Here is a 56,748-nt window from a genome sequence, read left to right as displayed (position 1 = left end):
TGTGATCCACAGTGACCGCGGATCGGAATACACCTCCGGTCAACTCCGCACAAAAATCAGCAAGTTGGGGCACCGGCAAAGTATGGGCCGGACCGGGAGCTGCTTCGATAACGCCGCCGCGGAGAGCTTCTGGGCCGTCCTGAAAGAAGAGATCGGCACCCGCTTCTGGCCCGACCGGGCCACCGCCCGCGCCGACATCTTCGACTTCATCGAGACCTTCTACAACAGACGCCGCCTACGCAAGCACATCCACTGGGGCTACCTCACACCCCACGAAACCCGCCTGCGATACCGGCAAGACCAGGCCCTCGCAGCGTAACAACACCGTGTCCAAGATCACGGGGAAACTTCAACGCCAACACCGTTGCTTTAGCGCCGTGAGCGGCTGTTGAGGCCGTGCTCGAAGAACGTGATAGTGGTCTGGATGCTGTAGTTCTGGCTGGTCACGGGCTGTTGTCCGGCGTTCGGGCCGTACTTGCTGGTGGGGTTCTTGCGGGTGCGGGCTTTGATGCGTTGCCTGTGTTGGGACGGCAGCGGGGCTTCGAGGACGGCCTGACCGATCACGCCGACTCGGTCGACAGGGCCGAGTGGGGGCAGGATTCCGGTCGCGCTGATGACGGTGTCACCGGCGGTGCGGATCAGGACGGTGAAGCTGATCCGGCTCATGGTGAGGTCGGGGCGGGTCTCGATGCCGTCGGCGGCGGCGCGGAGGAGGGCCTGGTAGGTCGTGAGCAGGGCGTAGACCTCCTGGTCGAGGCCGGGCTGGGTGCGCGAGCGCAGGACGCGGCCCTCCAGGATGGTCGCCTTGATCGAGAAGTAGGTGGTTTCCACCTGCCACCTGCGGTGATAGAGCTCGGCCACTTCATCGGCGGGGTAGCGGACGGGGTCGAGGAGGCTGGTGAGCAGGCGCCACTGCTCGTGGCGGACAGTGCCGTCGTCCAGGCGGACTGTGAGGTGGGCCTCGATGACGCGGACGGTGATCAGGACGGGAATGACGCCGTAGCCGATCCGGGCCAGGTAGGAGCCGTCGGCCAGGTGCTCGGCGGGGGTGGGGATGCGTCGGGCGGAAGAGCGGATCAGGAATCGTGCCCCGCTGCCCTGGATGTCACGGAGGAATTCCACCGCATCGAAGCCGGCGTCGGCCAGCAGGAGCATCGTGTCGTCAAGAGCGCCCAACAGGCGGTTCGCGTAGGTGAGTTCACCGTCACTCTCGGGTCCGAAGGTGGCGGCGAGCAGGGCGCGGGTGCCACACTCGACCAGGACGACGAGCCGCAGCAGCGGGTAGCCGAACTCCAGCGTGTCACCGGCCCGTTTCGGGTACTTCCAGGTGAGCGTCTTCTCGTCCGGGACATGGAGGAGAGTGCCGTCGACGGCCACGCACCGCAGGCCCCGCCAGAACGTGCCCGACTGCCCGCGGACAGCGAGGGGCCCGGCCAGGATCTCGAACAGCCGCCGTAGCGGGGCGGCCCCTATCCGCCGCCTCGCCCGCGACAGCGAGGAAGCCGCCGGGACGGCCAGGGCCAGACTCGTCAGCGAGGCGGTCAGTTTGCCCCACACCGCCCGGTAGGAGCAGTTCTCGAACAGTGCGAGCGCGAGGACGAAGTACACCACCACCCGCGAGGGCAGCAGCCGCAGTCGCCGCTCGACCGTGCCGGTCTCCTCAAGCACCGCGTCCACCAGTTCGAAGTCCACCGTCTGCGTCAGCTCACCCAGCTGCCCCGGCGCGAACACACCCCCAGCGACCTCGATCGTGCGCGTGATGACAGACTTCTCCCGCAACGGGACTCCTGGACTCGACGATCACCTTGCTTCAGCACAAGTTGATCTACCAGGAGTCCCGTTCCTGCTACTCATGCGGGGGTTGCCAACGACTCAAGATCCCTAACGCAACGGTGTTGACTTCAACGCGGCCCTTCCCCGTCGGCCGGTAGGCGGCCAAGACGTCGATGTCGAAGTCGTAGTGCCCGGCGAACGCCACGGCCTCCGGATGCAACGGGACCGCCTCGCCCGGGGCGACGTGACGGCGCACGACAGTCTTGGTCCGGTCGTAGACGATCACCCCGGGCGCCCCGCCGAAGTGCGCGAACGCCCGCCGGTGGCACTCGAAGAACGATGCCAGATTCTGGCTGGTGGTGAAGCAGCAGAACGGATCTCGGGAGTAGGACAAGGTCATGTGGAAGGAGTAGACCTTCGGGATGCCGACATGGGCCAGGATGTTGCCCTCGTCGCCCCAGTCGACCTGGGCCTGGGCGCCGGGCACCACCTCGAAGCGGCGGTGCAACTTCGCCAGCTCGCGCGGGGTATATCCCAACTCCTCGGCGATGCGGGGTCGGGCCTGCTGCACGTACATCTTGACGCGCTGGTAGTGGTGCGGGAAGGCATACTGCTCGACCAGACGCTCATGGATGACCGCGGCCTTCAGCAGCACCTCAGCCCGTAGCCACGCATCAATCACATGCGCCCACGGCTTGATCACCTGGTTGCCGAGATCCGAGCGCGGCGCCGGAGCCGGCGGAACCGGAGGACCGTCGCTCTCCAGATACTTCTTGACCGTACGCCAGTTCAGACCGGTCTCCCGAGCGATCTCCGAGATGCTCGCGCCCGCCTCATGCAGAGCCCGGAAACGCCGCAGCTCCAGCCACCGCCCCGGTTCCAGCAACATCCGACAGGCCCTCCTCGACGCTTCACAAGATCAGCGTCAGGCTCCTCTCATCGAGCCGGGCCCCACCCCGACACGCCGAGTCACCTCTGTAGATCAACCCGTACGCACCTCTGCATCAGAGCCCGTACGCCGACAGCTGGCATGCGAAGGGCGGCCCCGCCCTCCCGCCACGTGGCTGAACCCGGCCAAGTCGGAGAGGCGGCCGGGGTCCTCTCGCTCTGGTCGCCCTGCAGGCCCCTGGCCTCGTCCTGTCGTCGGCGGCTGCGCGCCCCGACCTCGCGCTGCGATCCAGGGCGCGTCTTGAACTGCCGGAGACCGTCGGCAGCCCGCATTCACGGGCGGGCTGCTGCTGAGTCTCACGGTGGCCGAATCATGGTTCTGGATCGCTGCCGTCGGCTTCGCGCTCATGGCCGCCGTCTACACCGTGACGGGTGTTCGCCGGCTCCGCACACGCCGCAGCCCCGCTTCCTGATCCGTACGAGCAGGCCGTAAAGCCGCCGCCGCGGCGGCGCGTGCCGCGGCTGCCTTCTCGATCAGAGGTTGAGCTCGGCCGTCAGACGCTCGACGGCACCGGGCCACGCCGAGGCCCTTGCGCGTGAGCGCGCGGGTGATCCTGGGGGCCCCATACGTGCCGCCCGACCGGTGTGGACCTTCTCGATCAGGAGCTGCTCGTCGCGGAGTCGGCGGGCCGACTCCGGCCTGCTCTTGCGGGCGAAGTACGTCGACGGCGACAGTTCGAGAACCCGGCATACGGGGTCGACCCGGAGAACTTCTCCACAACAGGTGGTCGATCACCTGCTCGGCCTCGTCCGGGGACGGTCGATCTCCGGGGCGAAAACACCGAGGCGGCTTTGAGGATCCCGTTCGACCGCTTCAACTCGGCGTTCTGCTTGCGTTCGCCGTGTTCGGCCGAGAGTGAGCCGATCGTCACGCCCGCCGCGGCCTTGTGGTGGATGCCCAAGTCCTTCGCGACGTGCGCAATAGGGCGGCCGGTGGTGCGGACCTCGCGGATCGTGCGCTCGCGAAGTTCGTCAGGGTATTTCCAAGACCACGGAGTTATGGCTTGTCCGGCGCTGTCAACAGGGGCGGGGACAGGGGCTTGTGGAGGTTGGGGTGGTCCACTCGGGGTCGAGGGTGTAGAGGCCCCGGCCGGTGCGGCGGAGGATTCCTTCGCGGACCCAGCGTCCCAGTTCTGCGCGTAGTCCTTGGGGATCCTCCAGTCCGATACCGCGGGCGATTTCACATGCGCGCCAGGTGCGGTGGGGATCGGTTCGCAGGAGTTGCAGTGTGCGGTCGCGGCGTCCGTCGGGGCCTGGGCCAGCGGAGGGGTTCACGGTGACACTGATGCTGGTGATCCTGGATGCGCCCAGGACTTGTGCCTGGTGGGGCGGGGCGGCGTAGCGGGAGATCGGGCATTTGACGCGGCGTGGGTTGACGCGGGCCCGGCGGGGTGGGAGCAGATCGTGCAGCAGGGCCGGTGTGATTCGTCCCGGTCCGGTGTCGGGCAGTACGTCGGCTGCGGCGATGAGCTGGTCTTTTGCGGTCTCCAGGGCGACGGTGAAGGAGGCGCGGTCCGGGTCGGTGCCGGGGAGGGTCTCGACGGCCTCGGCCATCGCGCGGCGCAGTGCCTGGTAGACGGTCAGGTGAGCCCAGAGTTCTTGTTGGATCCCGGTCGCGTCCTGGGATCGCAGCACCAGGCCGTGCTGCAGGGTGTGCCGAAGCGAGTAGAACGCGGACTCGATCTCCCATCGCTCGTGGTAGAGCTCCACCAGCTCTGCGGCGGGGTAGCGACGGTGATCGGTCAGCGTGGTGGCCAGTCGGTAGTGGCCTTCCAGCCTCAGCCCTTTGGCGGTCGTCACCGCGATGTGCGCATCGATGATCCTCAGCCGGGTCCCGTTGATCCTGGTCAGGAATGACCCGTCCGGCAGTAGTGCCCAGCGTGCGGGTGTCCGGGTTCCCTTGAGGCGTACCAGCAGCTGGGCGCCGGTGGCCGCGGCCTTCGCGAGGAAGTCGTCGGAGTCGAAGCCCCGGTCGTTGAGCAGCAGCATCCTGTTGTCCAGCAGTGGTAGCAGCTGCTCGGCGTAGCCGGTCTCCTTCTCGGGCGTCGGTCCGAAGACCGCACCGAGCAGGGCCCGGGTTCCGGTCTCGCACAGCACCATGATCTTCAGCATCGGATATCCGTCCGTGCCGTAACGATGCTTGTGTTTGCCCAGCCAGGCGCAGACTCGCGGCCGGTCAGGGGCCTTGGTGGAGCTGCAGCCGTCGAAGGCGACTGTGCGCCAGCACCTGTATCGCACCCCTGGTGTGATCGGCTGTGCCACGGGACCGGCCAGTGTCTCGAAGAGCAGCCGCAGCGGCGCGGCGCCCAGCCGCCGGCGCACCTCTCGCAGCGCCTTCTCCGACGGACGCGGTGGAAGGAGCCCGCGCAGGCCGCAGGTGAGTTTGTCCCACACCCGCATGTAGGCCCAGCTGCGGGAAGAGAACCAGTGCCAGCACGAAGTAGACACCCACCCTCGACGGCAGCAGCCTCAGCCTCCGCTGGGTTCCGCCAGTACGTTCCAGCACGTCATCGACCAGTTCAAAGGGCAGGTGCCGGGTCAGCTCGCCCAGATGCCCCGGAGCGAAGACCCCGTCGGCGACGGTGATGGACGACGTGAGCGTGACGGTGGAACACTGAACGGGCAACGGGGCTCCTTCCAGGCGGGAAGACCTTGGTCGGCTTCCTCGCTCTACCAGGAGTCCCGTTGCCCTGACCGGCACTTCTCCCAAATACCTCGCCCCTGTTGACAGCGGCCGACAAGCCATAACTCCGTGGTCTTGGGATACTTCCTCGGCGCAGGCATCGTCTGGGCTCCTCTCATGAGACCCATCTGACCCTCTGTCACCCATCCCCGCATCTCGGGGGAAGCTCAAGCCGGCGTTGACCAAACAGATCACTGGAAACCCTGCTCGGGCTGACGCTGTTCACCCGGTCCCGCGCAGGCATGGCACTCACCGGCCCGGGCCGCACCCTGGCGGCGCGGATCCCTGTGCTCCTGTCCGACTGGGATCAGGTCCTGCGCGACACGAAGACCGCGGCCAGCCGGGCGGCCCGCGTGCTGCGGATCGGCTACCTCGCCAGCGCAGCCAACGAGACCACCCCGGGCATCATCACGGCGTTCGGCCGCTGTCGGCCGGGGTGGCGGGCCGAGATGCGGCAGGCGTCGTGGTCGGATCCGACCGCCGGACTCGCCGACGCGGATGTCGACGTCGCCCTCCTGCGGCTGCCCTTCCCCTGCCAGGACGCCCTGCGCGTGGAGGTGCTGTTCACCGAGCCCGCTGGGTCGCCCTGCCCGCCTCCCACCCGCTCGCCGCGTGCGAGCGGATGGGCGATCGCCTCCTGCCAGTGCTGCCGCTCCCCCACCAGGCCCACGCTTCGCTGCCCGCGGTACCGCTTCCGCTGAGGGCCAAGAGCGGAGGCAGCTGGGTCACGCCCCATGCCACTGCTGAGGTCCGTGCTGATGGCTCAGTGGCCCCGTGTGCAGTCCGGCGGCGGCGCAGCCCGTCTGCCGCCAGGGCTGCATCTGCGGGCGTGACGGGAAGAATTACACAGCTCGGTGTCCCGCCCAGGCGGCCGCCTTCCGCAGTACCGGGACGCGACCGCGGTCCGGCACCGTCCACAGGGTCTGCCCGTGCAGGCCCCAGCGTTCGAGCAGGGCGTTCGCGGCCTGGAAGCCGGTCGTGGCTGCCCGTTCCATCAGCGCGACGGGGAGGTCGGTACGCACGACGTCGCCGGCGACGACGAGCCCGGGGTCGGTGGTTCGGACGGTGGGGCGGTCGGTGTAGCCGCCCACGGGGAACAGCGGGCAGTCCTCACGCCATTCGTGGCGGGCGTCGACAACCTTGGCGGCGCGGGTTTCCGGGTACACGCGGCGGAGCTGCTGGAGGAGTTGCTGCTCTTGGAGGGTCTGCGGAACGCGCCGGTCGACGGCGTAGGCGTGGAGTTCCACGACGGATCCTCCAGTGCGTGCCGCCCAGTGGGCGGCCTCGTCTTCCCAGCGGTTCAGCACGCTGATGTTGTCGAGGCCGCCGAAGCCGCTGGTTCCCAGGAAGCCGGGTCGGTCGGGGGCGACGGGTCGATCGAGCCAGAGTCGGGTGACGAGGAAGGGCGGAGCCGAGCGCAGGTGCGCCACGCGCTCCCGCCAGGCTCGGTCGCCCAGCCGGTCCGAACGGGCGACCAGGGACCGCAGGCCCGTGGCGTCCAGGGCGAGGACCACGGCGTCGTACGGTCGCGTTGCGCCGTCCGCGGTCGCCTCGAACGTGCCGTCGGGGACGGCTTCGATGTGCTCGACGGGGCTTCCGGTGTGTACCTCGGCGCCGTGCCGCCCAAGATATTCGGCCAGGGGGGCCCACAGCGCGGCCGGGTAGGGCGAGCGGGGCACGTCGAACAGCAGGCCTTCGGCGGAGCCCAGGAAGTAGATGTGGAACATGAGCGCCATCTCGGCTGCGGACAGCTGCCGCGGGTCGGCGAAGAAGCTCCGGGAGAAGACTTCGAAGGCCAGGTGTCGGGCCTGTTGCGGAAAGCCGATGGCCTCCAGGAAGTCGTAGGCACTGGTGTCGTCGAGCTGGTGGTACACCTCAGGCACGCGGACGTCGAGCAGCGGCAGGGCCGGGGCCGGATTCATGGCGCACAGGTCCCGCAGGCGGAAGGTGGGGCTGAGGGCGACGAAGCTCAGTGCGCTCCACGGCGGAGTGCGCGGCACGTGCCGGAAGCTGTCGCAGAGGCCGTCCGCGTGCAGCAGCGGGTAATCGGGGAGTCCGGTGAGGTTGGCCAGGGCGGGGTCGGTTCGGCGCAGCAGGCCCCGCAGGTTGTAGTACTGCCGGAAGAAGGCGTGGAAGCCGCGGCTCATCGTCACGGTGCTGCCGTCGCGCAGGCGGGTCGGCCATCCGCCCGCCCGGCCGCCGAGGTAGGGTTCGCGCTCGTACAGCGTCACCTTCACGCCCCGTTCGGCGAGCGCGGTGGCGGCGGCGAGGCCTGCGATCCCGCCGCCGATCACGGCTGCCGTGTGGCGGCCCTGTGCGTGGCGGGCTCCTGGACGGGCGGGCAGGATGCGTGCCCGTCGGTCTCTGCCTCGGCGCGCCGCGGTCCGCTGGTGCGTGGGTGCTGTCATCGGGGGCCTTCCGGGCGGGCGGCGACGAAGGTGTGGGTGATGCCTGTCTGCCAGCCCGGCAAGGGCAGGGCGCGGACCTTGTGGAAGCCGGCTTCGCGGATGCGGGTGGCGAACCGGTCGGTTGGGTCGAAGTGGACGACGCTGCGCCACAGGTGGCGGTAGAGGGGTCCGTCCCCCAGCAGGGTGGCGGCGGGCTGGACGATGCCGCGGCACACCAGCGTCCACACGGCACGGTCGGTGCGCCGGCCGCTGAGGCTGTATTCGTGCGCGGCGAGCCGGCCGCCCGGTCGCAGCACGCTGCGCACGGTGTTGAGGACGGCGTCGGGATCGGTGAGGTTGCGGAAGAGGTAGGCGGCGAATACGGCGTCGAACGGTCCGTGGACGCCCGCGTCCTTCAGGTGCTCGGCCGGTGCATGGATGAAGCGCACGCCGTCCGCCCACGGTTTGGCGGCGGCTTTCGCCAGCATGCCGGCGGATGCGTCGACGGCCGTGATGTGTGCGGCCGGGAGGACGGACCGGATCGCTGCCGTCGAGGCGCCGGTGCCGCAGCCGAGGTCCAGGACCCGCATCCCCTCTCCCTGTGCGGGAAGGCCGAGGCGGCGCACCGAGCGCCGCAGATGCGCGTGGTAGCCGGGGTTCGCGGCGACCAGGGCGTCGTAGGTGCGGGAGGCGTGGTCGAACGCGGCGGCGAGGTCCTCGTCGCGCAGCAGGGTCATGCGGTCTCCAGAGGCTGGTGGTGGCCCGGTCAAGGGTCAGAGGAAGGGACGGCGCGGCAGGCGGGGCAGCTCGACGACGGTGCGCAGCATGGGGCCGACCGGGGCGTGACGGCCGACGGACAGGTCCTCGAGCAGGTTCGTGCGCCCATCGAGGAAGCGCAGGAGCCGGGCTGGCGGGACACGGGCGAAGAGTCGGCAGAACAGGTCCGGGCCGTCGACCCGGCCGCTGTCCAGGGCCCGCAGCAGGACCGCGTCCATGGTGCGGGCCCGCACGGAGTGGGCGGCCGGGGGCACCGGATCGCGGCCTTGTCGCAGCGCGGCGGCGACCGCCCGGGTCTGGCGCTGAAGTCCGGCGAAGGTGTATCCGGTGGACGGGCGGGTCGCGCCGCCGGCGGCACCGATCCGGAACACCGATGCACCGATGCGTTGCGGGATGGGGGCGTCTGTCATGGGGATCAGGCCGGTCTCGGTGGCGAGGATCTCCAGTTCGCCGAGGGCCAGGACGTCTGCGGCATAGTGCCGTAGCGCCGCCTCGTAGCCGCTGTCCGTCAGTACGTGGGGGGAGAACTCGGTGTACTCGACGAGTGCTTCGTGCGGGCCGGTGGGCAGGACGTAGCCGAAGGAGAGACCGTCAGCGGGCTGTGGTGTGCGGAAGTCCATCAGTTCCGCGGTCCCGGGGTCGAAGGTGGGCCGGGTGGTCCGGACGAACCAGCCGCGGAAGTGCTGCAGCAAGGTGGTGCGGGCGGCCGGGAGGCTTCCCAGAGGACGTGAGTCGAACACCCAGCGGGCCCTGAGGGCGTCGCGGCTGCCGTCGGGCCGGGTCATCAGCACCCGGGTGCCGGACGGGGTCTCCTCCACGGCGTCCACGGTCGCTTCCAGGCGCCGGACGTTGGGGCTGTGCGCCAGGTCCTGCGCGACCAGCGACTCGAAGTCGTGGGAGCGGATCATCTTGTACCGCAGCGGTGCGATGTTCACGTCGATCGGGGCGCCGGCGGGTGGCCGTACCCGCAGGTGGCGCCATTGTGATCGCACCGCGGCGTCGAAGCGGCCGCGGCCGGACTCCCAGAAGCACCAGGTGCGCGGGGCTGGACGCAGCGGACCGGGCGGGGCGTCGACGAGGATGACGGACGGGGCCGGGGCACCGTGTTCGTTCAGCCGGTGGGCCAGGGACAAGCCTGCGGCGCCTGCTCCGATGAGCGCCACGTCCGCCTTCGGCACAGCTGCTACCTCCATTCCCGGGTCGGCGTTCACGCGCTGGGGTTTCCCGCCGCGGCGTGGAATCGGATGTGGTCTCGTGCCGAGGTCACCTGGTCAGGTGCATCCGCACGATGGCATTCCCGCGCATTCGGGTATCCGCTCCGAACCGCATCCGTATCACGGGAAGGGACCAAAGAAGCATGCGTCGAGCGATCGACACCACGACCGGTCGAAGACCACGATGAGAGGAACCGGGATGCGCCGCACCCAGGCGAAGGACAAGTCCGCGGCCGCACCGCCGCCCGTCCCCCGCCTGGTGGCCCTCTCGGGGTCCGCTCAGCGGCGCCGTCGGGCCGGCCGGGCGGCCGTCGACGCCGTGGACGGCGCGCATGCCCGGGACGGCGCCACGTTGGCGGTAGACTCCGCGGCCGTGGATGCGGACGTGCGATCCGCGATCGGGGACGCGCTGGAGCAGGTGCTCGCCGACCGGCTCACCCGGGCCGGTGTGCTGGACGCTGAGTTCGCCGGGGAACTGGCCGAGCGCGTCGCGCGCTTCACCCGGGAGGGTGGCAAGCGCACCCGCTCGCAGTTCGTCTGGTGGTCGATGCGCGCCTGCGGCGGGGGTGATGAGCCGACGGCCTCGGCCGCCTTGCGCATCGGCGCGGCGCTCGAACTGCTCCAGACCTGTGCCTTGGTCCACGACGACGTGATGGACGGTTCGGCTCTTCGGCGCGGCCGTCCGGCGCTCCACACCGAGGTGCGGGACAGCTACAGCAGTGCGGCATCGCCGGCCCGCGCCGCCCGTTTCGGCGAGGCGGTCGCGGTCCTGGCCGGGGACCTGGCCCTCGTATGGGCGGACGACATTGTGGCGGAGACAGCCCTCGACCCATGGACGGCGACCGCCGTGCGTGAGGTCTGGAGCGATATGCGTACCGAGATGGTGGCAGGTCAGTTCCTCGACCTCCAGGGCCAGCTGACCGGGTCGCGCTCCACGGCGCAGGCGCTGCGCGCCGCCCGCCTCAAGAGCGCCTTGTACTCGGTCGAGCGGCCTTTGGCGCTGGGTGCTGCGGTGGCGGGCGCGGACTGCCGGACCATGCGGGCGCTGTGCTCGGCGGGGCGCTGCGTGGGCATGGCCTTCCAGTTGCGCGACGACCTCGAGGACGTCTTCGGCGATCCGCGGCACACCGGCAAGGGCTGCGGAGGGGACATCCGCGAAGGAAAGCCGACCTATCTGGCCGCGCTGGCGGTCGCGCGCGCCGAGGCCGCCGCCGACCGGCCGGCCCTGGAGGTGCTGGAAAGAGCCCTCGGGAACGAGGACCTTTCACGCGAAGGCCTCGACGAGGTGCGGGAGGTGCTGGTTCGGACGGGCGCCCGGGCGGCGGTCGGGGCGAAGATCGAGCGCCTGGCGGCCCGGGGAATGCGTCACTTCGACGGCGCCCTGCTTGACGCGGACGCCGCGGGCCGACTGCGTGGGCTACTGATCGCGCAGGTGACTTCTCGAGCCGCGGACGACCCGCCCGCCCGCTCACGTTCCGCGTCCGCTGCCACCACGGCCGGTTCTGGCGCACCAGGGGCCGGGCGATGACCCGTACCGTGAGCGGCCGCACGGACCACGTGGTGATCGTGGGGGCGGGTCTGGCCGGCCTGTCGGCGGCTCTGCACCTGCTGGGCGCAGGGCGCCGGGTCACCGTGGTCGAACGGGACGCGCTGGCCGGCGGGCGGGCAGGGCGCCTCCTGCGGGGCGGATACCGGATCGACACCGGCCCGACCGTGTTGACCATGCCCGACCTCGCCGATGAAGCCTTCGCGGCGGTCGGCGACAGCCTGGACCGGCGGGTGGAGCTGATCCCGCTGCACCCGGCCTACCGGGCGTCGTTCGCCGACGGCAGCACCCTGGACGTGCACACCGAAGGCGAGGCGATGGCTGCAGCGGTCGAGCGGTTCGCCGGGGCCGGTGAGGCGGCGGGCTACCGGCGGCTGCGCGCCTGGCTGGAGCAGCTCTACCGGGTACAGATGCGCCGCTTCATCGACGCGAACTTCGACTCGCCGCTGGACCTGCTGACCGGTGACCTCGCCCGGCTGGCGGCGCTCGGCGGCTTCGGGCGCCTGGACCGGCGCATCGCCGGATTCCTGAAGGACGAGCGGCTGCAACGGGTCTTCTCCTTCCAAGCCCTGTACGCGGGTGTGCCGCCGGCCCGGGCACTCGCCGCCTACGCGGTCATCGCCTACATGGACACGGTGGCCGGGGTGTACTTCCCGCGCGGCGGCATGCACGCTCTGCCGCAGGCCATGGCGGACGCAGCCGCCGACGCGGGCGCCGAGCTGCGGTTCGGTGAGCCGGTGACCGGCCTGGAGCGCTCCGGCGGACGGATCACCGCCGTTGTCACCGCGAAGGACCGCATCCCCTGCGACGCGGTCGTCCTCACCCCGGACCTGCCCGGCAGCTACCGGCTCCTCGGCCACCGGCCGCGCAGGCCGGTGAAGCTGCGGCACTCCCCCTCCGCCGTCGTGCTGCACGCGGGCACGGACCGCACCTGGCCGCAACTGGCCCACCACACGATCTCGTTCGGTGCCGCCTGGCGGAGCACGTTCGACGAGCTCACCCGGCAGGGAAGGCTGATGAGTGATCCGTCCCTCCTCATCACACGGCCGACGGCCACCGACCCCACTCTCGCCCCACCGGGTCGGCATCTGCACTACATCCTCGCCCCCTGCCCCAACACCGAGATCGGCCCCGCAGGGGCTGCCTGGGGCGAGCTCGGCCCCCGCTACCGGGACAACCTGCTGCGCGAGCTGGAACGGCGCGGCCTCGGCGGCATCGAGGCCGCCATCGAGAACGAATGCCTCGTCACCCCAGCCGACTGGGCCGGCCAGGGGCATGCGGCGGGCACCCCCTTCTCCGCCGCCCACACCTTCCTGCAGACAGGGCCGTTCCGGCCGCGCAACCTGATCCGCGGTACGGCGAACGCCGTCCTGGCCGGCTGCGGCACCACCCCCGGCGTGGGCGTTCCCACCGCGCTGGTGTCGGGGAAGCTGGCGGCGGCCCGGATCACGGGCGGCACCCGGCGCGCCTCCTCGCGCTCCACAGGGGCAACCCGATGACGCGACGCGAACTCGACGCGGCCGGCATCACCGACCCGGCGCTGCGGGCGGCGTACCGCCGCTGCCGCGACCTGAATGCGGCGCACGGGAAGACGTACTTCCTGGCCACCCGGCTCCTCCCCGTTGAACGCAGGCCCGCCGTGCACGCGCTGTACGGGTTCGCCAGGTGGGCCGACGACATCGTCGACTCGAACGTTCCCGGCACGGACGACGGTCTGCGTCGTGCCCGGCTGGCGGCACTGCAGCGGCGGCTGGACAAGGGGCTGCACCAGGGGGAGGGCGGCGAACCGGTGGTGGCGGCCCTGGCCGATACCGCTCGCCGGTACGCCATTGATCACCGCCTTTTCCAGGACTTCATGACCGCGATGCGGTCCGACCTGGTGGTGACGGCGTACCCCACCTATGCCGACCTGTGCGGCTACATGCACGGCTCGGCGGCCGTGATCGGCCTGCAGATGCTGCCGGTGCTGGGCACGGTGGTGCCGCAGGAGGAGGCCGAGCCGCACGCGGCAGCCCTCGGGGTCGCTTTCCAGCTCACCAACTTCCTGCGGGACGTCGGCGAGGACCTCGACCGTGGGCGCGTGTATCTGCCGGAAGACCTGCTGGCCGGGCACGGCGTCGAGCGGGAGCTGCTGCACTGGTGCCGGTGCACGGGCCGCCAGGACCGCCGCGTGCTGGCCGCCCTGCGGGAGTTCGAGGCGCTCACCCGCGGCGTCTACCGACAGGCGCAACTTGGTCTCGCGATGCTCGATCCGGTGTCCCGGCCCTGCATCCGCACCGCGTACGCCTTGTACGGGAGCATCTTGGACGCCATCGCGCGCGACGGCTATGCCGTGCTGCACCAGCGGGCCGTGGTGTCGCGCCGCAGACGTGCCACGGTCGCGGCCGGTGCACTGGTTCAGGTGGCGGCGATCAGGCTGCGCCACTGCTTGCGCCCGGCGCCCACCACGTCACCCCCAGCGCCGCCCGCCGACCCGACCCGGCCGGTCCCCGAGGAGGTCGTATGAATCCCGAATGGTCGCCACGGCGTGGCCGTCTGCCCCTTTCACTGCGCCGCCGGCCCGTCCCGTGGGGTCGGCAGCAGCCCACCTGGCGCGACGCCAGGCCCAGCCTGATCACCGAAGCGCTGAAACGGGCGCAGGCCCGGCCGTCAGGGAACTGGTACGTCGTGGGGTCGTCCTCCGCGCTGGGCGACGACCGCCCCGTGGCCCGCACCGTAGCTGGCCATGAGGTCGTGCTCTGGCGCGACACCGACGGCCGGCTCCACGCCGGACCCGGTGTCTGCCCCCACCTCGGAGCGCCCTTGGCAGAGAGCCCGGTCCGGTGCGGAACGCTGGTGTGCCATTGGCACGGACTCGCCCTCGACGGCACCTCGTTCGCGGGCTGGGAGCCGTTGCCGGCCTTCGACGACGGGATCCTGTTGTGGGTGCGGCTCGACGAGGCTGGAGGGGAGGAGCCCCTGGATGCCCCCGTCGTACCGGTCCGGCCGGCTCTCACTCGCGGAGTGACCGCGGTGTACGAGGGCACAGGGCTTTGCGAACCCGAGGACGTCGTGGCCAATCGCCTGGATCCATGGCACGGGGCCTGGTTCCACCCGTACTCCTTCGTAGACCTCACGGTCGTCGGCCAGCCCGGCGGACACGACACCGGGGACCGCTTTACCGTCGATGTCTCCTTCAAAGTCGCCGGGCGACTGGTCGTACCGGTGCAGGCGGTCTTCAGTGCTCCTGAGCCACGCACCGTCGTCATGCACATCACCGAGGGGGAAGGTGTGGGCTCGGTGGTGGAGACACACGCGACCCCGCTCGGCCCAGACGGACGAGGTCGTCCGCGCACGGTGGTGACCGAGGCCGTGGTGGCCGCTTCTGACAGGCCGGGCTTCGCGTTCGCCCGCTGGGCCGCCCCGCTCCTCCGCCCGATGATGCGCACTGCGGCGGCCCGGCTGTGGCGGGACGACCTGGCCTATGCCGAGCGCCGCTGGCACCTGCGCTCCACAGGCCGGTTCCCGGGGTGAATCCGACGGGTGCAGCTGCTCACCCCAGGTCCGCTCGCAGTCGACGAGCCCGCGCGGTCCCACAGGAACACCTTCATTCCCGCCGAGGAGTCTTCCGGATGGGAAGGACCGGCTCACCCCCGAGCAGGCGAGGGACTGGGTCGCGAAGCTTCCCGACCTCGAAGGGCGTCACCGCTGCTGCAGGAAATCCGGCTGATCATCGAACCGGGCTCGCAGGAGATCCCGCCCACACCACGGTTCGACCCGCCGCCACGGTCACGCCGTACCTGTCGACGCTCGGCCGGCCGAACTCCTCCCACCGGCTGAATGCGGTGGTGATCTCGTCCCACAGCCGCCGGGGCCCTGCCTGGGCGACGGCGAAGTCGGCCGCGGTGCGGCCGTCGTAGTCAACGGTCGCCCAGGATCCGGTGGCGGGATCCCGGACCTGAAGGCGGGTGTGGGCGTGGTTGCCGCTTGCGTCCCAGGCGAACGAGGCACCGGGGACGGCCAGGCCGATGTGGAACTCGGCGTCGAGGCCGCCGCCCGCGACCGCCCATGGCGACAACCCCGTCGACGAGTGCGCGACTGCGCTCCCGTCGTCCTCGGACGCTGTCGTCGGCGGGTCGGGCTCGGCGTCGGGGCGTGCCATCTGCATGAAGGAGGCGAAGGGGTGGAAGCGTCCGTGCGCTTGGCCAGCTTCGGCGGCGGACTGGAGAATGCCCAGGTCAGCGGCTAAGTGCGAGTCATTTTCGACGCCGGACCCCTCATGGCGAGGTCAGGCTCCCTCGGGAGTGATCAGGCAGAAGGGGTGGCCGACGGGGTCCTCGTAGACGCGGTAACCGATCGGCTTGTCCGAACCATCCAGCAGCGTCGCACCGAGGGCGAGTACCTGGGCCTCAGCCGTATCGAGGTCCGTGACCATCACGTCGATGTGCATCTGCTGAGGACGCGCGGAATCCGTCCATCGAGGCGCGCGAAAGTCGTCTACCCGCTGGAAGAGGACCACCGGTGCGCCCGCCGCGTTCTGGAGCACGACGAAGTCGCCGGTGTCCGCCTGCCGTGAGAGCGACAGCAGCTTTTCGTAGAAACCGGCGAGTTCATCCGGGTCGGGGCAGTCGATGACAACGGTGTACAGGTGTCCGATCATCCGGCGCACTTTGCCACTGGCCCGCGAGCGGGCCAAACGGCAGGTGCCCAGCCCAAGGTTGCAGAACAAGCTAAGTACCTGTTCTGAACCCTGATCGGCCACCGGAACGGTGCTCATCGTTTCGGCCTGGACCTGGCTCTGTCCGAACGATCAGGGACCGAGACCGGAGGAGCATCAACCTCAACGCGGCGATGTCCCATGGTGTGGTTATCCCCACCGCCAGGGGGTGGCTTACCGGATGGGCAATGACATCAGTGCGCGGCGATCGTGTGTCCCAGAGACGACATGATGGCCACGCATGGCGAAGGGACACCTCATCGATGCGCGTCCTCCTGATCGGGCCGCCCGGAGCTGGCAAGGGCACGCAGGCGGTGCGCCTTGCCGCGCATCTGTCGATCCAGCACATCTCCACCGGTGACCTCTTCCGCGAGCACATCGACCAGGGCACCGAGCTCGGGCAGAGCGCCCGGACGCACATGCGCGCTGGCCTTCTGGCGCCGGACGAGGTCACAATCGGGGTGTTCAAAGAGCGCCTTGCCCGTCCGGACACCGAGCGCGGATTCCTGCTGGACGGCTTCCCCCGCAATCTTGCCCAGGCGGAGGCGCTGGACGGCATCCTGGCCGGCTCGAAGTCGAGGCTGGATGCCGTGCTGGACCTGGAGATTCCCGAGGCCCAGGTGGTCAGGCGGATTGCTGGACGACGGTTGTGCCGTCAGGACCGCGAACACGTCTTCCACGTCGACTACAGCCCGCCTGAGGTGGCGGGAGCCTGCGACGTCTGCGGCGGTGAGCTGTACCAGCGCGATGACGACCGCGAGACAACCGTTCGTAAGCGACTGGAGGTTTATCGCAGCGAGACGGCGCCGGTCGTCGACCACTACCAGGCTCAGGGCCTGGTGACCACGATCTCGGCCCTCGGCCAGGTCCAGGAGGTCCTGGACCGCGCGCTGGTCGCGATCGGCCAGGCCAGGTCGATGCCTCCGGCGCGTCGAGCTATTGACCCCTCCACTGGGAAGGTGCGGGGCTGCTGCCGATGATGGGCGCGGCCTCCTTGGCCTTGGCCACCAGCTCGCGCACCTTGGGGTCCTTGAAGAGGGCCTTGGCCGGGGGCTTGCGGGTCTTCTTGACAAGCACGTACGGCTTGGCTCCGGCCGGGTGCCAGGAGAAGGTGACGCCTTCCAGGGCGAGCTTTTGGGCGATGAGGTCTGCGGCGACGTCGCGGGCGAAGCCCAGGCGGGTGGGGAGGTCGATGCGTATCTCCGCGCCGTCGTCGGAGAAGTTCTTCGGGATGTGGAGGTAGCGGCGCGGGTCGGTCTGCCCCGCGATCCCCAGCGGCTGGGCGAGCGCCTCGTGCAGGGGGACGGCCCACTCGCGCATCAGCTCCCGGCGCTCGCGGGTCAGCAGCCTGTACGCGATGCCGCCGACCGTCAGGGCGGAGGCCGCGCCCGGCCCCGCGTACGCGACGCCGTGGCCGACCACCCCGCCCGCCGGATGTGACGCGTCGGTGCCGCGCAGGCCGGCCGGCCATGCCAGCGTCAGGCGCAGGCCTCCCGACCGGAACCGGTCGATCAAGCTTGATCTTCGCGTCCCACGCGCCGGGGGCTGCCCAGTGCGTCACGGGGGTCCGAACGGCGCACAGCCGCTGGAAGGGGGGCCGGGCCTACTGTGGAGGAGTGGGAGCGAGCGGCAGCCCTGCGAAGGACCGCGAGGTCACCGTCTGCCTCGCCGGCGACGTGATGCTCGGCCGGGGCATCGACCAGGTGCTGCCACACCCAGGCGACCCGCAGCTCGCCGAGCCGTGGGTGACGGACGCACGTGCGTACGTCGAGATGGCCGAGGCCGCGAACGGACCGGTACCACGGCCCACCGGCTACGACCGGCCGTGGGGCGACCTGCTGGAGGAACTTCGGGCTACCGGGCCGGACGCCTGGGTGCTGAACCTGGAGACCAGCGTGACCCAGGCGGACAGCTTCGCCCCCGGGAAGAGCGTCCACTACCGCATGAACCCGGCGAACCTGCCGTGCCTGACCGCCGCCCGGCCCGACGTGTGCGTCCTGGCCAACAACCACGTCCTCGACTTCGGCCGCGACGGGCTGGCCGAGACCCTCGGCAGCCTCCGCGCCGCCGGGCTGCGCACGGCCGGTGCGGGCGGCGATGCCGCCGAGGCGTGGCGGCCTGCACGGGTGGCACTGCAGCCTCCTTCGTCCCGCGGGGGGTCCGCGTCCCGTCACGGGCCGCGCCTCCTCGTGTTCTCGGTCGGACTCCCCTCGAGCGGCATCCCGCTCGACTGGGCGGCCACCCCGGACCGCAGTGGCATCGCCCTCGCCTCCGCACCCTCGCCGGCCGCCGCGGCCGACCTGGTCGCCCGTATACGGGGCGCCCGCCGGACCGGCGACCTGGTAGCCGTGTCGATCCACTGGGGTTCCAACTGGGGCTACCGGGTCCCGCCCGAGCACATCCGCTTCGCCCACGACCTCGTCGACGGCGGCGCCGACCTGGTCCACGGCCACTCCTCGCACCACCCCCGCCCTTTGGAGGTCTATCGCGGCCGGTTGATCCTCTACGGCTGCGGAGACCTGGTCGACGACTACGAAGGGATCACCGGTCACGAGCAGTACCGCGACGACCTCCGACTCCTCTACACGGCCTGCCTCGACAAGGACACGGGGGCGCTGCGAGGGCTGCGCCTGACCCCATTCCAGGCCCGCCGCCTGACGCTGCATCGAGCCCGCCTCCGCGACGCCCACTGGCTGCACGCCGCCCTCACCCAGCGCGGCGCCCCCTTCTCCGCGGCGCTCGCCGTCGGCGGCGACGGAGCGCTCACCCTCTCCTCGGGGAGACATGAGGTGTGACCTCAGTGACCTCAGTGACCTCAGACCCGCATCCCGCATCCCGCATCACGCATCACGCATCACGCGCAGCGACGGCCTCTCGGGTGCCACCGGACCAGCACGTCGCGGGTACTACGGGCCGTCCTTCGCGGGCTTCTGCTCCTCGGCCGGCGCCTTGAGTGCCTCGATCCGGCACAGCCTGGAGGTTGGCGAGCGTCGCCGAGCTCCTGTGCGGCTCGGCCTCCAGCTCGGCGATCCGCTTCGCGGTCAGCGCGGCCTTCGCATCGTTCTCGGGCACGTGGTCCTCCCCCTGTGCTGTCGCATCCGACAGGCAGCTGCATCAGCGTAGGGCTGCCTGCCGGGCCCACGGGGCCTGTCGTCCGAACCTGTGGAGGTATGGCCCGGCGGCCGGGACAGCGGATCCGGAAACGTACGCGGAGGGTGGCCGAGCGCGCTACACAGAGCGGCCCGGCGGTCGCCGTGCTACTGCGGGGCGCGGTCGGCGGCGAGGTCGTATGTCGCCCTACTGGCGGTGGCCATTCACGTACCCGCGGGCGGCCGCCTCGCCTCGTGCCGAGCGCGGTCAGGACCGTCTCCATCCGGATCCGGCCGACCTGCACCGCCAACGCCGCGTCCGCCCCCGACTTCGGCTATCAAGTATCTGAGGCTGGGGGTGAACGCCGCGTGCGTCTGCCAGGCAGGCTGTTCCCGGGTTGATCGGGGTCGAGGGGGAGTGGTGTCACGGAAGGTCTGGTTGTGGGCAGGTGCGGGATGGTTGGCTCTCGTGTTGTTATGTGGCGCATTCACTCTTTACCTGGATGAATCGGAGAATTCTGGTTCGAGGTCACCGCACTGGGAGCGGGCTCCCGTTCCGAGTGGCATGCCTTCGCGCTGTCCCGACCCAACCGCAGAGGCCAGGGACGTCCCACGCTCCTGTACTTACTGGGAACGCGGGTAACTCGCCGTTTAACGTCCTGCCTGAACTCGCTCAGTACGAGTTGTCGAGTTGGTCTACGAGGAATCGAAGCTCACGAGCTCGGCGCCGGGACATGCCGTGTATCACGGCATCCAAGAACTCCCGTGCTTCGAAGGGGCTGCCGCAGCATTCCCACACACCGCAGCCGCCATCCTCGTACTCACTCCAGAGGTTGCGGTACGGGTCCCGAACGAACCCTCGCCAAATCCTCACGGACTCAGCCGTGACACCAGGCCACAGGTAGTTCCGGCTCCTCTCGACCCTGGCAACTTCGGCAAGAGCAGGCGCGGACAGGCCAGCGATCGAGGGTTGATTGGCAAGCAGGTGCCGCGGCCGCTGCTCGGCGCGGACGCGCCCAGGCCGCCTACGCGGCATGGGCCTTTCTGTAGAACGTCATGGGGTGATCCTGCCAGAGACGGCTGCGCCGACGGCAGCTGAGTCCGTTCGTCGCGGCTTCGTCCCCTTCTTATGGTGCGCGGGGCGGCGGTACGCCTCGCCGGTGGCGAGGGTGCGCCCGACGCCGTAGCAGGCGGCGGTCCGCCGGACCCGCACAGGCGGACCGCGGCCCTCGGCGGCTACCAGCCCCCGGGGGCGCCACCACCGGTGACGCCCCGGGCCCCGGGCCGCCCACACGGCCCGGGAACCCGCAGGAACGGCTAACCGCGCGGGCGCCCGCCCCGCCCCCGACGCGGCCGCAAGTCGGCCCGCACGGCAACGGTCAAGACCCGCACCGTCTCCGACCAGTCCGGCGCCCACATGGACACCACGGCCTGCGCCACCGCGACGGCGAGCTCCTCGACCACCCGACCCGCCAACCGGCGCCCGACGGGCCCGCGGCGGCGCGGGGCCGGCTCGGGCGGGCCCCGCCGGCTCCCTCGCAGACTCCTCGCCCATCGACTCGCAACCCATTTCTGACGCGCTCATGACAGATCTCTCCTTGCGTGAGAACGCGGATCACACTTCCGGTCGGAGGTGCGATCCGCACTTTCGAACGCGAAGGGGTTAGCCACGCAAATCCGAGAAAACCGCAGTTCAGAGCAGAGATGGGTGAAACTCGCGCACGTGCTACACCATCAACCCCCAAGCCCCGCAAGCCCCTTCACTGAGACCCCGATCACATACCGGACCGGCAACCCCCAGATCCGCCCACAGCCACGACCGGCCCCGCCCCAACCGGAAGGCCCCCAACCCGGTAACCGGGTGAGGGCTCTTCGGGCCGTACGGCTCGACCCCGCTTGCAGTGGCACACATTTGAGCTCGGCAGCATGCCCCGCGCCGGGCCCCGTGGTCAGCGGCAGGGCGCTGCCACCGCCCGGACGAAGCCGCGCCCGGACATGCGATGGGGCCGCCACCCCACGCGGGGTGACGGCCCTCGGCCCCTGCCGCCCTCCGTCTACGGGACGGGCGTGAACGCCACGTCGGTACCGCCACAGCCGGCCGTCCGGCGCCGACCTCGTCTACTGGCACCGCAAACGGGAGCAATGGCGGATGCTCGCCGAGCGCGCACCCGACAGCACCACAGCTGACTACCTGCATGAAGCCTTCGAGCCGACCGCCCGCGCGATCGACGGCCTGGAGAAGGCGCTCGCGGCCGTCGGCCTACTCGACGATGCCCTCGCTCTCGACTTGCGACGACCCCAGGACTACTTCGGGAAGGTCTGGAGCACCGCTTTCCGAGTCCGAGATCTGGCCGACGCGCGGGACGGAGATGATGCCGCATGACCGCCTCCACAGCGGCCGCTGTCGCAGCCCGTCGGCAGCAGACCCAGGACAAGCTTGTCCAGGTCGAGAAGGCCATCGGCCAGCTCCGCCGCGAGCGCGGACGCATGACCGTCCGGGCCATCGCCGGACGAGCAGGGGTGTCCGCCACGTTCCTCTACGAGAACACCGACGCTCGCACCCTCGTGAAGGCCGCAGTCGCCGACAGCCGAAGTCGGCATGACCGTCTCGGGCAGGAACAGCACGACCGGATCGAGGCGTCCTGGCGGGAGCGAGCCCTCAATGCCGAGGCCGCGCTGACCCGCACCCAGAAGGAGGTCTTCGCACAGCGGCAGCGGATCGGCGAACTCATGGGACAACTCCGCGACTTCGACCAGATGGTTCCCGGCGATTCCGTCCAGCAGCTGACCACCGAGAACACCACCCTCAAGCATCGCGTCCACCAACTCACACAGGAGCACCGCAAGTTCCAGGAACGGCTCGAAGGCGCCCGCTCCAACCTCCGCTTCGCCGAGAAACGCATCGCCAACCTCGAAGCCCAACTCCTCGAACGGGACTAGCCATGACCGATCAACCATCCGCCGCGCCGATCCGCCTCGACCGCGACCAGGCCGCTTCCCTCGCACGGCTGCTGCGGGAGATCGAGCAGTTCCTCGGCGAGTGCGACGAGAGCGTGGAAGAGGCCCTGGCCGCCCACTTCGGCCTCGATCCCACCAGCGAGGCATACAGCGCTGCCCTGTGCTTTCACGCAGACAGGATCGAGGCCACCCTCGCCGCTGAAGACCCGCGCAATGGGCACCCGCAGGGTGCATTCGCGCAGGTCAGAGCCCAACCTGGCTGAGGCCGATGAAGCCGAGTGGCGTACTACAAGAACCGGTAGCACTGTGGAAAGTGAGGCCGGCGCCGCAGACGTCAGGGAAGTGATTGATGTGATTGCCGACGATACCGTTCTCGGTTCAACGGCCTTTTGGTCCGTCGCTCTCACCATTCTGCTGATCGCCCTGGGTCTCCTCATCTGCGCGCGCCTCACCGCTCTGATGGTCCGTCCCAATGCAAAAACCAAAATGAGCGATCCAGGATGGTTCTGGAGGGCATGGGGTGGCTTCATTCTGCTCGGGCTGGCAACGGCGGGGTGGGCGGGGTTTTCTCGCGGAGACGGCACTGTTCCGACTTGGGCGGCTACTTCCATTCTGGCCGTCTCCGGCGCCGTAGTCATTCTTGCGCTTGCGTGTGAAGTAGCCTGCCTGAGGCCCCCTTGGAAGCGACAAGTTGGAGAACACACCCTCAATCTGGCGCCAGCAGATGAAGTCACGTCACGCAACAGCAGGCAGGGGCTAACCTCCCGTCAACTTCTATGGCTCGTTGTGATCGGTAGTCTGCTGTCGCTAGGGGCCTTCGTATGGGTGGTCACCGTTGCACCACACGATGGTCGTTCCGGATACCCGTCCCTCGCTGTGGGGACAGCATTGGGGTTTTACTACTTCGGCTATGTAGGTCTGGGTAAACGACTACGGGTACGGCTGAAAGTGGTCAGTGCAGACGGCAAGGAATACCCGCCAGGCGTTGCCTATGTGGCGACCCGAGTCGAAACCATGGGAAGCCACAGGCCCCGCGGTTTCTGGGCACCGGAAGGCGCCGATGTACTGAAACTACCGGCAGAGTCGATCTCCGCGCTTCCAGCCACGGAGGGCAAGGTGGTCGCGGCACTGCTGGGCCTACTGCAGGCACTTACGTCGTTCAATCCGTGGCGTGCTCAGGTCGTAATCGTCGACGACGACACGGTCACCGTCGAACTCGGCCGAAACGGCAGGGAAGTAGCATCCACCCTCATCTCCAAAGACTCTCTGAGTCTTCAAAACACCAGCTCGGACCAGAATGCGGGTTCACCGAATGACCACGAACTACTCACCGCGACCGCGGCTTTCATCCTGATCAGGCTCAGCGAGCGCCACACAGTCCTTACAGAGGGACTCTGCGGCACAAGCACGTGGCGCAGCCTTGCTTGCCAGGTGCTAGCTGGCACCGAACAGTACCGCCCCGAAATGAAGCAGCAGCTTTTCGCGACAGCGATCGAAAAGGACCGCTACAACGACGCAGCTCGTCTTGGCTACCTCTATTACCGCTCTGGGGAACTAGTCGGATCGAGCAAGAACGAAGAGACATACGTCCGTCGGCTTGAGGAATTCTGCAGGGACCTATCGAAGCAGGGGAAGGCAAACAGTGAAGGTTACATCCCTCTGCGCCTGCGCACCATGCTGACTCTCATCTGTGGGCGACTTAACTATGCATGCACGCTGGAGAACGAGGCCACGGATCAACGTCTGGCGAGGATCCGACGGTCCGGCCATCCGGGAGCGGTGCGACTTGTCAACACGGCACGCGAGCAGAAGGCGAAAGCACACAATGAATGCCGTGCGCTGCTACAAAGCATCGGTGAGCTAACGGGAGACGAGGAGTTGAGAAAGAATGGCGCTTCGGCGGACGAGTATGGGGCGCGCCGGGAAGTTCCGCTCACGAAGCCCGAAGAGCACATCAGTTACTTTGCCGCAGAAATGCGCCCTCTGGTTCAGATATTCAGCCGCCATGCCAGGGGCGAGTCGGACGTCCCAGATCTTCCACTGGCCACTCCGACGGAATGGTACAACCAAGCATGTGCCGACGTCAGCATTGGACCCCAGCAGTACGAAAAAGCCCTGAACCACCTCGACATGGCGGTTGGATACAGGAGATGGCGGAGGGAAGCTCGGAGTGACCCATCCCTACAGCCGCTGATCAAAGGCCAGCGCGCAAAATTCATGACTTTGATCGACAGGCAGACCCTGTCCGATGTTGCAGCCTTCCAACCCTACCTTGAACAATTCGAGAAGGACGGAGTGCGCTCCACTGGCGACCTCCTCGACCGCAGCGAAGGGAATAACGCCAAGGCTTTCGCGCGCTCCCTCGGCGTGCCGATCAGCACCGTGAAATGGATGCGCGAGGTGTGCCGGATTCTCGACGCCTGCCCCGAGCCGGCTCAAGCCATACCGTGGACGAACCTGCTCACAGAAGAAGGAGTCGAGACCAGCACGGCCATGACGGCAGTGCTGGACGATGCCGTGGAGCAAGCGCGGCTTGAAAGGCTGGGCTGGAAGACCGATGGGAAGCCGCTCACCAGTCAAGAACTCCGCGCTTGGATAGAGCGGTTGCCCGACCACGGGCATGCGAGTCGGCTGCGAAGTCATCTGCACCTTCACGGCCCTGCCCGACCAGGCAGGCCCCAATGACACCCGGCCTCGCTCGATGAGCCGAGCGGCCCGCCACGTCACGGACATCCACGCGACGCATCTGCACAGCTCGCAGCCCATCCGGTCAGTTCGACGCTCGGTAAAGACGATCTCCCGTCTGAGGTGTTTCTCTGGGCGGCCGCCGGTCTCGGTTTCGCAGGCCGGTGTGGGCAGGAGAGGTTCGATCAGGGCCCACTCGGCGGCGGTGGTGTCCGACGGGTAGCGGCGTTGGCGCATCCGAATGTCCTTGGGCAGTCGGACGGGGGTGTGGTGGTGACCCGGCATAGCCGGGCCACCATCCCCGTGCAGGTCAGGCGGTTGCGATGAGAAGCCGTTGCCATACCGATCATGGAGTCTGTCGATCGGACGGGAGTCTCGATCGGGTGATCGCGGGCCCTGCCCGGCATGAGAGCAGGGCCTGGCGGTATACGGGCAAAATCCAGGGGAGCGGACGGCCGCGCGCTGCTACGGTCGGGCGCCATGAGCTGGCTTCCCGATGACTTCGTCCACCCCGTCCTGGTACCGCTGCCGGGCGGTGGCCATCACCTGCGGCCGATCCGGGAGGCGGACACCCCTCTCGACTATCCGGCTGTGATGGGTTCGCGCGAGCGGCTGTGGACCATCTTCGGCCCGGCCTGGGGCTGGCCCGCGGCCACCATGACCTACGAGGCCGACCAGGCCGACCTGTTGCGGCACGAGAAGGAGATCGCCGCACACCAGTCCTTCAACTACGCGCTGTTCGACGCGGCGGAGACAGCTCTGCTCGGCTGTGTCTACATCGACCCACCGGAGAGGGCCGGCGCGGACGGCGAGATCTCCTGGTGGGTGGTGGACGAGCTGGTGGGCAGCAAGGTCGAGCAGGCCCTCGACGCGCTGGTGCCGCAGTGGATCGCCGCCGACTGGCCGTTCGAGCAGCCGCGCTTCCTCGGCCGCGAGATCTCCTGGTCGGACTGGCTCGCCCTGCCGGAGCATCCCGACACGTAACTGGTTGTTGCCCGTACCGATCTCGAAGGCTGTCGATCGAACGGGAGTCTCGATCGGGTGACTGCGGCGGTTTCCGCGCGTGAAAGCAGGGCCTCCAGGTAGCTCGGGGGTGCGATCCCATTCCGAGTGGTTCCCGGAGGCCCTGTTGTCTTTGTTGTACGTTCCCGAGCATGTTGACTTCAACTCGCCCGCCGTGTCGTGCGATTGCCTCGCGCACGTGTACGGCAACGCGGCCGACCATCCGGACCGGGTGCGCCGGTATCCGTCGGACATGACGGACGCGGAGTGGGCGGCCGTCCGGCCGTTGCTGGCGGTGCCGGCCTGGTTCCAGGGGCGGGGTGGACGGCCCGAGGGCTACTGCCACCGGCAGCTGTTGGACGCGATCCGCTACCTGGTCGCGGGCGGGATCTCGTGGCGGGCGATGCCCTCGGACTTCCCCGCATGGGCCCGGGTCTACGCATTCTTCCGCCGCTGGCGCGAGCACGGGCTGATCGCCGAGTTCCACGACCGGCTGCGCGGGACGGTCCGTGAGCGCGAGGGCCGTGAGGCCGAGCCCACAGCGGGGATCATCGACGCGCAGTCGGTGCAGGCCGCCGCGACGGTGCCGGCCGCCTCACACGGCTACGACGGCGGGAAGAAGGTGCCGGGCCGCAAGCGGCACATCGTGACCGACACCCTCGGCCTGCTCCTGGCCGTCGCGGTCACGGCTGCGAACATCGGCGACCGGGACGCCGCGGCGGGCCTGCTGATGCGGCTGCGCCGTCTGCACCGCGACATCACCCTCGTGTGGGCCGACGGCGGCTACACCGGCTCCCTCGTCGGCTGGTGCCGGGACAAACTCGCCCTGACCTTGGAGATCGTCAAGCGCACCGACGACATGGCAGGGTTCGTGGTGCTGCCGAGGCGGTGGGTGGCAGAGCGCACGTTCGCGTGGTTGATGAACTCCCGCCGTCTGGCCCGGGACTACGAGACCCTGCCCTCATTCCGAGCTACACCATGCCTGACCAGCAGAAATCAACGGATCACGTTCGGTTGAGATACGGCTTCTTAGCTTGTTCTTTAACCTCACGTCACTGCGGAATGCTTGCCGGTGGAGAAAATGCGGTGCGTGCTGGCACCACGCTGGTCAGACTCGCTGACATGACTGAGAAGATCACCCGCATCAACCCCGAGCAGCTGCATGAGACACCCGGCTACCACCACATCACCGTGGTGGAGGCAGGCCGTACCGCCTATCTGGCGGGGCAGTGCCCGCTTGATCGGAATGGTGACCTCGTCGGTTCCGGTTCCCTCGAGACGCAGGTCGACCAGGTTGTCGCGAACGCGCTCGCTGCCCTGGCGGCGGTGAGTGCCCAGCCTGAACATGTGGTGCGGTCAGTGATCTACGTGCGGAGCGATGAGAGGGACATTCTCGGAGCCGCATGGCGTCGGCTCACCGAGTCTGCCCTGGGTCCGGCGTTCACCACCGCCAGCACGCTCTTGGGCGTCGCTCAGCTGGGCTTTCCGGGACAGCTCGTCGAGGTGGATCTCACCGTGGCGCTGCCTGACTGACTTCGAACGGCGTATCGAACTGGGTAGCCCAGCTGGGCATTCGCGGGACGTTGGGGCGGCCTTCGTCTGATCATGTGCTCCGACCAAGGTGCACCGCTCAAGACGAAGGCCGTGAAGGTGAGTCTGCTGCCTGACGCCGGTCCCGGGGAAGCGTTCGCGCAAGCGTCACGCTTCCGGGAGGACCTATTCGACTGCCTGACCGTGCGCGGGGACGAGCTGTTCGAGCTCGTGGAGGCGTTGCTGTGCGCGGACGGCCCGGTGACGTCGCCGGTGGATCTGACGCTGGTGGCCGAGCACCGGCGTGGGCACGGTGCGATGTACGAGGCGCTGAACCACGGGAACGTGGACGTACCCCGGTTGCGGCAGGTGCTGGCCGGTCTGCCGATGCCGCGGGCCGCCGACGGGCGCCTGGTCCTGGCCGTCGACGTCAGCAACTGGCTCCGCCCCGACGCGCCGACCAGCGCGGATCGCCTGTTCTGCCACGTCTACGGCCGCAGCGGACGGTCCTCGGACCAGTTCATCCCCGGCTGGCCGTACTCGTTCGTCGCCGCCCTCGAATCGGGCCGGACGTCCTGGTGCCAGCTCCTGGACGCCGTCCGCCTCGGACCCGAGGACGACGTCGCCGAGGCCACCGCCTCCCAGCTCCGCCGGGTGGTCACCGACCTGATCGAGATGGGCCGCTGGCACGTCGGCGACCGCGACATCCTCATCGTCTTCGACGCCGGCTACGACGCCCCACGCATGGCCCACCTCCTCGACGGCCTCCCGGTCGAGGTGCTGGGACGGATGCGCTCCGACCGCGTCATGCGACGGCCGACGCCCTCGCTCAGGGAGTACGCCCTGGCCTACCCCCAGGGCGGGCGACCGCCGAAGCACGGCAAGGAGTTCCGCTTCGCCAAGCCGGACACCTGGGGTGAGCCGGACGCGTCCACGACGCAGGTCACCGACCGATACGGAACCACCCGCGCGATGGCCTGGGACCGTATCCACCCGCGCCCGACCACCCGCTCCGCCTGGATCGAGCACACCGGCGAACTCCCCATCATCGAGGGCACACTGATCCGCCTCCAGGTCGACCGGCTGCCCGGCGGAGGAGACCCGCTGCCGCTCTGGCTGTGGTCGTCCGCCACCGGCCAGAACTGCGAGGACGTCGACGTGCGCTGGCAGGCATTCCTGAGGCGCTTCGACCTGGAGCACACCTTCCGGCTGATGAAACAGACCCTCGGGTGGACCCGCCCGAAGCTGCGAACCCCCAAGGCCGGCGAGCGCTGGACCTGGCTGATCATCGCCGCCCACACCCAGATCCGCCTTCTGCGCGAGGCCGCCGCCGACTTGCGGCGGCCGTGGGAGAAGCCCGCCGAGCCCGGCCGACTCACCCCGGCCAGAGTCCGCCGGGGGTTTCGGAACCTCCGCCCGCACCTGCACTGCCCGACCCGCGCGCCAGAACCCTCAACTCCCGGACCTGGCAGGCCACTTGGCTCGAAAAACCGGCGGCCCGCCACCCGTTACGACGTAGGCCAGCCCTCACAGGGCCCGGTTCCTCTCTACCGGGGCTCACAGGCCCGCCCCGGCGCTACCGTGGTGACCGACGCCGAATGACTGCCCAGGAGCACTTGATGAGCGAACAGCCGGCCCCCGCCAGCACCGTGCGGCAGCAGCTGGAGCCCGCGGCCGCCGACGCGGTCCGCGCATACGCTGCCAGGACCCGTGAAAACGCCGACCGGCTCGCCGCCGTCCTTGAGGACATCGCCACCAACGGCCTGCCCCCGGTGGAGGAGTGCACGCCCTGGGAGGAGCTGCGGGAGACCCATCTCGCCCGCCTCGCCGCCCAGCGCCCGGCCGTCGCCTGATGGCCTCGCACCCGCGGCGCGCCAGGATCGTGTTCAGCGAATCCGCCGCCAAACAGCTCGAAGACCTCACCGCCGAGGGCGCAATCCACGCTCTGGACCGCGCCCTTGTCGCCATCTCCGTGAACCCGGAGATCGGCGAGCCCATCCCTGCCGACGGCACCGGTCCCGAGCTGCGCCAGTACGCCGACGAGATCGAGGACGTCCGCGTCCTGTACTTCGTCGCCGCACTGCGCACCGTCGTCGTGGTCGCCTACATCGAAACCTGACCAGGACGACCGCGGTCACGTCTCCAGACGCCGACGTCCCGCCGAGCGCGGACGCTGTGGTACGTGCCGTGGGTACGCGGACCAGGCGAACCAAGTACGTGCGCCCATACGGAGGCCGCAGGACGGGGAGTGCAATGGGGGGTGTGAAAGCAACTCCTATCCTGGTACCTCCGGCCGAGCGGCCCCCGGACTCGACGTGGTGGCTGGCCCCGGCCCTGTTCACCGTGGCGGCGGTACTGGGCGGTGCGTGGGGCTACCGTTCCTCCCCGATCGTCCAAGGCGCTGCGTGGCTGGCCCTGCCGTACGTCGTTCCGCTGGCCCTGGTGGCGGCCTCCTGGCGGTCTTCGGCCCACCGGAACACGCGGACCCGCGGCCTGGTCCTGGGCGGGATCGGCGCCTTGATCGCCCTGGTCTACGCGCACCTGGCCACCTTCGTGCTGTGCGCGGTGGCGCTCGTGCTCTGGGCCTTCCAAGGCGGCGGCTGAGGCCGCCCGGGCCGGGGGGCGCCCCCTCCCCCGTTCTGGAACGGCTCACTCGCCGTCGTCTGCCGTGACCTCGTCGCGACCTGAACCGAGGCTGACTGCCCCAGCGATCCCTGAACCGGGGAAGGCCCCATGCCCCGAGCCAACTCGGTCACTGAGGTTGCACGCCAAGTCGAGCCCCTGTCAGGCAGCTTCAGGCAAGAGGGAACCTCTGCGCAGCGCCCAGAGAGGCGCGCAGCGGCCGGCCGCCAGAGGGCCGTGGGGTCGAGGAATCCCGACGCCCTCGTGCCCCCGCACCGGGCGGACGCCGCGCGCAGGGGCGAGGGAAGAGCAGCGCTATGCGGCTGGCGGGGTGCAGCCCTTGCGCTCCGAGGATTCCCGGCTGCTGAACTTCCAGCTGCCCGGCCGCAGCTCGGGATGTTTGCCGGACGCTGTCGTGATCAGAAGGTGTCGGCCAGGGCTCGGCGCGATCGGGGGGAAGAAGCCGTGGCACGGCTTCCGTCCCTCGGGGACGGTCGGGTCGCCGATCCGATGCGCACACCTCGCCCATCGCGATGCTGCCGGCCGGCCACGCCTCTCACGAGCATCGGGTCGTCGGCCTCGCGGTTGCTCTGCGGGCCGAAGTCCTCACCACGCGCGCCGCTTTCACCAGGTGCTCGGCGCGTGGTCTGTGGTCAGCCGGCCACGGCCTCGATCAGGGAATACGGGGCGGCCTCCGCGAGCGGGGTGACCGACGTGACGCGCAGGGCCGCCCGGCGGCACACCTCCTCGAAGTCCGCGCGGGTGCGTTCCCTGCCGCCGACGTTCACCATCATGTTGAGGTCGCTCAGGTAGGTGCCCTCGTCCTCCGCGCCGACGGCCTCGGGAAGCACGGGCTCCACGATCAGAACGACGCCACCAGGCGGCAGCACCTGGCGGCAGTGGCGCAGGATCGTGACCGCCTGGGCGTCCGTCCAGTCGTGCAGGATGCTCTTCACGAGGTACACGTCCGAGCCCTGCGGGACCGACTGGAAGAAGTCCCCGGCCATGAGGGAGCAGCGCTCCTCCAGCCCGTGCCGCGCCAGTGTCTCCGCAGCCTCTGCGAGGCCGTCGGCAGTATCGAAGACCACGCCGGCGAGACCCGGGTGCGCTTCGAGGACGGCGGCCAGGAGGGTGCCGCTGCCTCCACCGACGTCCGTGACCGAGGCGAACCGGCTGAAGTCGAAGGCCCGCGGCAGCACGGCGGCGGTCTCGGAGGCGACCTGGCTCATTGCCGCGTTGAAGTCCGTGGAGAGCTCGGGGTGCCGGGCGAGATGGCTGAAGAAGTCCGTGCCGAAGACGGAATCGAACGCGATCTCCCCCGTACGGACACTGCTCTCCAGGTGCTCCCAGGCGCGCACGATCGCCGGATCGGTGAACATGCGGACGAATGACGCGAGGGAGTCGGGGTGGCCGGGGCCGAGGAGCGCGCCCGCCGGGGTCACCGAGAACGTGTCGGGGGCGTGTTCCGCGAGCAGGCCGAGGGCGGTCAGGGCACGGAGCAGGCGTGCCATGGGCTGGTGTGCGGTCCCGGCTCCGACGGCCACCTCGGCAGCTGTGCGCGGCCCGTCGCCGATCAGTTCCACGACCTCCAGGCGGACCGCCGCGCGCAGGGTGTGCGCGGCCATGCTCCCGAACGCGAGCCGGACGACGAGCTCCCGGCCTGCCGCCGTCTGTGCTGCTCGGACCTCGGTGTTCATCACCGGTCTTGCTTCCTTCCTTCGAGTCGACCGATCACCGATCGGTCTGGATACGGACAGTCAGGGCTCGGTGGACGCGGTCAGGCCGGCCAGTGCACCGGGCGTGCACCCGGCGAGGGCCTGGGCGTCGCGGTGAAGATGGGGCTGGTCGGCATATCCACATGCCACGGCAGCGTCGCCGGCGCGCTCGCCGGCGAGGAGCGCCCGGGCGGCGTGGTCGAAGCGGACGAGCATGGCGGCGCGCTTGGGGGTCAGGCCGACCTGGGAGCTGAACCTGGCCCAGAGCCGCTTGCGGCTCCATCCGCAGGACGCGGCAAGGTCGCCGACCCGCACTCGGCCCCGGCCGGCCACGATGGCGTCCCAGGCGGCGGCGACCTCGGCCGCCATGGGCGGGGCCCCCGCGGCCCTCCGTCTGAGGAATCCGTCCGTGAGCGCGAGGCGTTCCTGCCAGGATGCGGTGTCGGCCAACTGCTCGCGCAGCAGCCGGGCGTGCCGCCCCCAGAGGTCCTCGAGTCCGGTGATGGAGCCGTCCAGTTCGAGCGGGGAAACGCCCAGCAGGGTGTAGGCGGCCCGGGGGGACAACGCCACCTCGACGCATTCGACGCCCTCGCCGCGGATACGGGCCGGACCTGGCGACAGGGAGGCGACGAGACCCCTCAGTGGCCGGTGCCCGGAGGCGCTCTCCACCGTGACCGGGCCGGCTCCGAGCCCGATGACGACGATCACGGCGGGCTGCGGCAGCACCCGCATGTCCAGCCCGCTGCCCACAAGGTCCCGGAACCCGGCCATCCGTACGCCGTCGAGAGAGGTTCCGCCCAGAGGGCGGGCGACCTCCCAGCGGTCGTAAGCAGTGCGCTCCGGGGGCGTGTCCCCCGCGTCGTCTCTGGGCATGCCTCCAGGCTCGCTGACATCGCAGGCCCTTGTCTTGGACAAAAGTTCCGCGGCCGTTCCGCGGTCCGGTCTGCCGTGTACGGGACGGATCGGGCTCAGGGCCAGCACACCGTCCCCTCCCCACGTCCCTGCCGACAGACCGGCCGGAGCCCGTTCGCGCACGTGCCCACACCGGGCGGCCCCAACAACCAGTGCGGTTGGGTACCGGGCCGCGCAACACAGCGCTGCTGGAGGGCGAGCCCCGGTTGCCGTCTGCGGCGGAGCGGGTGCGGCTGCGGGAGCCGGCGGGTGTCACGCAGGCCCGGCTCGCGGCCGCGTTGAAGTCGGCACCGCAGACGGTGAAGAACCGGGAGAACGGCCGCTCCGAGCCAAAGAGCCCCGACCAGCCGGGGGGGTGGGCTGGCCGGGGCCTGCCCCGGCCAGCGGGGGGGTGCCGGCCGGGGGCATGCGGGGCGGAGCCGCAAGGGCCCTCACTTCACAGCGGATCCCCCGACTCCAGCCGAACCATCCTCGCAGGCGAACACCCACCAGGCCCGGCGGACACGCATCCTGGCCGATACCACGCGCACGGACCGCGCCCGGGCCGGTCATGTCCCCCTTCGTGGTGTAGCCGATCACTCGGTGGGCGCGTTGGTGGCGTTGGGTGGTGCGGGGGCGCTTTTAGGGAGCTCGGTGGGGTAGATCTCGTCCATGCTTCCCTCGGGCAGGTAGCGGCGGGGGAAGGCGATCCATTCGTCGTGCAGTTCGAAGAGCACGGCTGTGACCAGTCGCAGGAGGGCGTCGTCGTTGGGGAAGACCTGGACGACGTCGGTGCGGCGCTTGATCTCGCGGTTGATCCGTTCGAGCGGGTTGGTGGACTGGATCTTCTTCCAGTGCCGTTCCGGGAAGGCCGCGAAGGCGGTCAGGTCGTCCTTGGCGTCCAGGAGCATCTGTTTGACCTTGGGGAACTGCTTGCCGAGCATCTCGGCGACGGTGTCGAGCTGGGTGCGGACCGCGTCCTGGGTGGGCTGGGCGAAGACTGTGCGGATGGTTGCGGCGACCATCTCGGTCGCCTCCTTCGGAATCACCGCGAAGACATTTCGCAGGAAATGAACACGGCATCTCTGCCACGCGGCGCCGAGCATGACCTTGCGGATCGCCTTGACCAGGCCGGAATGGCTGTCGGACAGGACCAGGCGGACCCCGGTCAGGCCGCGTTCGCGCAGGGAGCGCAGGAACTCGGCCCAGAACGCCTCGGTCTCGCTGTCGCCGACCATGACGCCCAGGACCTCGCGGCCGCCGTCCTCGGTGATCCCGGTGGCGACGACCACGGCGCGAGAGACGATCTGGTGGTTCACGCGTGCCTTGCAGTAGGTGGCGTCCAGGTACATGTAGGGGAAGCGGGTGTGGTCCAGCGGCCGGGTGCGGAAGGCGGTCAGCGGCTCGTCCAGGTCCGCGCAGATCCGGGAGACCTCGCTCTTGGAGATCCCGGTGTCCGCGCCCAGGGCCTTGACCAAGTCGTCCACCGACCGGGTGGACACGCCATGGACGTAGGCCTCCACGATGACCGCGTACAGGGCCTGGTCGATCCGGCGCCGGCGCTCCAGCAGGCTGGGGAAGAAGCTTCCGGCGCGCAGTTTGGGGATGGCCAGCTCCAGGTCGCCGGCCTGGGTGGTGAGCGTCTTCTCGCGGTGCCCGTTGCGCAAGGCGGTACGGGCCTCGGTGTGCTCGTTCCAGCCGGCACCGATGTGGGCAGCGGCCTCGGCCTCGATCAGCTCCTGCAGCATCCGCTCGGCGATGCCGCGGACGAGTTCGAGTCCGTCTGCCGAGCGTAGTGACTCCAGCAGGCGTAATAGGTCAGACTGGGACAGGGCCACCTCGCACCTCCGTTGTTGAACTGGCCGTTCAATACGGAGAGTTGCATGGTGGCCCACCTCATGCGCAGAGAGCGCGAGCCCTCCGCGGGTGTGCGCCCGGCGAGCAAGCCCGCGCACACCTCACCCTTGATCGGCTACACCACGTGGCGGGACGCCATCCCCGGGCCGGTAAAGGGCGGGGAGGTCGTAGACCTTGGTGCCGAGGATCTGACGGTAGGGGTCGAAGGGGTTGTGCTGCCCGGGAGAGTTGTCGGGCAGGCTGCTGCGGAGTCTGCGGTAGAGGGTGGTCTTGGCATCGGCTTCAGTGAGGATCTGTCCTGCTACCAGGTCTGGAGGTCCCGCCAGCGCAGGCCCGTGGTCGGGGCAAGGAGACCCGCAAGACGCTGGAGGCCCGGCAGCAGGCCGAGGCCGGCCACGCGGCCCGGGTACACCGGGGCGTCTGACACGCGTACGCCGCCCCGACCCCCGGACCGGATCAGGTCCGGGGGTGTGGTGTCAGCCCTTTCGGTGTCAGCCCCTGCGACGGCGGTTCCGGGCGACGATCGCGCGGGTGACCACGGGCGGGAGCAGATCCTTGGCCAGCTTGCGCCAGCGGACACCGGGCCTGCGCGCGGCGGCGGGAGCGGGGACCGGCGCCGGCTCCGCCCGCGGCGTGGGGTGTAGCGGCTGCGGGGGCACCGGCGCGACCACGCCCTGGTCCCCGATGCGTACCAGGGGGCGGCCGTCGATCACGTCCACGCCGTGCCAGAGGTCGGTGCGCTCCTCCAACCACGCGAGCAGTGCCGCCTGGTGGGGCGCCGGGTCGCCCCAGGTTGCGTAGAGCTTCGAGGCCGAGACGCAGATCGGGTGCAGTTCGCCCGTGACCACGGCGGTCCAGACGGCGGCCGCGACGCCGGGGCAGTGCTCGGAGCGGTAGTCGTCGAAGACCACCACGGCATCCGGGGTCGCGACGAGACGCGAGGACGCGATGTCCGTGACGACGTGCTCGTAGAGGTGCGAGGCGTCGACGTGCACGAATCGGCAGCTCGTCGGCTTGACCCGGTCGGCGACGACCGAGGTGGGGGCTTGGATCAGCGTCGGCAGCGCCTCGTGGAAGGCCAGGTAGTTCGTCTCGAAGCCGCGCCGCGTGAGCGTGGGATAGGAGCTGCGGTTCTCCGCGACGTTGGAGTCGTCCGTCGCGGGCGAGTCGAAGAGGTCGCAGACGGTGAACTCCTCACCGGGCCGGAGGTACCGTCCGAGGAAGATCGCGCTCTTCCCCATGAAGGCACCGAGCTCCAGCAAGTCGCCCGGCTGCCCCTCACCGCTGTTCTGACGTGTCAGGAACCAGTCGAAGAGCACCTGGTCGTACGCCGAGAACCACCCTTTGACCTCGCCGTACGTGGTGGGGACGAGCGGGGCCGGCTCACCGTCGGGGGTCGTGACGGAAGCTTGTGAAACGTGCGACACGAAGAGTCATCCTCCAGCGGAGTGGCATCGGTTTTCACGCTGATACCCGGCCGGGTAACGGAACCCTAAGCCCTGGGCGGACGTGTGACGAGACGTGAGCGGAATCGACCTGTGATTCCTGCCCGGCGCACCCCGTGCGCTCATACCTCGGTCCAGCGGCGCAGCCGCTCGATGGCGGCGCCCGGACGCGCCGGGTCCGGGCGGCGGTCGCGAGCAGGGACAGCGCCTCGTACCCGTCCAGGTGCCGGACGGCGGTGCGCGGGCGCCAGTCGGACGCCTCGGTGAGCTGCTCGGGGGACCAGAGCTCGCCGCGGGTGATGACCTGGGCAACGCCGGCCCGCTGTGTAGGCCGGGCTCATGGACGGACAGCGCGAATGCCTCGAAAACACCTCGGCTTCCAACCCATGGCGCCGGAGCAGAAGACCCCCGCCACGGCGCGCAAGGGCGGCTCAGGGGCCTTCGAGCGGGGCGCAGCCGCCCTCGCCCAATGCACCGCCCGTACCAGCTCGGTGACCGTTCCCAGGAGCTCACGTAGAAGTCCTGGAGGACGGGAGCGAGGTCAAGCTCGGCATCTGGCTCACCAACACCAGGAGCAGGCGCGCCAGACTCACCACGGAACGGCTGAAAGTGCTGGCGGTCGCTGCGGGTGAGTACGCGTACTCATGCGCCCGTGTCCGGCCGGGAGCGAGGGTAGGCCTCGGAACCGATGGGACGGGGGCGGGGATGGGACGGACGAGGGGACCCAGGAGGCGCCTGGCGGGCATCGTGGCAGCACTCGGTGCGGCGGCCCTGACGAGCGGCTGCTCCACGCTGCCCGATGACGGGGAGCTGCGCGCCATGGCCACTACCGCCGGGGCGCAGCACAAGCGGGATGCCGAGGAGGTGAGGCTCCGCGCGCTGCTGGGCCGCTTCGACGGGATCGAGGGGCTGCGCCCGGGCTTCACGGTGGTCTCGGACGTGTGTACCGGGCCGAGTGACGGGGGCTTCAAGGAGGAGGCCACCGTCCACCTGATGTCCTGTTCGATGAGCGCGGATGCCGTGTACGGGGTCGAGGGTGACATCACCGAGGTCCTGCGCCGCATCGGCGCCTCGGGCATCACCACCTGGTCGAAGAACGTCAACGGCCCCGGGAGCGCCTCGGGAGGATCCCTGGACTACGCGCTGATGTACCACCAGCAGCAAGGCGTGTTCCCCCAGGAGTCGGGCGGGCTCCTGATGCCGGCGCCGTACCTGAAGTCCGAGGCCGGGGACCTGTCCGTCGGCTGGGACTATCCGCCTCTGCCCGGCAACCCGCCGCAGTCGGGCCAGGTCGCGGACGATCACTCATGCCCGGCCGACATCATCCCGATCCCGTACTCCCGCTGCGCCACCGACCCGGCCCGGCCGCCGTCCATCGCGGACCTCCGCGCCCGGTACGGAACGGTCCTCAGGGTGTCGACGGGCTCCGGCAGTCACAGGCCCTATCTCACCGTGCCCCGCCCCGGGGACAGGACAGGCTGAGGGCGGTCCACGGACATCGTCGGCCTGGTCCACGAGAACGGGTTCCGGCGGTCCGCGGCTGTGCACCACACCTGCATGCGGGTGGCGGGCAGTGGCCACGGGCGGGAGCCGACCAGGAGGCCCGCTTCGTGCTCCGGCAGGACGTCCGAGATCATCGGCACTCTCTGGGAGTGCGCGGCCGGGTACGCCTTCGGCTGTTCCAGGGCGCGGGCACGGTCGCCGAGATCGAGATCACGGGGACTTTCAGGCCCTCGGGCAGGGGCCCCAGGAGCGCTTGGGGGCCGTGCCCGCGGACGCAGCCCGCGGACCACCGGCTTCCCGCACCGGCTGCTCGGCAGGTGCGGCATCCGGATCCCGGCCACCCCGCCCCGCACCCGACCGGCGGCGCATGACGATCACCGTGTGCCGCACCTGTGCCCGAGAGCGCCACGGACGGCCCCGTCGCGCCCCTCGGATAGGTGACGCGAGGGTCCATGGTGAGCCGGGAGTGGTGGACCACCACCTGCGGCCGGTGACGGGCCGGGAGCGCCGGTATGTCAAGCCCCGAGTTTCCGTGGCGTGACCCGGGCCCGTGCCGGGCATCCGGGCGAGAGTCCGGCTGTCACGTCGGCGCGTGTTGGCCGGTCGATCGGTATGGCAGGGCCGGGAGTCAGGACGGCTTGGGGGCGAGCGACGCGGCAGCCTCCCAGGCGAACCCGTCCGGGTCGGTGAAGGTGTCGGCGGTGCTGCCGAGGACGATGCGGTGCGAGCCGGTGCCGTCGGCGGGGACGCCGAGGTCCTTGGCCAGGGCGCGGCGTTTGTACAGCGCCAGCTTGACGGGGCTGGACTGACCGGGGGCGAACTCGGCGTACTTGCCGCCGACGCTCTTGGCCACGGTCAGGCCCCGGCTGGCGTAGAACTGCTTGGTGGCCTTCACGTCCTCGACGCCGATCAGCAGGACGATCTCGTCGATCTCGCGGGTGGCGGGGCCGGTGTCCTTCTTCGCCGAGGTCGCGATCTTCCAGATCGTCCCGTCCGGGGCCTGGACGACGCCGCTGTAGCCCCACAGCGACTTCGTGGCGGGCTTCAGGACCGTGGCGCCGGCGTCCACGGCGGCGTCGACGAAGCCGTCGACGGTGGCCGGCCCGGACACGGTGAGCGCCAGGGTGAAGCCACGGAATCCGGTGGAGTGCGCCTCGGACGCCCGCAGGCGTATGTACGTGTCCACGCCGAAGTCGCTGTAGAAGCGGCGGGCGGCCTCGGGGTCGGCCACCTCAAGGGTGACGGACGCGAGAGAGGGGTTGGCTGCGGTGGAAGCGGTGGTTGCCATGACCATCACGCTAGGGGCTGTGCGGTGGCCGGGGCTTCTCGATTCCTGACCGGTCTTGAGACTTGCTTCGCCACGCACGCCGGCATCCCCTCTACCTTGATCGCCGACCCCTCATCGCGGGCCGTACCCGCAGCATCGGCATGGTCGGCCGCGGTATCCGCGGCCTGGCGCCGGAAGGCTCCGGGCGGCATGCCGACCAGCTCGGTGAAGCGGGTGGTGAACGTTCCCAGCGACGCGCAGCCGACCGCGAAGCAGACCTCGGTGACGCTGAGGTCGCCCCGCCGCAGCAGCGCCGTCGCCCTCTCGATGCGACGCGTCATCAGGTACGCGTACGGCGACTCACCGTAGGCGGCCCGGAACTGCCGACTCAGGTGCCCGGCGGACATGTTCACATCGTGGGCGAGCGCCTCCACGTTCAACGGCTGTGCGTATTCCCTGTCGATCCGGTCGCGGACGCGGCGCAGGCGCGCGAGATCAGCCAGGCGCTGCGCCTGGACGCGTGCACGCCGCCATTCAGGTTTGCACATGAGGACCCTCCCCTTCGTTTTTCGTCTTCCATTTCCATCGGCGTCTTCGAGCGTCTGCTGTGCCCGCCTCGGCGGGCACAGCAGACGCTCGGTGGTGTGGACCGGCCCGCCGCACTCGACCAGCCGCCGGTCGAGCAACTGCCGGACGGCAGCGAGACGGGGTCCGGGCTCATGACCGGTTCGACGAGGACCCGGACGCGGCCCGGGCGGGCGACCGGCAGGGCGGTCACTTGTGCTCTGGTGCGCCGCCGCGTTCCTTGTGGGTGGTCGCGATGTCGAGCACAGCTCAGCGCAGCTCCTGAATGCGGACCAGGTTGCCCGCGGGGTCGCGGAACGCGCAGTCGCGGACGCCGTACGGCTGCTCGGTCGGCTCCTGGACGACCTCAGTGTCACCGGCCTGCACCTTCTCGAACGTGGCGTTGAGGTCCGGGGTGGCCAGCAGGATCCAGCCGTAGGTGCCCTTGGCCATCATCTCGGTGATCGTGCGGCGCTCGTCCTCGGTGATGCCGGGATCGGCGGCAGGCGGCGCCAGAAGGATCGACGTGCCCGGCTGACCGGCCGGGCCGACCGTGATCCAGCGCATCCTGCCCTGCCCGACATCGCTGCGGACCTCGAAGCCGAGGACGTCGCGGTAGAAGGCGAGCGACGCGTCCGGGTCGTCGTGCGGAAGAGAAGTCGTGTGAATGGTGATGTCCATGGTGAGCAGGCTAGAGGTGGCTTCGTGAACCGCGCTTCTCGATTCCTGATCGATCCGGACACGCCCGGACGTTCACGGGCATGTCACGCGGAGAGCACCGCTTTCGTTTCCTGCCAGTGCTCCCGTTCCCCCCGCATCCCCGGGCCGCGCCCCCGCCGCCGCCGGCCACGCACCACACCCCGAACCCCACACCCCCACACACACCCCACACCCCACACCCCAAGGAAGCGACGACCACCCCCTGGTCGAACGCGGCCAACAGCGCATTGCAGCCCCCTCCCGAAGTACCTTCTGGTTGGGTGGCCACATGGCACATCAGGAGTACGTCTGACACCGCCTCATCGAGGTCTCGGTACTGCCCGCGCGGGTCGTCTGCCTCATTGCCGAAGGAAGCACGGACGGCTTCCGCGCCGCCGTGCGGACGGCCAGCCACCGATGGGGTGGGATGACCGAGCCCCTCATCGAAGTGGGATCCGATGAGGACAGCGGGAGCACCGCGAAGCTGGTGAGCATCGCGGACGTGCAGGCCGTCGTGAATGTCGACGCGGATGCCTCGCGGCATCTCTGCTCGCCGCCTCCTGGAAGCTCCCTCTCGTCGCGATCGGCGACATGGAATCGGCGAGTCCCATGGGTATCTGGGAGTTCACCAGCCGCCCTGAGTCCGTAGCTCCTGGTATGGGAGCCGGGGTAGATCCGTGCTATCGCGCAGATCCCGAAGGCTCTGTCGGACTGGCGCGGTCCGGCCGACGCGCCGTCAGGCCCACTGCCGCATCTCGGCCAACTGTCCGAATGTCGCATGGTACGTGAGTTGTACATGGAGTGGCCCTTACGAGGGATTCGCCCCGCCCACCGATGCAACACGGTGGGCAGGCACGCAATCTCCGAAAGAGGGGCACCGCACGCATGAAGCGCCTCACACCGCTGTTAGCCACCGCCGGACTCATCGCAACCGCCCTGTCCCAGCTGGCCGTTCCCCAGGCATCCGCTGCCCAGCCCACCCCCGAGTACATGAGCCAGAAGCCCGCCTGGCACCGCTGCAGTGCAGACAAACCGGCGGCCTACGAGTGCGCGACCCTCAAGGTCCCGCTCGACTACAAGCGCCCCCAAGGCCCCACGATCGACCTTGCGATATCCCGGGTGAAGAGCGAGAACCCGGCCAAGCGGCACGGCGTCATGCTCCTCAACCCGGGCGGACCCGGCACCACCGGACTCAACCGGCCGATGCGGATGAGCACGGAGATGCCCAAGGACGTACGGGACCGCTACGACCTCATCGGCTTCGACCCGCGCGGCGTCGGGGCCAGCAGCCCGGTCACCTGCGGGCTGAACCAATCCGAGACGGGCATCGGCGGGGCGTACCGACCCGAGCGCTTCGCCTCGGACGTGGCGTGGGCGCGCAACGTCGCGGACGAGTGCCGTGAGAAGGCAGGTGACGTGCTCCCGTACATCACCACCCGCAACACGGCCCGCGACATGGACGTGATCCGCGCCGCGCTGGGCGAGCGCAAGATCTCGTACCTGGGCTACTCGTACGGGACCTACCTCGGCGCGGTGTACTCCCAGATGTTCCCGCAGCGGACGGACCGCTTCGTGCTGGACAGCGGAGTGGACCCGCACAGCATCTGGCGCGGCATGTTCCAGGTGTGGGCGACCAGCGCCGGGCCGGCCTTCGAGCGGTGGACGCAGTGGGCTGCGGAGCGCTCGGCCGAATACGGCCTCGGCGCGACCCCCGAGGCGGTGTCCGACACGTTCTGGGCACTGGTGGCGCGCGCCGACCGAGAGCCGATCGACTACTTCGGGCAGAAGATCACGGGTGACGACATCCGGGACCCGGGAGTGTTCTACTCCCCGGTTGAGGCCTCGATCATCACGAGGTCCCTCAAAGCCGCGGCCGAGCGGACACCTCTGCCGACGGACGCCGGGGTGCCGGGCGTGAAGAGGCTCCTCGCCGGCGGCCGGGGGGCCACCGGGCCGGATACCGACACGGCGGCCGCCCCCGCGCCGGGCAACGGGCCCGCCCCAGAGGCCGTCCCCGGTGACAACGCCACCGCCGTCTACTGGTCCGTGGTGTGCGGGGACACGGAGAACTGGCCGCGCGACCCCGAGCAGTACGCGCGGGACGCGGTCCAGGACAAGGTGAAGTACCCGCTGTACGGGGACTTCGCGTCGAACATCAAGCCCTGCGCCTTCTGGCAGCGGCCGTCGGAGGCCGCGACGCCCATGACGCACCAGGCGAAGGTGCTGACCGTGCAGAACGAGTGGGATCCGATGACCCCGCTCAGCAGCGGTCAGGGCCTGCACCGCGCTCTGAAGGGCTCGCGGATGGTGCTGGCGAAGGGCGGGCAGGGCCACGGCGTGTACCTCACCGACCCCACCTCCTGCGCCAACGACCCCGTCAACACGTACCTCGCCACAGGCCGGCTCCCCGCGAGGGACGTGACCTGTCAGAGTCCGCCACGCGACCAGGAGCCGAAGAGGTCCCCGGCGCCGTGAACCCTTCCATCGTCCTGGATGCCGGACGAGGGGATGAGGGGACACCAGCCAGACGCCGGAACGCGATCGAGGGCCGACCGCCCTGCGGGCGCCAGGCCCCGCAGCGCAGCACGGACCGCCTCCGGGTCGGCGGCCTCCACCACCGCACGCGACCACCGGCCCGGCCCGACGTCCGCGGCAGGGACCAGAACCGAGCCGCTCGCCCACCGCCACGCCGCGACCGGCACCTGGGGGCCACACGAACTGGCCGCCCGACCCGTGAGCCAGAGGGTTCCCCTGCCGGAGTGAACACGGCAGGGGCCGCCCTGCAGTCCGCCGCGAAACCTCGGGACGGACACTGGCACCCGGTACTGGGGATGACGGGCAGCGGCGGCAGCTCAGCAGCCGAGGAGTACGGCCAGCAGCCGCTCCGTCGTCCCCTTCGTGTCCTCGCCCTGCCCGGGACTGCGGGTCATCAGCAGGTGGTGGGTCGTGCCGACGAGCGCAAGCGCGACGGTGGGAGCGTCCGTGCCGGCGGGCAGCCGGCCGTCGCGCTGCTCCGCCTGCAGGTAGGCGGTGAAGGCGTGCTGGATCGCATCGAACGCGGGCGCGCCGGACTGGAAACCTTCACGGGTGTGGAGCGCGGCTGCCGGGCGGGTCATCGCCAGTCCCACCACCGCGGGCTGCAGGGAGTCCAGCAGGGCCAGGACGACCTCCTGGAGATTGTCCGCAACCGTGGCCTGCCCCACCTTGGCCTGCAGGGCCTCGGCCTGGCGGGCGCTGCGCGCGAAGCGGTCCAGGACCAGTTCGGCGACGAACTCGTCCAGGCCTGCGAAATGGGTGTGCAGGACGCCTTTGGCGCAGTCCGCCTCCGCGGTGATCGCGCGACTGGTCAGGGCGGCGGCGCCGTCGCGGGCCACCACCCGCTCCGCGGCCGCGAACAGCCGCTCGCGCAAGTCCGGAATCGCCACTCCACGAGGTGACACAACAGCCCCTTTCCACTGACCCATTGCAAGTATGGGCGCACGCCCATACTATTTGGGCACTTGCCCATACTAGGGCCGGGGCGCCGTGCTGCACCCCGGCGGGAGGGAGTTCACCCATGGGTCACAACGTCAACACCGCGCAGGCCGAGGCGTGGAACGGATACGAGGGCGCACAGTGGGCCCGCAGCCAGGAACGGTGGGACGCAGTCAACGACGGCTTCAACCAGCCCCTCCTGGACGCCGCGGCCATCTCCGAAAGCGACTCCGTTCTGGACGTCGGCTGCGGTACCGGCCGCACCTCCCGCCTCGCGGCCCGGCGCGCCGGACTCGGCCGGGCGCTCGGACTGGACCTGTCGGGTCCGATGTTGGGCAAGGCCCGTGAGAGCGCCCTGCGTGAACGGGTGGAGAACGTCTCCTTCGTTCAGGGCGACGCCCAAGTCCACCCATTGCAGGCCGAGGGGTTCGATGCGGTCATCAGCCGGTACGGCATGACCTTCTTCACCGACCCCGTCGCCGCATTCGCCAACCTCCACCGCGCCCTGCGCCCCGGCGGCCGGCTGGCGTTCATCTGCGCGGCCGAGGCCGAGGCCAACGAGTGGCTTGAGGCGCTGGCCTCACTCAAGGGCATCCTGCCGCTCGGCGGCTTCGGGAAGCCCGGCGGTCCCGGCATGTTCTCGCTCACCGATCCCGACCACGTCCGCAGCCTGCTCGGCGCCGGCGGGTTCGCCCATGCCGACGTGCAGCGCATCGAGGCACCGGGGAAGTGGGGCGTCGACGCGGCAGACGCGGCGGCGTTCCTGCTGGACTCCGGCCCGGGACGCCACCTGCTCGACCAGGCGACCCCGCCCGAGCAGGACGAGGCGCGCCAGGCGCTGACGGCCGCCCTCCAGCGCCATGAGACGAACGGCGCGGTGTGGCTGCGGAGCAGTTCCTGGCTGGTCACCGCCGCACGCGGCGGGGCCGCGCGGAACTGACCCCCGCCCCGGCCGCTCTGCGGTGGTTCAGGAGCGGACCATGCGGGCGATCGCCCGGGACGCTTCGGCGATCTTGTCCTGGGCCTGGTCGCCGCCCTGCACGATGGCGTCGTCCACGCAGGAGTGGAGGTGGCCGTCCGTCATCGTCAGGGCGAAGGACTGCAGCGCCTTGGTGGTGGCGCTGACCTGGGTGAGGACGTCGATGCAGTGGGTGTCCTCCTCGACCAGGCGCTGCAGGCCCCGCACCTGACCCTCGATGCGGCGCAGCCGCTTGAGGACGTCGTCCTTGTGGGTCATCCAGTGCAGACACAAGAGGGACGGCTGGTCCGGCAAGCCCGTAGGCACCCGCGACCTGCACGTCCTCAACGGGACCGGTAGGCAGGTCCATCACGGCGACGTCCTCGTCATGCTCACCAACGGCCGCATCACTGACAACGCCGCCCAGTTCGCGAAATCCCAGCAACTCCACCTGGTCGACCGCCACCTCCTCGCCGAGTGGGCCAGCGGATCCCGCCCCCTGGGGGAGCCCCCTGCGCGCGCTCCCCCAGCCCGCCCGCCGGGTTGGCCCCTGATGGACGGCTGTCCTACCCAGAGAGGCCTCGGTCAGCCGCGGCGACGAAAGGCGACGAAAGCAGCGAGGTCGCTGTGTCGGGCGCGGCTACAGGCGGGACGAGTGCTCCCGCACAGGGCCGGCCAACTCGGCCGGGCCCAGGGCGCCGGGGTGCCCCGGGAAGACGGTGTGGGCTTCTCTGTGAGGGGTCAGCCGATGCGGACGGTGATCTCGGGGAGGGGTATGTCGGAAAGGTTCAGCTGGATCCCGGTCAGGGTCAGGTAGGTCTGCGAGTCGGTCAAGGCGGAGGTGGTGGACGGCGTCTGTGTCTTCCCGCGCGTGCTCACCAGCAGGTACCAGCCCCCGCGCTTGTAGCTGCGGGAGGCGTCGGGGCGGTCGCCGTTCGGGTTCAGAGTCCAGCCCTGGCGCTCCAGGTCGGCGCAGATCGCGTTCACCTCCGACTGTGCGGCGGTCTTCTCGCGGACGGCCATCCAGCCCGTCCTGTTCGAGTTGGCGCCGGCCGCGATGGTCGGGCGGCCCTGCTCCGGGTCGAGGCCCGCCGCGCTGACCGCGGTCCGGATCACCTCGTCCACGGCGTCCCGTGTGAGGGGCGGTGACGTGGACTCCGGTGCGGGCGCCGCCATGGATGGCGACGGCGTGGGCGCGGGCGCGCCCAGGTGGATGCGCCCGTCGTCGTTTATCTGGACGTGGTCCGGCAGGGCCACGGAGGCCAGACTCACGATCAAGGTCGCGGCCAGCCCGATCCACACCCTCTTCAACAGCGCGTTCAACGCGAAACTCCCCCCGAGTGATCATTCAGAGGGAGTCTCACACATACTGCTCGGCGCCCGGCAGCCCCTTGGGTGGCGGGGCCCGTTCCTTCGTGTTCTCGGAGACTTGCGGACCGCTTTGCCCACCCAGTGGGCTTTCCTGCGGCTGGCGGGCGTACGTCGCCGACCCTGGCTGCCGCCCCTGACAGCCGGAGCCCCCACCCGTGCCCCGCTCCGCCCGACACACCGGGGACGGTGAGCCGACCCCGCTCCCACTCCACGCGTGAAGGGCAAGGCGCCTGCACCCGTACCTGCCCCTGCGGACGTACCGCCGAGGAAGGCAGAGCAGTGACACTCGACGTTCCCAGTCCATGTCGCAGAGGGGACGCCGCATGCGGGTGCAGCAGACCGGTGACGAGCAGCGGAAAGGGCCGCAGCGCCCGGGAGCCGCGCAGGCCGCGCGACAGTCGCGGTCCGGCGGCGCAACGACCGCGGAGTCGATGCTGCAACTCCAGCGTCTCGCCGGGAACGCGGTGGTGTCCCGCATCATCGAGGCACAGCGGCACGCGCACACCGCGGAGTCGCCGTCGGGTCCCGCTCCCGTGGTCCAGCGCATGGAGCAGGACGAACTGCACCAGCACCCGCCGGGCCCAGCGCTGCGGGTACGGGGGCCCCGCAACTCCCGCGCGAGGGACCGCACACCGAACGCGCTGACGGCGGACGAATGGCAGAGTCTGCCGCAGGCCACCCGGGACGCCGGCAACAAGCAGCGCGTGGCCATCGACGCGGACCCGCAGACACTCCAGGAGACCGACCAGCTGCTCCACTACAACCTGGGCAACATCCGCAGGCTCGCGCCCGACGTCCCCCCGACGGCAGGACGCAATGATGTCTTGGAGGGCATCGGCCGCGCCGACCCGCGCACCCTCGGCCACTGGAACCGTCAGGACGCACGCGACACACAACTCGGCCGCGACGCCCGCTCCACGCGCGACGCGTACACGGAGACTCCCGAGGACCGGCAGCAGCGCCACCAGACGGTGGAGGACACCCTGGCCGGCGCCGGCTCCCAGGACGCGATGGGCGACCTGCGCTCACTGCTGGAGCAGTTCGACGGAGTGGCCATCGGCGGCACCCACTCCGGGGCGCGCATCTGGCAGTTCCTGTGCACGCACATGGAAGAGATCCAGGCCGCCGACGTGAGCACCCTCTACCTGGAGAGCATCCGCGACGACGGATACCAGTCACACGTCGACGCGTACCTCGCCGACGGGACGATGAGCCCCGAACTGCAGACGTTCGTCGCCCGCTACGACAGCAACATGAACCTGGGCGCGACCGGACTGGGAGCGGTGCTGGAGGCCGCCCGGACGCACCACATCCGGGTCAAGGGCCTCGACGGCCGCCCGGCCCGCCGCCCCCCTATGTCGGCGACCGCCCTCTACCAGCGCGTCGCCGCCATGAACACCTACGCCGCCCAGGCCGTCGCCAACGACCGGCGCCGCCCGTCGGCGACGGGCGGCTACCTCATGGAACTGGGCAGCGCCCACACCGGCATGTACGCGGGCCCGCCGCAGAACGCGTCGGTGCACGGGGCGGAGTTCCAGACGGGCGAGGGCTTCCCCGGCGTGGACGACCTGCTGGGCATACCGGCGGTCGGCTACCAGGACGACGACCGCTTCCGCCGCCTGCCCAACACCTGACGGCAGACCCGGGACGCGACAACAGCCGCCCCGGTACCGGTACCAACCGAGCCTCACCCGGGCCCGGTTCACGCACGCGCAGCCGGCCGGCCGAGGATCTGCCCTGGCGCACGCGCGGCCGGCCGGCCTGACGGGGGCACCGCCGAACCCGCGCCAGGCCGCCGGGCTGCTGCGCCACGGCGTCGGTCACCCCCGGGGGCTTCCACACGGAGGCGCCTACCGGCCACCTCGCTTCAGGCGGGCGGCGCCTTCACCGAAGCCTTCGAGGTCCATCCCGTCCCCACCGGACAGGCACTCTTCCACATCAACGTGCACCTCGACCTGCCCGCCCAGCAGACGGCTCGAGGCGAGTAGGAGGATCCCGGGTGCCCCTGCCCCGGCTGGATCTCTACGCGGGCAGGCAGGGAGGTAGCCAGTCGTTCTCCCAGTGCCAGTTCGCCCACGTCTCGGAGTGTGCGAACGCCCCGGTCCGGTCGGTGAGCATCGCGAGCACCTGGCCGCGGGCGGCCTCCACCGCCTGATGCTCGGCGTCGGTGACGATGCCGAGCCGTCGTACGTGGGCGCAGTCGTCCTCGTCCTTCCATGTGAACCGGTCCAGGCCGGGGTCGATGACGAGGTCGATGGTCAGGTCGAAGGTGTCGAACCCGGCCTGGGTTCGACGGCTGGGGTGCTCGACGTTGACGTACCAGTTGCGCAGCCCGGCGCCGGTGAAGAAGGCGTTGATGCTGAACCATGCGCCCGGCGGCTTCCACAACAGCAGCTCGGTCTCCTGCCACCGACCGGACGCGAGGTCCCACTCCCCCGTCGCCATCGCCTCGAATGCCTCGGCTCGCAGCCTCCGGTCGTCGCCGTCGTCTCGGGCCCTGGCGTACAGGGAGGGCCAGCGGGCCTCGGCCCCGGGCGCGCAGGCGGTCACCAGCGCTTCGCCGGTGTCGGCAACGACCCGTAGCGCCAGTTCGCTCCACGCCCGGCCGGAGCGGTGCACGTCGCGCCGTACGACCGTCTGCCCCACCTCGAAGCTGTCCATCGGCCCCTCCTTCGCTCTACCCCGGACAGGAGGTTCTCCGGGGCACAGGGACCACCCCAGCGCACCAGAGCCAGCAGCAAGAGCTGCAAGGGCATGAGCCGGAAGGTCAAGAACCAGCGACTCGCTTGCGTCGTTGCAGGATCCACCGGTGTACGGGCGGTGTCCAGGGCTCCGGCATGAAGCAGGTATGACCGTTTTTTGATCACGGAATGGCCAGGATTCGCAGGGGCCGGGTGGCGTCGCGGGCGTTTCCTCTGAGAGCTGTGGCGATGCTGCGGAGACCGGCCAGGCGAAGGGCTCCGATGGCGAGGTTGCGCCAGGTGGCCATGGCGCGGGGCGCGTTGCCGGTCCGCAGCTGTGAGGCGTCCTCGGCAAAGGTCGTGTCCCTCACGTGATGGAGCGCCTCTACCGACCAGTGGCCGCGGATCAAGGACGCGAGCTGGGCCGGATTGGCCTGCTCGGCGGTCAGGCTGGTGACCGCGTACACGGTCTTGGTGCTGACCTTGCCGGTCTTGCGGTTGACTCGGCGCCGCTTGAGTTCGATGGCCTGGGCGGCGCCGGGGAAGAGCAGGCCGGCGACAGTGCAGACCTTGATCCGGCGGATCTCGCTGCGGCCGTGGCCGGTCCCGACGGTGCGGTTCTGGAGTGGGATCTGCTTCCAGGGAAGGGACTTCATCTGCTTGCGGAGCTTCTTCTGGTTTCCCTTGACGATGACGATGTAGTGGGCGCCCCGGCCTCCCAGGTACTCGGCGTGCTCGCGTTGGGTATGCATCGCGTCGCTGGTCACGACCGCTCCGGTCAGGTCGATGGCATCCAGTAGTGGCTGGAAGCAGGTGATTTCATTCGTCTTTGTCTCAACGTCGACCTGGCCCAGGACGGCGGAAGTGGCGTGGTCGACGGCCGCCAGCAGGTGGATCTTCCGGTCGTGCGCGCGGGCGGCGCCGCGCAGGGATTTGCCGTCCACCGCGATCGCCCGCAGCAACCGCTCGCTGGGTTGCGGGCATCGGGCGGACAGCCAGCTGCCGACGGCTCGGTCGAGTACGTCACCGTCGACCTGGGCGAGTACCCGGCGGATGGTGGCCTCACCAGGGGCGTGGTGTTGGCCGGTGAAGGGGTCGCAGCGGGCACCGAGCCGGGCCAGGACCGACTGCGAGGCGTCAGCCGCCCACTCACTGATCGCCAGCAGAGAGGTCGCGCCGGTCAGGACCGCAGCGGCGCAGATGGCGAGCACGCCGACCAGGGGGTGAAGCCGGCCCCGTGGGTCACGGGGGTCCGTCACCGTCGCAAGGCAGGTCAACAGGCCCGGGCACTCCTCAACCGACAGAGACGATGCGGTGGCGAGTTGGTCAAGCGAGGCGGGCATGAGGGATGATTCGGCAACGGCAGGCACGGTCTTCCAGCAGGATCATGGGACGTAGACACTCACATGATCGCCGGTGACCGTGCCTGCCACATTTCGTCACGAACCCTCCCAGCAAGGCAAGTTGGGGTGAACACCCTCAAGTCACCTTCGTGCCGATGCCCTGGGGCGGTGTCAGGCCGGCGCCCACGATGAACCCGAGCGTGACACTCGGGCTCGCGAACGCGATAATTCCGATAACTGCGCACAGAACCGTGCCGGTCACAACCAGGCCCGTGACCTTAGCGCGCGAGGATAGCTGGTTCAGCCAGCTCACAGTCGAGAAAGTCACGAGATATATGGTGGAGCCGAAAGCGGCCGACGCCAGAGCGGTTAGATAATTCACTCCGCAACCTTTCAAAATCGGAAGCCGACATGTCTCTCTCCGGTCGCCACGGTCGGCCGCACTCCCTTTTCGGGATCACTTGACCGCCGGTCCGTTCACCTGCAATATCCGTCGCCGCCACTGCCGCTGCAATAGCCGCTTCCGGCCAGGACTGCCGCTGGCGAAAGGGGCGCGAGTCCTGGGTTGACCTTTATTTTGACGCACCGATCGGTCGCGACCACGACCCCCGCGAACCCCGCGAGGCTTCAGCGCCCGACGACCGCGGCCGGGTGCGGCGAGTTCTTGAGCTTCACGTGTTGTTCCCTGATCGGCGGAGTTTTCGTGTTCGGTGGAGCAGGATGAACAATAGCGATCTTCACGGGATGATCAATATCTACCACTCGTTTCCGGAGCGCACGGCGCCTACGCTTCACCATCACAGGGCAGGATGGGCACGCCGCCTCCGCTTCAGGGCATGTACCCCCACTGCAAGCGCGGCAGCACAGATGCCTGCCGCCGACCAGGAAGCCGTGCGCTTGACCACGTCGGCCAGCGTAGGGGCAGGGTCGCGGCAGTCAGGGGCCGCGGGTTCCACCCGCAGTCGGGCCCAGACCTTTGACGGCGTCCCCGACTCTGTTGCTCAATTCCGGGGTCAGGCTGTGAGCTGGTAGCCGAGGCGAGCGAGGCGGCCGGTTCGGGGTGGGGTGTCCGTGGTGGTCCAGTGGGCGTCGAGGCGGACGATGTTGATCGCGGTGGCGGAGAACGTGTGTTGGAGGCGGACCTTCGGGAGGCCGCGGTAGCGGGCCCTGCGCAGGCCAGTGAGGTCGAGGGCCTGGTTGATGGTTCCCTCGATGCCCGAGCGCAGGGCGTACTTGTCCTTCCAGGTCCGGGACTTCTGCTCGGCGCGGGCCGTGGTCAGGGCAGCGTGGAGGTGTTCGGGGTAGAGGGTGAGCATCCGGTTGCCGCGCCGGGACCGGGTGCACAGCTTCAAGACGGGGCACTCGCGGCAGTCGGAGCGGGCGAACTCGACGACGATGGCGTCGCGTCCGTGCTGTTTCACCGGGTGCCACCCGGTGCTGGTGCGGCCTTCGGGGCAGGTGGCCTGGCGTGTCTTCCAGTCGATGCCGAAGGCGTTCTTGTCATAGCCGGCGGCCGCCTTGGCCTGGGGCGAGTGGTCCAGGAGCACGGGGGTGACCATGATGATGCCGCCCTGCCCTGCGGCCTGGGTGATCAGGTCGGCCGAGGGGTAACCGGAGTCGAGGTAGTGCTCGGCCGGCTTCAGGCCGCGGGCGGTGAGCGCGGCCTGGACGGTGGCGGTCGCCTTCACGTCCGGGACGGTGGCCACCGTGGTCAGCACATCCGTGATCAGGTTCACCGCCCGGACCGGCTCCTGCCTCCCCACCGCCCCGGCTTCGGCTTCGGCTTCGGCTTCGGCTTCGGCTTCGGCTTCGGCTTCGGCTTCGGCGGGAGTGTCGCAGGTCTCGGTGAGGTGGACCTTGTAGCCCAGCCAGAACAGATCCTCGCCCTTGGCCGCCCAGCGCGCGTCGGCGTCATAGGGCGAGGCGAGGCGGAGATAACCGGGCGGAACGCCGTCCGTGTCGGCCTCCCGCTTCCTGACCACCTCCCGCCCGCGCGTATCGGTGCTGATCACGTACGTCTGGACCAGGACCTGCCGCAGCAGGGCGACCGGCTCGATCTCCCGCAGCCACCCGGGCGCCCCCGGTGCCCAGACCGCCCGGCACAGGGCCAGCGCATCCTGCCCGAAGACCAGCGCGAGCCGCTCCCGCTTCGTCTTCGAGGCCGGAAGCGTCCAGCCCTCAATCCGCTGCCCGTAGCGGTGGGCGAGTTCGGGCACGTCTACCACGCTGGCCAGCCAGGACGGCGCGGCCGCCGCGAGGGCTTCCAGCGCGGCCCGCACGCTCTCCCCGGCCAGCTCCAGCCGGTTCAGGTCCCGCACCGCGCTGATCACATGGGTCGCGTCCGTGCGCTGCTTCCCGCCCGCCGCCACCAGCCCCGCCTCCCGGCAGTGCTCCAGCAACTTCTCGAAGACCACCCGCTCCATGTCATGCTCGACCAGCCGGGCCCGGAACTTCGACAGCACGCTGAAGTCGAACCCCGGATCCTCCAGCTCCACCCCGAGCGCGTACTTCCAGTCGATCGCCCGCACCGCCATCACCGCGGCCTGCCGGTCGGTCAGGTTCTCCGCGAACTGCAAGACCGTGACCAGCGACAACACCCCCGGCGACAATCCCGGGGCCCCACGAACCCCGAACGCCTCGACGAACGGCTCGTCCGCGAACACCTCACCGAGCCGATCCCGCACCCGTATCGGCAGACTCCCCTTCGGGAAAGCGGCCCGGGCCACCCGCGCCGTCCGTTCCGGCACTGGCGGCAACCCGCTCGACCGCAGCGACATCCACATCACCCCCACGGCCGCACGACAGGGAAGCGACCGCACGATAGATCATCACGCACCAACCGAACCACGCAGCCGGAATTGAGCAACAGAGTCGTCCCCTTCTCTCGCCAGACCACGGTGTGGAGACCCGGCTTCGCGTCGCACCTGATGCGGACGACCGCGGAGACCCTCTTCGCTCCGTACATGACCACTGGTCGCGTGAACACCGACGAGGTCAACGTGACGCCTCCGTCGCCGCCCGTCTCCAGGCCATCGGTGGCCGTCATCTCCCCACCAGCCCGCACCGGCCGCACGTCCCATGGGCTCGCGGGCCACTCCGCATCCGCAGACCAGCGCTCCTCCTGGGGCTCAGGCGGCAGCTCGGAGACCCGCATCGCGCACGCCGCACGCTCCGTCTCTTCAGCCGGAGCCACCCGGACACTCCCCCAGAGCCGCGTGACCTCGGAGGGGTTGCAGTCCCCACCTGATCCGATGCGCACCTCGTAGGACCCGGGCGCAGCGGTGCAGGAGATCGTCATGACCGCAGGGCTCCGGCATGAAGCAGGTATGACCGTTTTTTGATCACGGAATGGCCAGGATTCGCAGGGGCCGGGTGGCGTCGCGGGCGTTTCCTCTGAGAGCTGTGGCGATGCTGCGGAGACCGGCCAGGCGAAGGGCTCCGATGGCGAGGTTGCGCCAGGTGGCCATGGCGCGGGGCGCGTTGCCGGTCCGCAGCTGTGAGGCGTCCTCGGCAAAGGTCGTGTCCCTCACGTGATGGAGCGCCTCTACCGACCAGTGGCCGCGGATCAAGGACGCGAGCTGGGCCGGATTGGCCTGCTCGGCGGTCAGGCTGGTGACCGCGTACACGGTCTTGGTGCTGACCTTGCCGGTCTTGCGGTTGACTCGGCGCCGCTTGAGTTCGATGGCCTGGGCGGCGCCGGGGAAGAGCAGGCCGGCGACAGTGCAGACCTTGATCCGGCGGATCTCGCTGCGGCCGTGGCCGGTCCCGACGGTGCGGTTCTGGAGTGGGATCTGCTTCCAGGGAAGGGACTTCATCTGCTTGCGGAGCTTCTTCTGGTTTCCCTTGACGATGACGATGTAGTGGGCGCCCCGGCCTCCCAGGTACTCGGCGTGCTCGCGTTGGGTATGCATCGCGTCGCTGGTCACGACCGCTCCGGTCAGGTCGATGGCATCCAGTAGTGGCTGGAAGCAGGTGATTTCATTCGTCTTTGTCTCAACGTCGACCTGGCCCAGGACGGCGGAAGTGGCGTGGTCGACGGCCGCCAGCAGGTGGATCTTCCGGTCGTGCGCGCGGGCGGCGCCGCGCAGGGATTTGCCGTCCACCGCGATCGCCCGCAGCAACCGCTCGCTGGGTTGCGGGCATCGGGCGGACAGCCAGCTGCCGACGGCTCGGTCGAGTACGTCACCGTCGACCTGGGCGAGTACCCGGCGGATGGTGGCCTCACCAGGGGCGTGGTGTTGGCCGGTGAAGGGGTCGCAGCGGGCACCGAGCCGGGCCAGGACCGACTGCGAGGCGTCAGCCGCCCACTCACTGATCGCCAGCAGAGAGGTCGCGCCGGTCAGGACCGCAGCGGCGCAGATGGCGAGCACGCCGACCAGGGGGTGAAGCCGGCCCCGTGGGTCACGGGGGTCCGTCACCGTCGCAAGGCAGGTCAACAGGCCCGGGCACTCCTCAACCGACAGAGACGATGCGGTGGCGAGTTGGTCAAGCGAGGCGGGCATGAGGGATGATTCGGCAACGGCAGGCACGGTCTTCCAGCAGGATCATGGGACGTAGACACTCACATGATCGCCGGTGACCGTGCCTGCCACATTTCGTCACGAACCCTCCCAGCAAGGCAAGTTGGGGTGAACACCCTCAAGTCACCTTCGTGCCGATGCCCTGGTCATGACCGCGGTGACGTGCGGATCGTTCATCCTCATCCGGCCATCGGCGGTGAACGCTTCGGAGAAGACCCTGTCGCCATTGTCGACGGCGTCCTGCAGGCCCACTGAGACGCCGACCTGCTCTCCAGGCCGAACCAACTGGTCGGCGCCACTTCGAAGCGGCAATGGCAGATCCGTAAGCGGAGCGGCCTGCACGCCCTCCGCTCCGAGTGACATGACCAGCGGAATCGTCAGGACTGCCGCGCCGATCCATGCCCGTAATCGCTTCATTTGTCGCCTATCCGGAGTCGTTTGACGATCTTTCACACCACTGTTCTTCACGAACCGGCGGCCGGCGTACTTGCGTTTGCCGGAGGCCCGGGTGACGGGGGCCGAGCCCGCGTATGCCTGCAGTCATCCGGCGGTGGCGAAGCGGGTTCGGTCGTCGCCGATCTCGGCCGGAAGGCGAGCGCCGACTCCGGGCCCGACGCCGGGGAAGCCGAGCATGATCGGCGTATCCGGGTGGGTGCGGGTGCGGAAGGTCCGCTGGTGGCCCGACTCGCGGCCGAGGCGGCCGAGGGCTCCCGTACGGCCGCCCAGGCACCCGCGTACTGGCGTGTTCGGCGGGCTCGGGTGGTGGCGGTGTCACAGCTGGGGGACGTACGGGGCGAGGCCGACGATGAGGACGGACCGTTCGCCCGGCCCTGGCTCGGAGCCCGCGCGGACCGGGCCGACGTAGTGGCTGACCCTGTGGTCGTGGACGGCGTAGCCATCCAGTGGGTCGGTGAGGGTGAAGTCGGCGTGGACGTCCACCCACGGGTCCTCGGGCTGGAGGCCTGCGCTGTCCGGTGTGGCGATGACGTTCTGCCCGCCGACGACGTTGGTACGGCTGATCAGGTGGGCGAAAGTGAACGTGCTGGCCGAACCTCCGTCCTGGTGCAGGCAGTTCGGGAGGGACACGGCGTCCTGGCCGGGACGGTCGACGCCGAGCCTGATCAGGTGGACGCCAGCCCACAGCGGCCGTCTCCCCAGATCCTTCAGGGACAGGACCTGCTCAATGTCCCAGCGCAGGAGTCGCAACAGCAGAGCGTTGCCGCGCAGCGCCTCGGGGATGTCGGGGAGCACGCGCCGAGGCCGCGGGGACTCAGGGGTGTCTTCGCCCTGGGAGAAGTCGGTGACCGTACCGTGGACGGGGTCGGGGGTTCCGGGAATCCAGGACAGTTCGTCCTTCCACGGCAGGTACACGGCATGGGAGTACCGGCGGAACCGATTCGTTCCCGGAGCGTACGGATCGGGTGGCAGAGCCGCGAAGACCTCCCGGATCCTGGCCAAATCCCTCGCAGCGGAGCCGGCCAGGATGATACCGAGTTGCTCAGCGCCGTAGCGGGCGAACCCGCGCTCACGCAGACCCTCCATGCCCTCACCCGGACCCCCCGCAGCAGTGTGCGATCGCCGCTGGGGCTCAGCCTTTTCCACGTGTTCCTCCCACAGGTCACCACCAGGGCCATGGCGCCAGCGGCCCGTGGCGCCTTTCGCACGCCTCCCGCGTAACCCCCCGGGCTCGACGCGGCCCTGCGATGCAAGCCACAGCCCTCGCGGCGTGCTCGTCGCACGCTCGAGGCTACGGCGCTCCGGCTGCTGAGCCTCCTACGGGTCGCCGGAGGAAGCAAACTCGATCATCTTGCGGCCAGCGCCCGATTCCCCCACCAGGCCCACCGGTTCGGCACCACCCCTGCATGCTCGGCGTGACCTCCAGGCCGCGCGGTGCGTGCCGTTACCGGGCCCGGGTGGTCAGGAGCAGGACCAGGGTCTTGGAGCGGGTGGTCCCGAGGGCGGTGGCCACCGCTTCGGCCGGCATGCCGTCGTCACACAGCGCGCCCGCAGTCTCCCGGGCCACCCGGGCGGCGATCCGCTCCAGCACACCGGCGGCGCGCAGCGCGGCCAACGGCGCGTCCGCTGCGCCAACCCCCTCCCACGTCCCCGCGGGATCAGGCGCCGAAGCGTGTACCTGGGAGCTGCGAGACCGACAGACGGCGCGAAGAGCCCTTCGCATGAGGAGAGCGGGGCCGCCACGCACGGCGTTGCACCCGACGCTGCCCAGCGCTCGGCCAACTCGCTGCCGAGCCGGCGGGCCTCACGGTTGCGGCGGCGCGAGACCGCCCTCTTCCGCCTGCCGTCATCGGGTCGGTGCGGGTGCCGGGGTTTGGGGTGCGGTGTCTGCAGGACGTCCTTCGCCGCCGTTTCACACCTGGGCTGTCTCAGCTTGACTCTGTCGGGTGTTTGTAAGGACTTCTTTGGGGACCAGTGTTCGGAGTTCTTTTGGCCCCAGCGGTGGGTCGTAGGGGGCGTGCGGGAGGGTGCTTCACGCCCCTGCGGCAAGTTGTTTTGGCCCCACTTCGATCGGGTGGTTTCGCTAGCCGGGGG

The 56,748-nt window shown here is 69.8% G+C and carries 51 protein-coding genes and 4 pseudogenes (1 of these 55 only partly in view); 24 read left to right on the top strand and 31 right to left on the bottom strand.

What is annotated here, in order from left to right; genetic code table 11:
* Window positions 1-319, top strand: partial view of an IS3 family transposase gene (locus OG332_RS47000; protein WP_327411458.1) — the final stretch only. The gene continues 578 nt to the left of window position 1, outside the view; 319 of the gene's 897 nt are visible here — the last part of the coding sequence; the start codon falls outside the window, past its left edge; the stop codon is at window positions 317-319.
* A gap of 50 nt (window positions 320-369) precedes the next feature.
* Here OG332_RS47000 and OG332_RS46995 read toward each other — a convergent pair whose 3' ends face one another.
* The 3 genes and pseudogenes from OG332_RS46995 to OG332_RS46985 form a co-directional block, all read right to left on the bottom strand.
* Window positions 370-1,779, bottom strand: a complete 1,410-nt coding sequence (locus OG332_RS46995) for an IS4 family transposase (RefSeq protein ID WP_327411459.1) — start codon at window positions 1,777-1,779, stop codon at window positions 370-372.
* Between the two features lie 67 nt (window positions 1,780-1,846).
* Window positions 1,847-2,662: an IS21 family transposase gene (istA, locus tag OG332_RS46990; RefSeq protein ID WP_442816081.1), complete on the bottom strand. Its 816-nt coding sequence runs from the start codon at window positions 2,660-2,662 to the stop codon at window positions 1,847-1,849.
* Between the two features lie 1,056 nt (window positions 2,663-3,718).
* Window positions 3,719-5,347 (bottom strand): annotated as a pseudogene (locus tag OG332_RS46985) (IS4 family transposase).
* Between the two features lie 245 nt (window positions 5,348-5,592).
* Between OG332_RS46985 and OG332_RS46980 the strand changes: the two are divergent.
* Window positions 5,593-6,017, top strand: a pseudogene (locus tag OG332_RS46980) (LysR family transcriptional regulator); the annotation flags it as partial.
* 229 nt (window positions 6,018-6,246) lie between these two features.
* On the opposite strand, the gene OG332_RS46975 reads toward OG332_RS46980, so the two are convergent.
* From OG332_RS46975 to OG332_RS46965, 3 genes are read right to left on the bottom strand one after another with little or no spacing between them, the layout of a single operon-like run.
* Complete coding sequence (locus tag OG332_RS46975; RefSeq protein ID WP_327411461.1) at window positions 6,247-7,812, bottom strand: FAD-dependent oxidoreductase; 1,566 nt, start codon at window positions 7,810-7,812, stop codon at window positions 6,247-6,249.
* Entirely contained in the window at window positions 7,809-8,528 is a 720-nt protein-coding gene (locus tag OG332_RS46970; RefSeq protein WP_327411462.1) for a class I SAM-dependent methyltransferase, read from the bottom strand. The genes OG332_RS46975 and OG332_RS46970 overlap by 4 nt, the downstream gene beginning before the upstream one ends.
* Before the next feature lie 36 nt (window positions 8,529-8,564).
* On the bottom strand, window positions 8,565-9,746 hold the full coding sequence (locus tag OG332_RS46965; RefSeq protein WP_327411463.1) for a lycopene cyclase family protein: 1,182 nt from the start codon (window positions 9,744-9,746) through the stop codon (window positions 8,565-8,567).
* 235 nt (window positions 9,747-9,981) lie between these two features.
* Between OG332_RS46965 and OG332_RS46960 the strand changes: the two genes are divergently transcribed.
* The 4 genes from OG332_RS46960 to OG332_RS46945 are packed head-to-tail and all read left to right on the top strand — an operon-like array spanning window position 9,982 to window position 14,841.
* Window positions 9,982-11,310, top strand: coding sequence for a polyprenyl synthetase family protein (locus tag OG332_RS46960; protein ID WP_327411464.1), 1,329 nt, complete (start codon window positions 9,982-9,984; stop codon window positions 11,308-11,310).
* On the top strand, window positions 11,307-12,827 hold the full coding sequence (locus OG332_RS46955) for a phytoene desaturase (protein ID WP_327411465.1): 1,521 nt from the start codon (window positions 11,307-11,309) through the stop codon (window positions 12,825-12,827). Before OG332_RS46960 ends, OG332_RS46955 begins: the two co-directional genes overlap by 4 nt.
* A complete protein-coding gene (locus tag OG332_RS46950; RefSeq protein ID WP_327411466.1) occupies window positions 12,824-13,834 on the top strand; it encodes a phytoene/squalene synthase family protein in 1,011 nt (336 codons plus the stop codon). The genes OG332_RS46955 and OG332_RS46950 overlap by 4 nt, the downstream gene beginning before the upstream one ends.
* Window positions 13,831-14,841 carry a DUF5914 domain-containing protein gene (locus tag OG332_RS46945; RefSeq protein WP_327411467.1) on the top strand — a complete coding sequence of 337 codons (1,011 nt, stop codon included), beginning with the start codon at window positions 13,831-13,833 and terminating at the stop codon, window positions 14,839-14,841. Before OG332_RS46950 ends, OG332_RS46945 begins: the two co-directional genes overlap by 4 nt.
* 196 nt (window positions 14,842-15,037) lie before the next feature.
* On the opposite strand, the gene OG332_RS46940 is transcribed toward OG332_RS46945, so the two are convergent.
* Window positions 15,038-15,469, bottom strand: coding sequence for a hypothetical protein (locus OG332_RS46940; protein WP_327411468.1), 432 nt, complete (start codon window positions 15,467-15,469; stop codon window positions 15,038-15,040).
* Window positions 15,470-15,595: 126 nt separating this feature from the next.
* Window positions 15,596-16,084 carry a VOC family protein gene (locus OG332_RS46935; protein ID WP_327411469.1) on the bottom strand — a complete coding sequence of 163 codons (489 nt, stop codon included), beginning with the start codon at window positions 16,082-16,084 and terminating at the stop codon, window positions 15,596-15,598.
* A 203-nt stretch (window positions 16,085-16,287) separates the two neighbouring features.
* Here OG332_RS46935 and OG332_RS46930 point away from each other — a divergent pair, with 203 nt between their 5' ends.
* Window positions 16,288-17,004, top strand: coding sequence for an adenylate kinase (locus OG332_RS46930; protein WP_327411470.1), 717 nt, complete (start codon window positions 16,288-16,290; stop codon window positions 17,002-17,004).
* Here OG332_RS46930 and OG332_RS46925 read toward each other — a convergent pair.
* A complete protein-coding gene (locus OG332_RS46925; protein WP_327411471.1) occupies window positions 16,961-17,539 on the bottom strand; it encodes a hypothetical protein in 579 nt (192 codons plus the stop codon). The two genes, OG332_RS46930 and OG332_RS46925, sit on opposite strands and share 44 nt — an antisense overlap.
* Before the next feature lie 101 nt (window positions 17,540-17,640).
* On the opposite strand from OG332_RS46925, the gene OG332_RS46920 reads away from it, so the two are divergent.
* Window positions 17,641-18,819 carry a CapA family protein gene (locus tag OG332_RS46920; RefSeq protein WP_327411472.1) on the top strand — a complete coding sequence of 393 codons (1,179 nt, stop codon included), beginning with the start codon at window positions 17,641-17,643 and terminating at the stop codon, window positions 18,817-18,819.
* A 52-nt stretch (window positions 18,820-18,871) separates the two neighbouring features.
* On the opposite strand, the gene OG332_RS46915 is transcribed toward OG332_RS46920, so the two are convergent.
* A complete protein-coding gene (locus OG332_RS46915) occupies window positions 18,872-19,096 on the bottom strand; it encodes a hypothetical protein (protein WP_327411473.1) in 225 nt (74 codons plus the stop codon).
* A gap of 2,166 nt (window positions 19,097-21,262) precedes the next feature.
* On the opposite strand from OG332_RS46915, the gene OG332_RS46910 reads away from it, so the two are divergent.
* Genes OG332_RS46910 through OG332_RS46895 form a run of 4 tightly spaced genes read left to right on the top strand, consistent with a single transcriptional unit; the run spans window position 21,263 to window position 24,756 of the window.
* Window positions 21,263-21,496 (top strand): hypothetical protein, encoded by a 234-nt coding sequence (locus tag OG332_RS46910; RefSeq protein ID WP_327411475.1) that lies wholly within the window; start codon window positions 21,263-21,265, stop codon window positions 21,494-21,496.
* The gene (locus tag OG332_RS46905) at window positions 21,493-22,053 is read left to right on the top strand and encodes a DUF6262 family protein (RefSeq protein WP_327411476.1); all 561 of its coding nucleotides are present in this window, start codon (window positions 21,493-21,495) and stop codon (window positions 22,051-22,053) included. The genes OG332_RS46910 and OG332_RS46905 overlap by 4 nt, the downstream gene beginning before the upstream one ends.
* A 2-nt stretch (window positions 22,054-22,055) precedes the next feature.
* On the top strand, window positions 22,056-22,334 hold the full coding sequence (locus OG332_RS46900; RefSeq protein ID WP_327411477.1) for a hypothetical protein: 279 nt from the start codon (window positions 22,056-22,058) through the stop codon (window positions 22,332-22,334).
* Window positions 22,335-22,377: 43 nt separating this feature from the next.
* Entirely contained in the window at window positions 22,378-24,756 is a 2,379-nt protein-coding gene (locus tag OG332_RS46895) for a hypothetical protein (RefSeq protein ID WP_327419572.1), read from the top strand.
* Window positions 24,757-24,825: 69 nt separating this feature from the next.
* On the opposite strand, the pseudogene OG332_RS46890 reads toward OG332_RS46895, so the two are convergent.
* Window positions 24,826-24,993 (bottom strand): annotated as a pseudogene (locus OG332_RS46890) (transposase); the annotation flags it as partial.
* Window positions 24,994-25,236: 243 nt separating this feature from the next.
* Between OG332_RS46890 and OG332_RS46885 the strand changes: the two are divergent.
* From OG332_RS46885 to OG332_RS46855, 7 genes are all read left to right on the top strand, one after another.
* Window positions 25,237-25,740: a GNAT family N-acetyltransferase gene (locus tag OG332_RS46885; protein WP_073492597.1), complete on the top strand. Its 504-nt coding sequence runs from the start codon at window positions 25,237-25,239 to the stop codon at window positions 25,738-25,740.
* A gap of 217 nt (window positions 25,741-25,957) precedes the next feature.
* Window positions 25,958-26,776, top strand: a complete 819-nt coding sequence (locus OG332_RS46880) for an IS5 family transposase (RefSeq protein WP_327411478.1) — start codon at window positions 25,958-25,960, stop codon at window positions 26,774-26,776.
* A 104-nt stretch (window positions 26,777-26,880) separates the two neighbouring features.
* Entirely contained in the window at window positions 26,881-27,291 is a 411-nt protein-coding gene (locus OG332_RS46875; RefSeq protein WP_266673776.1) for a RidA family protein, read from the top strand.
* A 117-nt stretch (window positions 27,292-27,408) separates the two neighbouring features.
* The gene (locus OG332_RS46870; RefSeq protein ID WP_327411479.1) at window positions 27,409-28,890 is read left to right on the top strand and encodes an NF041680 family putative transposase; all 1,482 of its coding nucleotides are present in this window, start codon (window positions 27,409-27,411) and stop codon (window positions 28,888-28,890) included.
* A gap of 17 nt (window positions 28,891-28,907) precedes the next feature.
* Window positions 28,908-29,141: a hypothetical protein gene (locus tag OG332_RS46865; protein WP_327411480.1), complete on the top strand. Its 234-nt coding sequence runs from the start codon at window positions 28,908-28,910 to the stop codon at window positions 29,139-29,141.
* On the top strand, window positions 29,141-29,407 hold the full coding sequence (locus OG332_RS46860; protein ID WP_442816082.1) for a type II toxin-antitoxin system RelE/ParE family toxin: 267 nt from the start codon (window positions 29,141-29,143) through the stop codon (window positions 29,405-29,407). Before OG332_RS46865 ends, OG332_RS46860 begins: the two co-directional genes overlap by 1 nt.
* 143 nt (window positions 29,408-29,550) lie before the next feature.
* Window positions 29,551-29,892, top strand: coding sequence for a hypothetical protein (locus OG332_RS46855; RefSeq protein WP_327411481.1), 342 nt, complete (start codon window positions 29,551-29,553; stop codon window positions 29,890-29,892).
* A gap of 671 nt (window positions 29,893-30,563) precedes the next feature.
* Here OG332_RS46855 and OG332_RS46850 read toward each other — a convergent pair.
* From OG332_RS46850 to OG332_RS46825, 5 genes are all read right to left on the bottom strand, one after another.
* Window positions 30,564-31,607, bottom strand: coding sequence for a methyltransferase (locus tag OG332_RS46850; protein ID WP_442816083.1), 1,044 nt, complete (start codon window positions 31,605-31,607; stop codon window positions 30,564-30,566).
* Window positions 31,608-31,667: 60 nt separating this feature from the next.
* On the bottom strand, window positions 31,668-32,498 hold the full coding sequence (locus OG332_RS46845; RefSeq protein ID WP_327411483.1) for a helix-turn-helix transcriptional regulator: 831 nt from the start codon (window positions 32,496-32,498) through the stop codon (window positions 31,668-31,670).
* 614 nt (window positions 32,499-33,112) lie between these two features.
* Window positions 33,113-34,354, bottom strand: a complete 1,242-nt coding sequence (locus OG332_RS46835) for an IS256 family transposase (protein ID WP_327411484.1) — start codon at window positions 34,352-34,354, stop codon at window positions 33,113-33,115.
* A 320-nt stretch (window positions 34,355-34,674) separates the two neighbouring features.
* A complete protein-coding gene (locus OG332_RS46830) occupies window positions 34,675-34,800 on the bottom strand; it encodes a hypothetical protein (RefSeq protein ID WP_327411485.1) in 126 nt (41 codons plus the stop codon).
* Between the two features lie 64 nt (window positions 34,801-34,864).
* Complete coding sequence (locus tag OG332_RS46825) at window positions 34,865-35,800, bottom strand: class I SAM-dependent methyltransferase (RefSeq protein WP_327411486.1); 936 nt, start codon at window positions 35,798-35,800, stop codon at window positions 34,865-34,867.
* A gap of 765 nt (window positions 35,801-36,565) precedes the next feature.
* On the opposite strand from OG332_RS46825, the gene OG332_RS46820 reads away from it, so the two are divergent.
* The gene (locus tag OG332_RS46820; protein WP_327411487.1) at window positions 36,566-37,300 is read left to right on the top strand and encodes a hypothetical protein; all 735 of its coding nucleotides are present in this window, start codon (window positions 36,566-36,568) and stop codon (window positions 37,298-37,300) included.
* A gap of 649 nt (window positions 37,301-37,949) precedes the next feature.
* On the opposite strand, the gene OG332_RS46815 is transcribed toward OG332_RS46820, so the two are convergent.
* The 3 genes from OG332_RS46815 to OG332_RS46805 all read right to left on the bottom strand — a co-directional run bounded on the left by OG332_RS46815 (window position 37,950) and on the right by OG332_RS46805 (window position 39,833).
* Window positions 37,950-38,615, bottom strand: a complete 666-nt coding sequence (locus OG332_RS46815; RefSeq protein WP_327411488.1) for a glyoxalase — start codon at window positions 38,613-38,615, stop codon at window positions 37,950-37,952.
* Entirely contained in the window at window positions 38,615-39,136 is a 522-nt protein-coding gene (locus tag OG332_RS46810; protein WP_327419056.1) for a helix-turn-helix transcriptional regulator, read from the bottom strand. Before OG332_RS46810 ends, OG332_RS46815 begins: the two co-directional genes overlap by 1 nt.
* A 286-nt stretch (window positions 39,137-39,422) precedes the next feature.
* Window positions 39,423-39,833, bottom strand: coding sequence for a VOC family protein (locus OG332_RS46805; RefSeq protein ID WP_190108403.1), 411 nt, complete (start codon window positions 39,831-39,833; stop codon window positions 39,423-39,425).
* Between the two features lie 903 nt (window positions 39,834-40,736).
* On the opposite strand from OG332_RS46805, the gene OG332_RS46800 reads away from it, so the two are divergent.
* Window positions 40,737-42,326, top strand: coding sequence for an alpha/beta hydrolase (locus tag OG332_RS46800; RefSeq protein WP_327411489.1), 1,590 nt, complete (start codon window positions 40,737-40,739; stop codon window positions 42,324-42,326).
* 377 nt (window positions 42,327-42,703) lie between these two features.
* Here OG332_RS46800 and OG332_RS46795 read toward each other — a convergent pair whose 3' ends face one another.
* A complete protein-coding gene (locus tag OG332_RS46795; RefSeq protein ID WP_327411490.1) occupies window positions 42,704-43,291 on the bottom strand; it encodes a TetR/AcrR family transcriptional regulator in 588 nt (195 codons plus the stop codon).
* Window positions 43,292-43,407: 116 nt separating this feature from the next.
* Here OG332_RS46795 and OG332_RS46790 point away from each other — a divergent pair, with 116 nt between their 5' ends.
* Complete coding sequence (locus tag OG332_RS46790) at window positions 43,408-44,265, top strand: class I SAM-dependent methyltransferase (RefSeq protein WP_327411491.1); 858 nt, start codon at window positions 43,408-43,410, stop codon at window positions 44,263-44,265.
* Window positions 44,266-44,292: 27 nt separating this feature from the next.
* Here OG332_RS46790 and OG332_RS46785 read toward each other — a convergent pair whose 3' ends face one another.
* Window positions 44,293-44,562: a metal-sensitive transcriptional regulator gene (locus tag OG332_RS46785; protein ID WP_327411492.1), complete on the bottom strand. Its 270-nt coding sequence runs from the start codon at window positions 44,560-44,562 to the stop codon at window positions 44,293-44,295.
* Here OG332_RS46785 and OG332_RS48110 point away from each other — a divergent pair.
* Window positions 44,522-45,100, top strand: a complete 579-nt coding sequence (locus tag OG332_RS48110; protein ID WP_442816084.1) for a restriction endonuclease — start codon at window positions 44,522-44,524, stop codon at window positions 45,098-45,100. The two genes, OG332_RS46785 and OG332_RS48110, sit on opposite strands and share 41 nt — an antisense overlap.
* Here OG332_RS48110 and OG332_RS46775 read toward each other — a convergent pair.
* On the bottom strand, window positions 45,025-45,606 hold the full coding sequence (locus OG332_RS46775; protein WP_327411493.1) for a hypothetical protein: 582 nt from the start codon (window positions 45,604-45,606) through the stop codon (window positions 45,025-45,027). The two genes, OG332_RS48110 and OG332_RS46775, sit on opposite strands and share 76 nt — an antisense overlap.
* Window positions 45,607-45,977: 371 nt before the next feature.
* On the opposite strand from OG332_RS46775, the gene OG332_RS46770 reads away from it, so the two are divergent.
* Entirely contained in the window at window positions 45,978-47,288 is a 1,311-nt protein-coding gene (locus OG332_RS46770; RefSeq protein WP_327411494.1) for a hypothetical protein, read from the top strand.
* Between the two features lie 388 nt (window positions 47,289-47,676).
* Here the strand turns inward: OG332_RS46770 and OG332_RS46765 are convergent, their stop codons facing one another.
* The 9 genes and pseudogenes from OG332_RS46765 to OG332_RS46725 form a co-directional block, all read right to left on the bottom strand.
* On the bottom strand, window positions 47,677-48,315 hold the full coding sequence (locus tag OG332_RS46765) for a DUF402 domain-containing protein (RefSeq protein ID WP_327411495.1): 639 nt from the start codon (window positions 48,313-48,315) through the stop codon (window positions 47,677-47,679).
* 202 nt (window positions 48,316-48,517) lie between these two features.
* A complete protein-coding gene (locus tag OG332_RS46760) occupies window positions 48,518-49,678 on the bottom strand; it encodes an ISAs1 family transposase (RefSeq protein WP_442816085.1) in 1,161 nt (386 codons plus the stop codon).
* Between the two features lie 136 nt (window positions 49,679-49,814).
* On the bottom strand, window positions 49,815-50,006 hold the full coding sequence (locus OG332_RS46755; protein WP_327411497.1) for a hypothetical protein: 192 nt from the start codon (window positions 50,004-50,006) through the stop codon (window positions 49,815-49,817).
* 685 nt (window positions 50,007-50,691) lie between these two features.
* Window positions 50,692-52,455, bottom strand: coding sequence for a transposase (locus OG332_RS46750; RefSeq protein WP_442816086.1), 1,764 nt, complete (start codon window positions 52,453-52,455; stop codon window positions 50,692-50,694).
* Between the two features lie 564 nt (window positions 52,456-53,019).
* Window positions 53,020-54,180: an ISAs1 family transposase gene (locus OG332_RS46745; RefSeq protein ID WP_442816085.1), complete on the bottom strand. Its 1,161-nt coding sequence runs from the start codon at window positions 54,178-54,180 to the stop codon at window positions 53,020-53,022.
* A 141-nt stretch (window positions 54,181-54,321) separates the two neighbouring features.
* Entirely contained in the window at window positions 54,322-54,615 is a 294-nt protein-coding gene (locus OG332_RS46740) for a hypothetical protein (RefSeq protein ID WP_327419573.1), read from the bottom strand.
* A gap of 39 nt (window positions 54,616-54,654) precedes the next feature.
* A pseudogene (locus OG332_RS46735) lies at window positions 54,655-54,855 on the bottom strand (transposase); the annotation flags it as partial.
* 114 nt (window positions 54,856-54,969) lie between these two features.
* The gene (locus OG332_RS46730; RefSeq protein WP_327411499.1) at window positions 54,970-55,740 is read right to left on the bottom strand and encodes a 2OG-Fe dioxygenase family protein; all 771 of its coding nucleotides are present in this window, start codon (window positions 55,738-55,740) and stop codon (window positions 54,970-54,972) included.
* Window positions 55,741-56,098: 358 nt separating this feature from the next.
* Entirely contained in the window at window positions 56,099-56,269 is a 171-nt protein-coding gene (locus OG332_RS46725) for a hypothetical protein (RefSeq protein ID WP_327411500.1), read from the bottom strand.
* Between the last annotated feature and the right edge of the window lie 479 nt (window positions 56,270-56,748).

Origin of the sequence: Streptomyces sp. NBC_01233 (assembly GCF_035989305.1) — a bacterium.
Lineage (GTDB): Bacteria > Actinomycetota > Actinomycetes > Streptomycetales > Streptomycetaceae > Streptomyces.
The sequence above is the reverse complement of the archived record's forward strand: the minus strand, read 5'-3'. Positions and strand labels throughout refer to the sequence as shown.

Bases quoted from the DNA above. Each gene is read 5' to 3' on its own strand.
- OG332_RS46955 (WP_327411465.1), top strand. From the start codon at position 11,307: ATGACCCGTACCGTGAGCGGCCGCACGGACCACGTGGTGATCGTGGGG.
- OG332_RS46745 (WP_442816085.1), bottom strand. From the start codon at position 54,180: ATGCCCGCCTCGCTTGACCAACTCGCCACCGCATCGTCTCTGTCGGTT.
- OG332_RS46800 (WP_327411489.1), top strand. From the start codon at position 40,737: ATGAAGCGCCTCACACCGCTGTTAGCCACCGCCGGACTCATCGCAACC.
- OG332_RS46860 (WP_442816082.1), top strand. From the start codon at position 29,141: ATGGCCTCGCACCCGCGGCGCGCCAGGATCGTGTTCAGCGAATCCGCC.
- OG332_RS46790 (WP_327411491.1), top strand. From the start codon at position 43,408: ATGGGTCACAACGTCAACACCGCGCAGGCCGAGGCGTGGAACGGATAC.
- OG332_RS46935 (WP_327411469.1), bottom strand. From the start codon at position 16,084: ATGAGCACCGTTCCGGTGGCCGATCAGGGTTCAGAACAGGTACTTAGC.
- OG332_RS46850 (WP_442816083.1), bottom strand. From the start codon at position 31,607: ATGAACACCGAGGTCCGAGCAGCACAGACGGCGGCAGGCCGGGAGCTC.
- OG332_RS46875 (WP_266673776.1), top strand. From the start codon at position 26,881: ATGACTGAGAAGATCACCCGCATCAACCCCGAGCAGCTGCATGAGACA.
- OG332_RS46905 (WP_327411476.1), top strand. From the start codon at position 21,493: ATGACCGCCTCCACAGCGGCCGCTGTCGCAGCCCGTCGGCAGCAGACC.
- istA (WP_442816081.1), bottom strand. From the start codon at position 2,662: ATGTTGCTGGAACCGGGGCGGTGGCTGGAGCTGCGGCGTTTCCGGGCT.
- OG332_RS46885 (WP_073492597.1), top strand. From the start codon at position 25,237: ATGAGCTGGCTTCCCGATGACTTCGTCCACCCCGTCCTGGTACCGCTG.
- OG332_RS46900 (WP_327411477.1), top strand. From the start codon at position 22,056: ATGACCGATCAACCATCCGCCGCGCCGATCCGCCTCGACCGCGACCAG.
- OG332_RS46865 (WP_327411480.1), top strand. From the start codon at position 28,908: ATGAGCGAACAGCCGGCCCCCGCCAGCACCGTGCGGCAGCAGCTGGAG.
- OG332_RS46940 (WP_327411468.1), bottom strand. From the start codon at position 15,469: ATGGCACGCCCCGACGCCGAGCCCGACCCGCCGACGACAGCGTCCGAG.
- OG332_RS46930 (WP_327411470.1), top strand. From the start codon at position 16,288: ATGCGCGTCCTCCTGATCGGGCCGCCCGGAGCTGGCAAGGGCACGCAG.
- OG332_RS46945 (WP_327411467.1), top strand. From the start codon at position 13,831: ATGAATCCCGAATGGTCGCCACGGCGTGGCCGTCTGCCCCTTTCACTG.
- OG332_RS46950 (WP_327411466.1), top strand. From the start codon at position 12,824: ATGACGCGACGCGAACTCGACGCGGCCGGCATCACCGACCCGGCGCTG.
- OG332_RS46750 (WP_442816086.1), bottom strand. From the start codon at position 52,455: ATGTCGCTGCGGTCGAGCGGGTTGCCGCCAGTGCCGGAACGGACGGCG.
- OG332_RS46765 (WP_327411495.1), bottom strand. From the start codon at position 48,315: ATGGACAGCTTCGAGGTGGGGCAGACGGTCGTACGGCGCGACGTGCAC.
- OG332_RS46730 (WP_327411499.1), bottom strand. From the start codon at position 55,740: ATGGAGGGTCTGCGTGAGCGCGGGTTCGCCCGCTACGGCGCTGAGCAA.
- OG332_RS46970 (WP_327411462.1), bottom strand. From the start codon at position 8,528: ATGACCCTGCTGCGCGACGAGGACCTCGCCGCCGCGTTCGACCACGCC.
- OG332_RS46810 (WP_327419056.1), bottom strand. From the start codon at position 39,136: ATGTGCAAACCTGAATGGCGGCGTGCACGCGTCCAGGCGCAGCGCCTG.
- OG332_RS46805 (WP_190108403.1), bottom strand. From the start codon at position 39,833: ATGGACATCACCATTCACACGACTTCTCTTCCGCACGACGACCCGGAC.
- OG332_RS46960 (WP_327411464.1), top strand. From the start codon at position 9,982: ATGCGCCGCACCCAGGCGAAGGACAAGTCCGCGGCCGCACCGCCGCCC.
- OG332_RS46770 (WP_327411494.1), top strand. From the start codon at position 45,978: ATGCGGGTGCAGCAGACCGGTGACGAGCAGCGGAAAGGGCCGCAGCGC.
- OG332_RS46975 (WP_327411461.1), bottom strand. From the start codon at position 7,812: ATGACAGCACCCACGCACCAGCGGACCGCGGCGCGCCGAGGCAGAGAC.
- OG332_RS46785 (WP_327411492.1), bottom strand. From the start codon at position 44,562: ATGACCCACAAGGACGACGTCCTCAAGCGGCTGCGCCGCATCGAGGGT.
- OG332_RS48110 (WP_442816084.1), top strand. From the start codon at position 44,522: ATGCGGCGCAGCCGCTTGAGGACGTCGTCCTTGTGGGTCATCCAGTGC.
- OG332_RS46740 (WP_327419573.1), bottom strand. From the start codon at position 54,615: ATGAAGCGATTACGGGCATGGATCGGCGCGGCAGTCCTGACGATTCCG.
- OG332_RS46760 (WP_442816085.1), bottom strand. From the start codon at position 49,678: ATGCCCGCCTCGCTTGACCAACTCGCCACCGCATCGTCTCTGTCGGTT.
- OG332_RS46845 (WP_327411483.1), bottom strand. From the start codon at position 32,498: ATGCCCAGAGACGACGCGGGGGACACGCCCCCGGAGCGCACTGCTTAC.
- OG332_RS46910 (WP_327411475.1), top strand. From the start codon at position 21,263: ATGCTCGCCGAGCGCGCACCCGACAGCACCACAGCTGACTACCTGCAT.
- OG332_RS46815 (WP_327411488.1), bottom strand. From the start codon at position 38,615: ATGGTCATGGCAACCACCGCTTCCACCGCAGCCAACCCCTCTCTCGCG.